The organism is Acinetobacter kookii (assembly GCF_900096895.1).
Classification (GTDB): domain Bacteria; phylum Pseudomonadota; class Gammaproteobacteria; order Pseudomonadales; family Moraxellaceae; genus Acinetobacter; species Acinetobacter kookii.
Window position 1 is genome coordinate 1 of record NZ_FMYO01000001.1, and the last position, 57,671, is coordinate 57,671.

The window sequence follows — 57,671 nt, forward strand, 5'->3', positions numbered from 1 at the left end:
TCAAAGTTAAGATGATGGTGTGACAATTTTATATACTCCATAAACCTTTTAAATTAATTAGGTGGTTTATGTCGCACTTCAAGTTTTACTCTGCCCTCAGGAAATCCTGTTTGATAACGCTAAAACGATCATGATTGAACGGGATGCCTATCAGGAGGGGCAGCAAAAATGGAATCCCAAACTGCTCGACTGCGCTAAGAAGTACAGCTTTCGTCCTCGCGTATGTAAGTCCTATCGTGCACAGACCAAAGGCAAAGTTGAACGCTTTAATGGATACCTCAAATCAAGCTTTATTGTGCCATTGAAAGCAAGCCTGAAGACTTCGGGTTTACTGTTAGATGTTAATGTCGCCAATGCCCACATTGGCCGGTGGCTGCATGAAACCGCCAATCAGCGGATTCATGCCACCACGCAAGAAAAACCGGCTGTTCGACTGCAACAGGAGCAGCAAAAATTTACGCCATTACCGCAATCAGATACGGGTTCTGGCACTGTACCTGTTGCAGCAGCACAGCATGTCATGCCCTACGAGAGTTTGCAGCATCCCTTATCGGTATATGACCAGTTGCTGGGAGTTTCCTGATGAATCTGCAATACGACCGTATAGAGCAACTTTGCCAAAAGCTCAATCTGCCTGCCATCGCATCACAATGGTCACATCATGCACAACAAACATTAGGTCAAGATGGAAGTTATGCCGACTTTGTTGAAGCGATCTTGACGCATGAATATGCTGCCAGGCAACAGCGCAGCCAGCAGGTACTGATGAAACTCTCAGGCCTGCCTCAAGTCAAAACCCTGGAAGACTATGATTTTAATTATGCCCTAGGGGCCCCTAAATCACAGGTGATTGAACTGTTCAATCTGAGCTTTATTGCTAGAGCAGAAAATGTGGTGTTTCTCGGGGCTAGCGGAGTAGGAAAAACGCACTTATCTATGGCATTAGGCTATAAGGCCATCATGAACAACATTAAGATCAAGTTCATTACCGCAGCGGATTTAATGCTGCAACTAAGTACAGCCTATCAGCAAGGTAAACTGAAAACTTATATGCAACGCGTGATACTCGCCCCGAAATTACTGATTATCGATGAAATTGGTTATTTACCCTTTGGACGTGAAGAAGCGAATCTATTCTTTAACGTGATTGCCAAGGGTTATGAAAAAGCCAGTACGATATTGACGAGTAACTTACCCTTTAGCCAATGGTCCAAATCCTTTGCAGATGATGTCACGTTGACCGCTGCGATGTTAGATCGGTTATTGCATCACTGTCATGTGGTACAAATATCGGGTGAGAGTTATCGTTTGAAGATAAAAAAGAATAGGGATTCAACCTCAGGTTGAAACTTAATACGAAATCAAGGGGGTCAATTTTACTTTGCCATTTGTAAGGTAAAAGGGGGGCAATTTTAGAATGCCGTTGACAACGGCAAAGCTGTAGTAATGGCATAGATACACCTTGCAGCGACAAACTAGGTGTCAAAGCTGGGTAAGTGAATTACTAGACTTCACTGTATTTAGTTCTCAATTTTAAATTTTATTAAAGGAAGTATGAAAATCATACTTCCTTTTCAATCTGTTTCACAATAAAACTTTAGAGTTGAAGCAACAGATCAAATCTAAATCAGATTTGAAAAATAATTACGGTGGATACTGTCCTGTGGTAATAACTCTAATAAACGCTGTACCGCATCAATTCGGTCATGTGTTTGTCCAATAATTCTTAATAATTGATCGATATCCTTTATTTGATAGATCAACTGGCTCAAACGGGCATCAAAACAATGTCTCCAAGTGCTGAGTAAAGGGCTTTCTGATTTAGAGAGAAAGCTACCTTTATATAGTGAGAATGTACTGGAAATAAGATTTGCATTTAATGATTGTTCAGCACATAAAAAATCACATTGGACTTCACAACTAAGCCTATAAATGCGAGCCTCAATTGAATGAGGTAATAGGCTACGAAGTTGTGAAAGCTCAGCCTTTAGGGTTTTTAGGCTGACACTACGCTCACCATAAAGGGCATAGTGTAACTCTTCTAAGCCAATTCCATGGGGATGCAAAGCTAAAATGCAAAGTATTTCAATTTGACGGTGACTCAAGTTTAAAGTTTGCCCATTAAATTGAACCCAAGGCGAACCTAGCGCTTTAATGTATAAAAAATTTTTCTGTTCAAATTTTATGGCACGCTGTATTAAGTCTGCACAGCGTTCCACAGCAAGAATGCCTAGAGGGGTATGTTTTTTATATTTTGTGGAAAGATTGATAATGCCATGAAATTGACCTGAAGTCGGATCCCAGATAGGTGCTGCATAACAGACCCAATCACGAACGCTGTCCATTTGGTTTTCATGAGAATAGACGCAACTTGATATTTGGCTGTTTAACGCCATACCAATCGCATTGGTTCCAACTGCCTGTGTAGACCAATGTCCGCCCTCAATAAAATGAACTTGTTCAGCAGAAGAAAGCATCGCTGAACTACTCCATGTCCACAAGAGAGTCCCGTGATGATCTGTAAGACCAATCGCCATATCTGAATCATTTGCTATTTTGAGTAAATCTGCATAATTATGCTGAATAGAACGGCGGAATAAAGACGTTTTATCTTCTTGAGGCAATGCTAAAACAGGGGCAGCATGCACAGTAGTTTGATTAATTAAATGGGTTGTTTGCAGCTTTTTTGCAGGTGCTGTATTGAACAGGTTCATATCATATTCCTTTATGATGAGACTGTAATATTTTAAAACTTTAGAAATAAGCTTCCAAATTTATAGTGATTTACGTCATTTCTTCTTGCTTCGATTTTAAATGCTTTTATCTTTGCTTGATTAAATCATATCTTTTGGCTTTACCAGTCCTTGAGTTACTTTAAAAGGGTTCTTATGGGCTGAAAATGACTATTTCCATCTGAAATGTTAATAAACGTAACCGTCATATTTATCAATGAAGCATGTAAATAATGAAAAGTCATTCACGTATATATGGGGCAGGTACAGACTCTCCATAATACTGACGGTCTGCAAAATAACTTGATCGTACTAATGGCGCACTCCAAATATTTTTAAACGCTAAGCGCTCTCCATGTGTTTGATAATGCTTAAACTCTTGCAACGTAACAAAACGATGAATTGGCGCATGAGACTTAGATGGCTGTAAGTATTGACCGATTGTGACATAGTCAACGTGGTAATCTTTCAAATCATTTAATAAGACAATAACCTCAGCCTCGACTTCTCCTAAACCGACCATCAAACCGCATTTGGTTGGAATATCGGGACAGTAGTGTTTAAATTTCTTGAGTAAATCCAATGAATGCTGATAGTTAGAGCCTGGTCGCATAGCTTTATACAGACGTGGCACGGTTTCAATATTATGATTAAAAACATCAGGTGGGTTTTGGCTCAGAATCTTCAGGGCAATATCTGCACGACCACGAAAATCAGGAACCAAAATTTCTATCAGAGTCTCTGGACTGGTTTGACGAATTTCTCGAATGCAATCTGCAAAATGCTGTGCACCACCATCTTTTAAGTCGTCTCGATCAACAGAAGTAATCACGACATACTTTAAGTTTAGATTCTTGACTGTTTCAGCCAGATGCTTTGGCTCATTAGTATCTAGGATATTAGGACGACCATGTGCGACATCACAGAATGGGCAGCGTCGAGTACAAATATCTCCCATGATCATAAACGTTGCAGTCCCTCCGCTAAAGCATTGTGGCAAATTGGGGCAGGCCGCTTCTTCACAAACCGTATGTAGTTCCTGTTGTCGTAATAAATCCTTAATGATTTGAACTTCCTCAGGTTGACTAATTTTAGTCCGAATCCATTCTGGCTTTTTCGGTGTCGTTTCCGTTGGAACAACTTTAATTGGAATACGCGCCATTTTTTCAGCGCCACGTAGCTTCTTTCCAGTTAATACTGTGTTATTTAAATCCATTACAAACACTCCATCATTTAAAATAATTAATATATACCCTGATATTAAATAAACTGATTTAAATGGATTAATAATATTAAAACAGGGCAAAAAACTTATCATATAAAACAAAGGTTGGTTAAAGGTTTGTTTTTGTATGTGATTGAACTATTGTAAAATTTTACAAAAATTTTTAATTTCATAACCTTCTGTTTTTAATATTTATCTCATCTTTTTATGGATTATATTTTTTTAGTCTAATATGAAATTAAGTAAAAATATTCTTATATAAATATACGATTTAAAAATCCAATTATTCAATTTTGGATTTTCTTTTAAGCGTAGTAAATAAGGAACAAAGATATGCAATTAACGGAAGAGCAATTGCTAGCAGCATACAAAAGAATGCGCGACATTCGTGAATTTGAGGATCGACTTCACGATGAAAACAATACAGGTGATATCCCAGGTTTCATCCATCTCTATAGCGGTGAGGAAGCTGTTGCAGTAGGGATTTGTGAAAATTTAACAGATAAGGACTTCATTACATCAACACATCGTGGTCACGGACATTGTATTGCTAAGGGCTGTGACATTCACGCCATGATGTTAGAAATTTTTGGCAAAGATGATGGTTTGTGTCGTGGTAAAGGCGGCTCAATGCACATTGCGGATTTAGATAAAGGCATGCTCGGTGCAAACGGTATTGTAGGTGGTGGTCCACCTTTGGCTATTGGGGCAGCTTTAAGTGCTAAAACACTCAAAAATGGTGGGATTGGTCTATCTTTTACCGGTGATGGCGGTTCAAATCAGGGCTTAACTTTTGAAGCCATTAATATGGCTGTTGTGTTAAAGCTTCCTGTCATTTTTGTTTTTGAAAATAACGGTTTTGGTGAAGGTACTGCACATGATTATGCCGTAGGCAGTAAAGATATTGCAGGCCGAGCAGCAGGTTTTGGCTTACCCGCTGAAAAAGTAGATGGAACAGACTTTTTTGCTGTGTATGAAGTTGCACAAAAAGCCATTGAACGTGCCCGCCGTGGTGAAGGCCCGAGTGTGATTGAAACGGTAACCAACCGATTTTATGGACATTTTGAAGGTGATCCAGGGCTTATCCGTTCTAAAGAAGAACTGGATTATGTCAAAGAACATAAAGATCCATTGAAAATATTCCGCGAAAAAGTCAAAGACAAAATTGACGAAGCCAAGCTCGATGCGATTGACGCTCAGTCTAAAGCCAATGTAGACGATGCCGTTGCAAAGGCACGCGCAGCTAAGTACCCAGAAGTCTCTCAGTTACTTACTGATGTTTACGTCTCTTACTAAAGGAATAGTAGAAAAATGCCAAATAAAAGTTATCGAAACGCGATTAAAGAAGCAATTGAATTAGAAATGCGCCGAGACCCAAGTGTCATTGTGGTCGGTGAAGATGTTCGTGGTGGGCATGGTGGCAAAAATACCGATGACAATAAACTGGAAGGTTTTGGCGGTGTACTTGGTGTAACCAAAGGCTTATGGACTGAATTTGGTTCTGAACGAGTCATTGATACGCCAATTACAGAATCAGCGATTATTGGTATGGCGGCAGGGGCTGCTGCAACGGGTTTAAGACCTGTAGCAGATTTAATGTTTATGGATTTTTACGGCGTGTGTTATGACATGCTGTATAACCAAGCGGCTAAATTCCGCTATATGTTTGGTGGCAAAGCCAAAGCGCCACTCGTTGTACGAGGCATGATCGGTGCAGGTTTTTCCGCAGCAGCGCAGCATTCTCAGTCGCCATATAACGTGTTTGCCTCAGTGCCTGGTTTAAAAGTGGTGGTGCCTTCAAGTGCCTATGATGTAAAAGGGTTGTTGATTCAAGCCATTCGAGATGACGACCCAGTAGTCTTTTGTGAACACAAGTTGTTGTACGACATTAAGGGCGAAGTGCCAGATGAGTCCTACACTATTCCTTTTGGTGTCGCAAATTACACCCGTGAAGGCACAGATATCACCATTATAGCCTTAAGTTTGATGGTGCATCGTGCCAATGAAGTCGCTGATAAGCTCGCAAAAGAAGGCATTTCGGTTGAAGTGGTTGACCCTAGAACCATTTCACCATTAGACGAAGATGGCATTTTAGAGTCAGTAGCTTCAACAGGTCGTGTGGTGATTGTAGATGAATCAGCAGCACGTTGTGGTTTCGGACATGATGTGGCTGCGCTTATTGCCCAGAAAGGCTTTCATTATCTTAAAGCACCAATCGAATTAGTCACTCCACCACACTCACCCGTACCATTTTCACCAGTACTAGAAAAAGAATGGCTACCTAGTGTAGAACGCATCGAACAGGCTGTACGCAAGACGTTGGAGGCTTAGGATGAGCGAAATTAAAACTTTAGAAATCCCAAAATGGGGTTTGTCCATGGAAGAGGGTACGATTGCCCAATGGCTGATTCAGGAAGGTACCCAATTTAGTAAAGGACAGGAAATTTGTGAAATTGAAACCACAAAAATCGTCAATGTATTGGAGGCACCTTTTGATGGCCTGCTACGAAAAATTATTGCTAACGATGGTGACACACTGGTCGTAGGTGGAATCATTGCAATTTGTGCAGACGCTCAAGTTTCCGATGCAGAAGTTGAAGCATTTGCACAGTCTTTAGGTGGAACACCTGCTGTAACTGAAAATAAAGCGGTAGCAGCGGTTCCTGAAAAAGTCGATGTGGCTCAAGTTGAAACCAAAGTACAAGCTGCTCCTAAACAGAACAGTGTTGGTAATGGATCAAAAGCGGTGACTCAGGGCGGATATTCTATTCCTGATGAGTTACAAGGCTACCAACAAAGCGATGATATTTTTGCAACGCCACATGCCTTGAAATTGGCTGAAAAGCATAATGTAAACTTGGCTCAGATTACGGGTTCTGGACGTGAAGGCCGTATCAGTGTTCAAGATATTCAGGCCGCAGTTCAAGCTGCTGGTGGTTCTTGGCCAGATGTACGTCATCAAGCTAGTACGAAAGCCGCGAAATCTAAAGCAGATGATAGTGATGTTCTAGCAACACCTGTTGCTCGCCGTTTGGCAAAACAATGGGGCATTAATTTGCATGATTGTCGTGCATCGGGTTCACGTGGACGAGTCTGTAAGGAAGATGTTGAAGCTGTATATCAACGGGAAAATCCTGTACAAGCTCAACATACTGAGTATGCGCATCCAACAGAGTCAGCAAAATTCACCACCGTAGCTATGAATGGTATGCGTAAAGCAATCGCTGCACGGCTACAAGCGGCAAAACGCAATGCACCACATTTTCGCTTAACGATAGACTTAAATGTTGAGTCGGTTCAGGCTTTGCGTCAGCAAATTAACAGTACTGTACCGCAAGTCAAACTGTCCATTAACGATATGCTGATTAAAGCTGCTGCTGCTGCACTGATTAAAGTTCCACAAGTTAATGTTCAGTTTGATGAAGAGAATCAGCAGATTTTACAGTTTGAACAGGCTGATATTTCGGTTGCTGTAGCCATCGAAAATGGACTGATCACGCCAATTATTAAAGCAGCGAACCGTAAATCTTTGGCGCAAATTTCCAATGATATGCGTGATCTGGCGACACGTGCCAAAACTGGAAAATTGGCACCTGATGAGTTTCAAGGGGGCAGTTTCAGTATTTCCAATTTGGGAATGCTGGGTATTCAACAGTTTGATGCCATTATTAACCCGCCTCAAGGTGCAATTCTAGCCTTAGGTGCAGCAGAGAAACGTGCTGTAGTTGAAAATGATGAGATTGTTGTTCGTGAAATGGTGACCGCAACATTGTCTTGTGATCATCGTGTCATTGATGGTGCGTTGGGTGCTCAATTCTTATCGGCATTTAAGCAGTTTGTCGAAAATCCTGCATTAATTTTGGTGTAGGAGGAATAGTCATGTCAGATACACAATTTGATCTTGTGGTTATTGGTGCTGGTCCTGGAGGATATGTCGCTGCGATTCGCGCAGCGCAACTGGGATTAAAAACGGCAATCGTTGAAAAACAACACTTAGGCGGAGTATGTCTTAATTGGGGATGCATTCCAACCAAGGCATTATTGAGCGGGGCTGTGCTTGCGCAGCAGTTCAAACATGCAGGGCAGTTTGGCTTTACGCTTAACGCGATTGATTTTGATATTCAAAAACTGGTCCATCATAGCAGACAGGTTTCTGAGCAACTGGTGCAAGGTATCGGTCAACTATTGAAAAAAAATCAAATCACTGTTTTTAACGCAGCAGCCCAGTTTATTGCCAAAGAGCAATTAGAGCTTACAGATGCGAATGGTCAAAAACAGCAGATTTCTGCACCGCATATTATTGTCGCAACAGGTGCACGTGCGGCCAATTTGCCTCATATTCCTGTAGATGGCCATCAGGTCTGGAGTTATAAAGAGGCTTTAGTTCCGGAACAATTACCAAAATCTTTACTGGTCATTGGTTCGGGGGCTATAGGCAGTGAGTTTGCAAGCCTATACCAAGACTTAGGCTGCCAAGTTACCTTGGTTGATATTGCAAAGCAGATTCTCCCTAGCGAAGACATTGAAGTTGCGAAGTATGTACAAAAGCAATTTGAACAGCAGGGTATGCAGGTTTTAACCGAAGCGACTGTAAAAAAAATAGAAACTGATCAGGCTCAAGTACATTGTCATATTGAAACTGCCACAGGTGTGCAAATCATTACTGTTGAAAAGGTGCTTTCAGCTATTGGCGTGAAACCGAATGCTGAAAATCTTGGCCTAGAAGCTTTGGGAGTTGAATTTGAGAATGGTTTTATTAAAGTCGACTCATGGTGTAAAACCAATGTAGTGGGCATTTATGCAATTGGTGATGTCGCAGGTGCACCGTGTTTGGCACACAAAGCCAGTCATGAAGCCATTCTTTGTGTGGAGAAAATTGCAGGCCTAAGTCATGTACATGCTTTAGATCGTACACAAATTCCGGGCTGTATCTTTACCCATCCACAAGTGGCCAGTATTGGTTTGACAGAACAGAAAGCGAAAGCTACGGGCTTGAATATCAATGTGGGTAAGTTTCCTTTACAAGCGAATGGTAAAGCATTGGCTTTGGGCGATAGCGCAGGATTTATTAAAACCATTTTTAGTCAGGAAACGGGTGAATTGTTGGGTGCTCACATGGTTGGACATGAAGTCACCGAACACATTCAAGGTTTTGCCATCGCGAAATACCTAGAAGCTACAGATGAAAGCTTAGCGCAGGTCATTTTCCCTCATCCTACTTTGTCTGAGGCGATGCATGAGTCGGTCTTGTCGGCGATGCAACGTGCAATCCATATTTAAGGAGTCGCAACATGCCTAGAGGTTTAAACAACAAAGTTGCTTTAATTACGGGTGCGGCACAAGGCATTGGACGTGGTATTGCCTTACGTTTAGCACAAGAAGGTGTTCATATTGCCTTGGTCGATCTTCATCAAGAAAAGTTAAATACTGTTCAAAAAGAGGTTGAAGCCTTTGGCGTAAAAGCCACCACATTTATTGCGGATATTTCAGATCCAATACAAATCATTGACGCTATTAATCATGCAGAATCGACACTTAATGGTTTTGATATCATGATTAATAATGCAGGTATTGCACAAGTCAAAGCTTTGGCAGAAGTAACGCCGAGTGAATTTAACCAAATTATGAACATCAATGTCGGTGGTGTACTTTGGGGGATTCAAGCCGCAGCAAATAAATTTAAACAACGCCAACAGGCTGGAAAAATTATTAATGCATGCTCAATAGCAGGTCATGAAGGTTTTGCTTTACTCGGTGTTTATTCGGCAACTAAATTTGCAGTTCGTGCATTGACGCAAGCTGCGGCTAAAGAATATGCCAGTGCTAAAATTACGGTAAACAGCTATTGTCCAGGTGTTGTTGGTACAGACATGTGGGTCGAAATAGATCAGCGGTTCTCTGAAATTACAGGTGCACCAATTGGTCAAACGTATAAAAAATATGTAGATGGTATTGCTTTAGGACGTGCTGAAACACCAGATGACGTGGCTGCATTAGTTGCATTTTTAGCCAGCGAGGATGCAAACTATATTACAGGTCAGTCTATTTTGACAGATGGTGGAATGGTTTACCGTTAATATCAACATAAGGAATACACAATGAAAGCAGCTCGTTTTTATGACCGAGGGGATATTCGAATTGAAGATATCCCTGAACCGAAAGTACTTCCAGGCACAGTTGGAATTCAAGTTGCATGGTGCGGTATTTGCGGTACAGATTTACATGAATTCATGGAAGGCCCTATTTTTATTCCACCTTGTGGTCATCCACATCCAATTTCGGGAGAATCTGCACCTGTAACAATGGGACATGAATTTTCAGGCGTAGTTTATGCAGTTGGTGAGGGTGTAGACGATATCCAAATTGGACAACATGTCGTAGTTGAACCCTATATTATTGCGGATTATGTCCCGACTGGCCCCAATGATAAGTATCATTTATCAAAAAATATGAACTTTATTGGTTTAGGCGGACGCGGTGGTGGTCTTTCTGAAAAAATTGCAGTTCAGCGGCGTTGGGTACATCCTATTTCAAATGATATTCCTTTAGACCAAGCAGCATTGATAGAACCTTTATCTGTCGGTCATCATGCCTATGTCAGAAGTGGTGCAAAAGCTGGTGATATCGCACTGGTTGGTGGAGCAGGCCCAATAGGCCTACTTTTATCAGCCATTTTAAAGGCCAAAGGTCTTACGGTTATCATCACTGAACTGAGTGCAAAACGTAAAGAAAAAGCGATAGAGGCTGGTGTTGCCGATTATGTATTGGATCCATCTCAGGTTGATGTGGTAAATGAAGTAATGAAAATTACTCAAGACCGCGGTGTAGATGTTGCTTTTGAGTGTAGTAGTGTGAATAAAGTTATGGATACACTCGTCGCAGCGATGAAACCAACTGGTGTCGTTGTAATTGTTTCTATTTGGAGCCATCCTGCCACGATTAATGTACATAGTGTAGTGATGAAAGAACTAGACATTCGTGGCACGATAGCTTACGTCAATGACCATCAGGAAACTATTCGTTTGGTTGAGCAAGGTAAGATTAATCTAGAACCTTTTATTACCCAACGGATTGCATTAGATGATCTTGTTTCTAAAGGCTTTGAAACATTGATTCATAATAATGAGTCTGCTGTAAAAATTATTGTTCATCCGTAGTAACGCCTAATTTCAAAGACAAATTTGAATAAGCTAGAGATAAACTCTATGTAGCTATTTCTAATATCTTTATCGATAGAGAATGAGTCTGTACGTACAGATTCATTCTCAAATTTACAGTGTTGAGTGCCAGTATGATTTTGATCATAGAGCCTAGTAAAGATAGAAAATAAGTTTTTAAATAAACCATAGGGATATAGACTAAATTTTGCCAGGAGAGTGGTGGCAGTCCACCACCAATTAAAAGGTGTCTACAAAATCATTGGCTATTCAATAAGTTTAGTTTACTGTTTAGTATAAAATATTAGGCTGAGGTTGGGGTTTTGAAAGCTACGATTTCTGTTTGGCTTTTTGGCGTAAGACATACAAATATAAGCTTTCTACTTTTTCACGTGCCCATGGTGTGGTACGTAAAAATCTCAATGATGAACCGTACCGGGTTTGTCGGAGACCAAACTTTCTGAGATGAGACGCATTGCTTCGCAAGACGTAGCGAAGCGTAGTGATCCGATGAAAAAACCTAAATATACCCCTGAAATCAGAGATAGAGCGGTTCAATTATTGATTGAATCTGAAAAAGATTATCCATCAAATTGGGCTGCGATTGTGCCTAAAATTGGTTGCACTCCTGAAACTTTACGAGTTTGGTATCAAAAATATTTAGATCAACAAAATTCAATTAAAGTACAGCAACTTCCATATCAAGAACGTATTAAACAGCCCGAACGTGAAAATAAAGAAGTGCAACGTGCGAATGAAATTCTCCGTAAAGCAGCCACTTTTTTCGCCCAGGTGGAGCTCGAACGCCCACACAAATAATGCTGGATTTCATCCATAACAATAAAGACCTATATGGCGTTAAGGCGAATTGTAAGATTGTACCGATCGCAGCTTCTACCTATTAATTTAATTAAAAATGGGGGTATTACCCCTAGATCTAGTTGATGGGAAGCTTCGCTTCGCAAGGGAACATCAAACAAAGCGAGATCTACATGATTTGCATCATGCTGAATAAATTAAACGAATTTGGAAAGAAAGCTCCGGGCGTTATGGCATTTTAAAAACATCAGACAGCCTATCTAAGAGATTATTTATTGGTCTACTATGATAAGACTAACCCGTTAAGCTAGGTGGCCTAACTTAAATAAAAAAGTCTCCGACAAACCCGGTACAGTTCAGTTAGATGTTCTATTGAATCATAAGCTGAAGCATCAAAACACTCAGGTAACAACGCCTTTAATGACAAATCTACTTTATCAAATATCTTTTTAACACTGGCATAACTTAAAGCAGAGTAGGGAGGCTTTAAAGATGTAAATAAAATTTGTGAAGGAATTTCTTTTCGGATTTCATTTATATAAATTTGAAGAATTCTATAGTCTCGTTCCTGTAGTTTTATTACTCGGTATGAATATTCATTTTTGATTTTTGGTTTTTTTGATCGTTCATCGAACTCATCATCTGTATTTGTAATAATTAAACTAAAGTTATGTTTCTGAATTGATTTTTTAATGGAATTGGTTGTTAGTAGCATGAGTTCACCAATTCTAAGACCATAGTTAAGCATGAGATGTATGATCAGAAAGTTTCTGAGTTGTACGTTTTTAGATCTAAAAGGATTTAATTCATTGTATTTATTAGAATTACTTGGTGAAATAACTGAATACAATCCTTTAATCATTTCCTGATTCATACTCTTAAAATTGTGATTTATCTCACTTTTAATTGTTTTATTAGCTTTTGAAAAATTATTTATAATTTTTTTCTTTATTGTCATGTATTTATTCAAGTTTTCTTTAATTTTTTGAATCTCCTTCAAAGTAAGTTGTGGCTGTGATTGGATGCTTAGGTATTCATCAATCAAAAAGCTGTAAAACTTTAGAAAGGATCTAATTCTATGACCAATTGTCGTGTAATTAGTATGGTCTGTATTTCTTAGCCGAATAAGATTGCTTTCAATTTTTTTATTATTTTCTAAATAGACAATGAAATTATCAATTTCACCTTGAATGATCTCAAAATTGTAGGCTGTCGAGTAGAACGACTCACAAAAGGATGTCGAAAACTTTTCATGCCAAAATTCATACCAAAATTTTATTGCTATCAAATCTGCATGCTGCGTGGATATGCTTTGAAATCTAAGGAACTTCATTGTGTACAGCATGGGGTACAAACATGGACAAGATGAATCCAGATCAAATAAAAGAATAATTTGATTTTCGTTTGAGACTTTCTTTTCTAAATGAATTGTTTTTAAAGCAAACATAGTAAAGTTTATGAAGTATTCTTGAGGTCAACATATCATATTTTATAAGTGAAATAGAAATCACTTAAGTTATTGAATTGTGGTTTAAGTAAGAAGGATATGAAGTTATGATTAGGTGTATCGGATTTAACATAATATACATTATACGAAATCAAATATCTTCGGAACATCCCCAGTATTCCTGACTACTTACTTGTTGCTTAGACAACTTAAACTTATTTATTGAATGAATACACTACAGCTATACCATACTCAGAAAGCTTTATTCTTTTATAGCTCTACGTTCTACATTACACTTCGCCAAGCCATAGCTGCAAATGAACAACTATAACTGTTATATAAATATTTCACTTTTTTGTATCTATAGATGTTCTATTACATCGTCAATAATCAATCTAACAGATAGACAAATTGAGACAGTCTGATGAACAATCAAGAGCCAAAAAAGCAGCAAAAATACGCTGACAGTGAAATTTCAGATAAGGCTTTCAAACGAGCCATTATTTGGTTTGGAATTTACGCTTTATTGTTCTGTATTGGTGTGGCATTTGTGGTTGGTGCAGATAACTCATATCTTCCCTAATTCCTCTATCACTAAATTTATGATCAAGCAGCATATTTAATGAAAACATGCTGCTTTTTAGTTCAATGATATTGAATTTTAGTTTGCATATATTCACCATAAACTGAAAGCTTTTCAAAAATATGTTCTGAATAAAACATATCATCTATCAGCAATTGCGCTTGGTCAAAGCTATATAAATTTAAAATTTTCAGCAACTTGGCATTAATTTTGGAAAATTTTGTACAAAGCTGGATATATTTATCATTTTTATTCTTAAATAATAATTGTAACATATTGATTTTATTTATATCTAAGTATTCAGATTGTTGTTCCAGCGCAATGACCTGTATTTGTACATGTAAAAAATAAGCAATGAAATCAATCAGTTCCAGATTAACATTTAAACGTGTAATACAGATTATTCTCGATACTTTTGAATTACATAAACTATTGATTAAATTTAGATAAAATGAATCTTCAGTTGTCATTTCTTCATCATTTAATTGTAAAGACAGTCCCAGGCTGTCCAATAATTCATCAAAGTTAAAGCTAAGGTTGTTATGGTTCGCCTGATAATAACGCGACAAAATGCTCAAACTTTGTTTATTTTTAACTGTGTGATAAATCACCTTCTGGTTCAGATTCGCCAATATAAAGGGTGAGAATAAATAGGCTAAATCTTCAACCTGCTCTGTAATAGGGTCTTGCAGAATCACGATCTGCCCTGCTTTCTCTATCTCTCTGAGTTTTTTTGCTCTTACTAATGTGGCTTCAACATTTACATATTTTTGCTTGAGTAAGCTTTTAACCTGCGAAGAAATTTCGTATCCTGCCAGCAACTGATTGATCAAATTAAGTTGCGATATTTCAAACATTTGTTACTCCATTTCAACCTTTTACACACCTTCATCACACGTTTGCATGAAGTGTTCGCCAGTATCGCAAATTTTTTTAAACTTCATAGATACAGCATTAATCATAAAATTTATAACAGATCAGTATTTTTAAAAAAATCTGTTATAAAAATACTTTAATATTAATTAAATATCGCTATATTTATATACAGTCACTTTTCATCAGTCATCTTTCAATATGTATAAGTCAGAACAGCTTGCTCATCAATTAAGACAATTGATAGAAAGTGGCACACTGAAAGCCCATGAAAAACTTCCTTCTTTACGTGAACAAGTACAGCTTTCCGGTTTTAGCCTGATAACCGTGATGAATGCTTATCAAGAGCTTGAATCTAGAGGCTTGATTTATGCGAAAGAAAAATCTGGCTACTACATTGCAAATACATATGCCGAGCATGACTACAATGCACCTTTAATTGTTTCTCTCAATTCCAATATTGAAATCAATTCATTAATTTTTAAATATCTGAAATCCATTCAAGGCGAACACATCGTTCCTTTTGGTTCAGCATTTCCCTCCAGGGATTTGGTCTACTCCAAAAAACTGACCCAGATTATGGGACAAATTGCGCGTAATAAAAAAAGCTATGATGCCATTGATAACTTGCCACCGGGAAATTTTGCCTTACGCAAACTGATTGCGCAACGCTATTGCATGCAAGGTATACCCACTGATCCTGATGACATTGTCATTACATCGGGTGCTATGGATGCGCTGAATTTGGCTTTACAGGCGATTGCCAAACCGGGTGACTATATAATCCTGCAGCAAAATATTTTTTATGGCGCCTGGCAAGCAGCCGAACGCTTAGGCCTGAAAGTGGTGACTATTCCTGAACATCCCAAACATGGATTTGATCTGGACGCTTTTGAACATATCTTAAAAACCTATCCGGTGAAACTCTGCTGGTTCATGCTGAATAGCCATAATCCGGTAGGTTTTACAGTTTCAGAGGATATAAAGTTTCAAATTTCAAAATTATTGCATCAATATCAAGTTTATATGATTGAAGATGATGTATATGAGGAAATGTATTTTGGGCATAAAAAGCCTTTGCCCATGACCTATTATGATCAAAATAATTTAGTTCTACACTGCTCTTCTTTTTCGAAAACCCTGGGTGCGACGTTTCGGGTGGGTTGGGTGCATGCCGGAAAATATTCACAGCATATTCAGCACCTGCAATTAATGAGCACGATCTCGGTCAACTCTTTACTACAAACCGCATTAGTGGAATTTTTGTCCAACTTTCATTATGAAAAACATCTGCGCAATCTACGAAAAAACTTACAGCATAATAAATTATTATTTTATAGATATTTAGAGTTAAATTTACCCCCTGAGTGTAAAATCGAATATCATCCGAGCGGCTATTTTTTATGGCTAAAACTGCCCAAAAATATAGATAGCATGCCTATTTATGAAAGCCTGATCCAGCAGAAAATTGGCATTGCACCAGGACAACTTTTTAATATTACCGCACAAAAACAGCATTATTTAAGAATAAACTGTTCATTTGAATGGTCAGACTCAGTTCAGCATTCACTTGATCAGGTTATTGTTACGCTGCAAAAATTTATAAGAGATGAATAGTTTAAATTGACAGCGGGTATTGTCATGACTATGTTGTAAAATGATTTTGATCGGCATGGTTTTGTTATGCTGATCGCTATTAATACAAAATGAAAAACAAAAAAATATAGGGAAATACAGGATTATCACGAAATGGAATCGCAAAATTCTAAACGTATTCATGCATTTGATAATGATGTCATGTCAGATCTAGATGCCGTAGGTATCGCACAATTGATTCGCAACAAACAGGCTTCCGTACAAGAAGTCACCGCAGCGGCTATCGCACGTGCACAACGTGTCAATCCGCATCTTAATGCAATTCAGCTTGAATGTTTTGAGCGTGCTTTAGCAAAGCCACATTTCAAGCAAACAGGAATTTTTGCTGGTGTTCCCTTCTTTTTTAAAGACAATACCGATTATCAGGGCTTGACAACCAATCATGGCTCTAAAGCTGTAAATGGTAAAACCGTATTAATTAATCCTAAAATCAGTCAACAATTTTTAGATCAGGGCTTTGTGGTTTTAGGCAAAACGACCCTGCCAGAATTTGGTTTAAATGCCACCACCGAGTTTCAGGATGGCAGTGCAACTTTCAATCCATGGCATACTGACTATTCTTGCGGTGCATCTTCGGGTGGTTCGGCTGCCATGGTTGCCTCAGGTGTCGTACCTATTGCCCATGCTAATGACGGTGGCGGTTCAATTCGCATCCCTGCTGCCTGTTGTGGTCTGATTGGTCTTAAACCGAGTCGCGGTCGTACCTTTGACAGTGATGCCGCACGTTCTTTGCCGATTAATATTATCAGTGAAGGTGTCGTTACCCGTAGTGTCCGGGATACAGCTTATTTTTATGCAGGTATGGAACAAAGATTCCATAATAAAAAACTGCCTAAAATCGGTTTAATTGAACACCCTAACCAGCGCCGTTTACGTATTGGCCTGGTTACCCAATCCATCACCGGTCAAATTGATCAGGAAACTTCATTCACCCTCAACCAGACTGCAAAGTTACTGTCAGATTTAGGACATCATGTTGAAGAATTCCAGTTACCTATCTCCATTAGCTTTGTTGACGATTTTAGTGAATATTGGGGCTTTTTGTCCTTCATGCTGCAAACTTTTGGCAAAAAGGCTTTTGGTGCCGGATTTAATGCCAAGCAGCTGGATAACTTAACCGTGGGGCTTGCCGGACTCTATAAGAAGAATTTTTACAAAACGCCCTTATTTTTATACCGTTTAAAAAGAATGCAGCAACAGTATCAAGACATTTTTAACCAGTATGATGTGCTCCTTTCACCCGTATTAGCCCATACAACGCCACAAATTGGTTATCTATCGCCTCGGCTTCCATTCGATCAATTATTTGACCGGATTCAAAATTACGTTACTTTTACTCCTATTCAGAATGTGGTGGGTGCTCCAGGAATGTCAATTCCGATGGGACAAACGCAAGTGGATGGTTTGCCAATTAGCATGCAACTTTCTGCCAATATTGGGGATGAAAAAACTTTAATTGAATTGGCCTATGAAATTGAACAGGCAAAACCCTGGCGTAGAATTCAGGATGCTTGATCATAAAAACAAATAAGGAAGCTGCTCACTTCCTTATTGCATATCCTATTAAATGCAATGATTTAATGTCTTTCATCATTATTATTGCCCCCTCTTTATTTTTCTCTTGCGCTTGATTTTAAAACACTGCTTAAAACCAGGCTCAGGGAGAAATAAAAGGGACTTAGAAAGGTATCTATTGAACCTCAAACTCAATACGACGGTTTTTCCGACGTCCCTCAGCAGTGAGATTGTCAGCAACAGGTTGATTTGAACCAAAACCTTCTACGGTTAAATTTTCAGCTGCAATATTTTTCCCAATTAAATAGTTTTTAACTGCTGCTGCACGCTGTTGGCTCAAAGTCAGGTTTTTATCTGCATCACCAGAGCTATCCGTGTGACCAATCACCTTCACTTTCTTGCCACCGACTTTATTCAAAGCTATCGCCATTTCATCTAAAATCTGTTGACCGGATGCAGTTAAGGTGGCACTTCCAGATTCAAATTCAATAATACGGTGCTTCAATGCAGCATCAATCATTTGCTGCTCCGCTTGGTTTACGGATAACTGTGCATTCAAGCGATAAGGAGCAGATACCAGACTTTGAAATTTTGCAGTCATTGGCTGAATGGTATTTACATTATTGAGTTTGCCGGATAAATCCATCTGCGTACCACGTACCTTCAGTTTACCCTGTTTGACTTTTTTTAAATCCTCGGTAATGACATGACTGATCGCATTACTCCAGCCATTCGGAGCTGTTACAGCACGGACTTGAATCTTGTCAATGATATTTTCCTGACCATACATGATGTACATTTTATTTAAAATTTCTTGTTTACTGGCTTCATTGGGGACTGCCCCCTCAATGACAACCGGTGCTGTATGAGTCACTATAGATAAATTCAAAATTAAAAAAGCGCCCTGAAAAATTTTTTTAATGCATTGTTTTTTCATAATATTATATTCATTAATAAAGGTTTTTCTAAACATTTTCATGTCTTGGATGGTGCTAAGCTGCTTTTTATTCATTATGGTATAGCTCCAGCACTATTCGTTGTATTTGTTTTAACCACGGTTACAGGTACAGGAGCTGTCTGTGCCGAAACAACACGAACCGATTTATCATTTACGACCTGATCCACCAGTTGCATGCCGGCGTACCCTCGACTCGAACCAATATGGCCTGAATTGCCACTAATCAATCGGAAATTTACTTTCACAGCCAAACCAGGGTTTTGCTGGTCTTTCCAGATCATTTCAAAATAATTTCCCCATTGGGTACGTTGGGCATGATCAATGAGGCGGTTAATGCCATATTCTCCCGGTTCATCAAAAATGGTATGCGTTTGTCCTTGCAAATCTACTGCGGTAATACGTGCTCCAGGCATAGCTCCCTGATTTGGCCAGACAAAATTCACCCATTGTTGAACGCCATTTTCATAAACCATTCTTTGGCCATCAATATCAATGGTATAAGAAAGCAGTTGTGGATTCTCTAAGGGATAAAACTGGAAATTTGATGGATTGACTGTGGCCGTTCCTGTGGTTTGGTTCAACTCACCGGTGGCCATGCCATTATTAGGGGCAACATAACTTTGGAAATTCATCACAAATTGTGGATTGAGGTTAATTCCCAAATCTTTCCAGGTTTTAGACGTTAATAGATAACCTCGACGAATGACCAGTGGATCAAGATTGTCTTTGACAAACCGTGCAATACTGCCATTTTCACCCAAAATTTGACTGATTTCCTGACGGGTTGCTTGCAAGGTCGCAGAAGCAGTGAATGGATATTTTTGGCTTAGGTTAGCCATAAATGGCTGATTGGCCTGTATCATCCATAATTTATTTATTTCATGTTGTGCGGGAATCAATAAACCTTCAAAGGATTGGGTTAATGGACTCATCAATAATTTCTGCAAAACTTGTTGATCCCGCTCATTCAGGCCAACCGTCATTTTTTCATCAATCATTTTTTGGCTATGATTAAACACAGAGTTCTGATCATTAATCGTTTGCCTGACTAGAATGATTGCTGCAGGACCAATTTCCCCTGCACTTTTCAAATCATTGAACTTGCTCCTCACCCGGGCCAATGATTGCATGTATTCATCTAATAAAGATTGGTTTTGTTGATCATCACGTTTACGCACCATTTGGTAGAACATCTGGAATTCTTTTGAAATGGTGCCCTGTGCCTGACTCGATGCCTGTTGTACGACTCTAGGTTCATTCCGGTTTAAAACTCTAGTTTTAAACCACGCCATGAATCCCGTTTTGGGTGTAACCAGTTCAGCCTGAATGACTGGATTATCCCAGCTGGTTTCTTTAGCCACCTGCTGGACAATGGCTCGAATGGGTGAATTTTCTGGCTCTCCCAAGATTTCAATATTTTTTGCTTGCCGGTTAAAATCGTTGGCTTTTGCATAGTAAATGCCATTTAAAAATTTGTGCCATTCAGTGATATATTGCTGTTTATATAATGCAGTTAATTGCTTACGAATCTGGTCTGAACTGCCGCTCAACGTCAGATCATCCGATTGGGTGATATTTAATACCCAGTCTTTGCTATCGGTTGGGCGGTTTGACGCATCATCAATGGCTTTTTCTACATATTCTTGCCAGGCTTTATATGTAAACATGCCAGGTAAGGCATAACTTCCCAGTACAGTATTTTGATTATTTTCCCCAACGATCTGTTTTATCGTTACAGCAGGATAACGCACTGCAGCGCGCATTTTGATTTCGTTATACACACGATCCCGTGCAGGCATCCCCCGAATAACAGCCAACAAGACCTGACGGGTCTGATCTACCAGCAAAGGGTCAGCTTCAAGTATGGGAAATTTTTGATCGTTTGCCAGCGCAAGGCTATAGGATAATATCTGCTCGGCTTTCTGGATTATTTCACCCCGTGGCACTTGTCCTCGGTTTGCATCCAGCCAAGGACGCCAGAAACGAGTCAACTGATCGCCTAAATGGCTTGAATCCATATATTGAGAATTACTCAGCATCAAATAAGCCTTTAAAGCATTGTAAGCATCCTGAGGATTGGTTTCAGAGGGTTCCAAATATTGCTGATTTTTAACTCCCTGATTTATTGTCACATTGACATGGTTGGCTTTTAAAGTGGCTTCATTCGTTTTTATACGTTGTAAATACTGCGCAATATTCTGCTGGGTCGGCTGCAAAAGCAGCTGTCTAATTCCCGCCAAATATTCGCTTTGTAATTTTTCTCGCAATGTATCACCTTGATACAGACCAAAGCCAAATCGTATAGGCTGATTTTGTTCAAACTGATCAAGCTGCTGCATACGCTCCTGCAAAATGAGCAACGCATCTAGTTGTGTAGAGAGCTGTTGGCCAGATTGCTTTTGCAAATGAACCACCTTGTCTAAATCGGCCTGAACATCGGCAATCAGCTGTTGATTATTGCGATATGACCAAATCCACAAGCTCAATATTATGGAGATTCCCAGCAAGGCAGCCATAAAGGCAACATGACGTTGTTTCTTGCGTTTAGGATTAATATGCTGTTTAACCAGATGCTGGTCCTTTAAAATCACATCCGAAAACAGAGCTTTCAGAAAGTACCCACGGTTCTGTGAAACTGAATGACCCGGCACAGTATTTTCACTCTTTAAGCTTGCTGATAAATGAAAATCCTGTACCATCTGTTCGGTCATTGGGCTTTCAGTGATTCCCTGTTGTAAGGCACTGGTAAAATAGAAGCCACGAAATACGGGTTTAAACTGATAGGGATTGTCTTCAAACAAAGTCGCTATAAAAGTTTTCAGCACCGGTTTTAAGTTTTTAAATTCTAAGGGAAATGTGATTACACTGGGTGAAATATTCTGGCTATGACGTCGGCTAAGATGCGTGTTACTTAATCCTTTTAAACCCTCATATAAAACAGCATAATGCTGTTCAAACAGTGCCATTACATCCTGCACAGCATCTGGTTCGTATTTTAAGGTCGCGCCCCATACCTGATTCAATTCATCGACATCATAACATTCAAAAAAATCGGTAAAGCCTGCAATCAAGTCCATTTTGGAAAACACCACATATACGGGTGCAAATATCTCTAAACGTTCAGTAATGTCTTGAATACGTGTTCTTAAATTCTTAGCCAATTTTATAGATTGTTCAGGACTTTGGCTCGCCAGTTCTGTAATACTGACCATCACAATTAAACCATTCACAGGTGCTTGAGTACGGCTTTTCTTTAATAGATTCAAAAATCCCAACCATTCAGGATGATCTTCAGCATAAGCTGAATAACGTCCGGCAGTATCCAGCAATACCCCTTCCGTAGAGAAAAACCAGTCACAGTTTTTTGTCCCGCTGAGGCCAGAAGAAATACTTTTTTGATGGGAATTTTCAAAGGGAAATTTTAGCCCTGAATGATAAATAGCTGAACTTTTACCTGCGGCAGGATTCCCAATCAGCATATACCAGGGTAATTCATATAATGCCGTGTTGCCTTTTTTGTTCCCCAACTTTGATTTGCGAATCAGTTGGATTGATTTTTTCATTTGCAGGCTGATGAGCTGTAATTCTTGCGTTTCTTTTGGTTGGCCATATTCTGCATTTCTATCCTGCTCAATTGCTTCTGCAAGCACTGTGCCCTGTTGAGCAGGACGATTTTTTTGAACCCGTCTATAGATGCCATAGCCGATGATTGTAAAAACATAAGCTGCAACTAAGGTCCAAAAAATATTTCGCGGAATAGCCGGGTAAGAAGAAACCAGTAACACTAAAATAGAGAGTGCAATAATGGCTTTGGGATGGGTTACATATTGCCAGACATAATTTAAAATAGTGTAAAACATGTGATTCTCATTATTTTATTTATATTTAAATGTTTTGTTTTTAGAATTAATTTAATACTACATGGGTTTAAAAAAAGCATGGGTTAAAGCCTGGTCAGCACTGTATATCATGCTGGTCAACTCTTCAGGCAGATGCATACCCAACATAAAACCAAAAATTTTTGCGAGTTGTTGTGTATGGCCCAAAATTGGTTTTGTATAGATACAATGGTGGGGTTCAATTAAAGCGGGTAAAAATGTCTGATTATTTTTTTTAATGCTTTTGATATCCATTGCATCATCTAAAACCAGTACAAAAGGTCGTTCCTGGTGGGACTGATTTGCATGCTCAGGCATCACCTGATTGAGGCAAGTCAATAAATTGTCTACGTTGCTTGCAACTTTAAGCTGCTTGATTGCATCTATATCATTGATCTTCACATCTTCAGCCGCCACACACCAACTGGATGCAAATTCTGCTGGCAAATAATCATCCATCAGCCACATTTTTTCATCCAGAAATGTCTGGTCAATTTCAGAATCTATATTAACGATGAATGAAAATTCCTCAGTTTGTTCCGATATTTGATGCAATAATTTAAGCCAGTCCTCATAAGCACTTTGCTGAGCGATATAATGATGTTGCAGATGGACTTGCTGCGAAATTATTCCCAACGATTGCATAAAATTAAGCAATATTTCCCGGCTTGAATATTCATCCCAAACATGTAATACCTGGTTCGATAATAAAATATGAACATTGATTCGATTTAGACGTGACACCTGTTCAATGGAGATGTCTTTATCATTAGTGTCTGGAGCATCCGAATTACTCCAGGCAGGATGCATTCTGTATTGGTAGGCCAGTTCTCTATCATAAAATAATGCTGACCACTTTAAATGCTCAGCCACTTGCATTAAGGTTTCAGACTGTTGTTTTAATTGTTGTTGAATTAAAGCCTTTATACGTGCTAAGCGACCTGCTTCATCTTTTTCATGCTGCTCATCATCTTCTGGCTCAAACGCTAATATATGATCAAGCGTTTGAATCCTGTAGGATAAAATAGCTAAGCCATAACTGTTTTCTAAATTATAATCTAATTCCGGCGATTTAAATTTTTTTAACCCATCAATTATTGATGCATTTTCCCCCCATGCATGGCACACGGAGGATGAAAAAACATTCAAATTGAACCATTGAATCCCTTCAACTTTTGATTCGTGACTTGTCTGTGCTTTATTTAATTGCTGTTCCAATAATGCCTGATTTTGCTGTTTTTTACGCCGTATATAGGCCCGATAAGCCTGATAAATAAAATATGGCGCAAGTATTATTAAAGATAAAAGAATGGGTAAAATAAAAAAATATGAAACTAAATCTAGGCTCGAAGGATCATATTGAATATCACGCCAATAATAAATAATGACTATACTTAACAATAGAAACATACTGCTGAAAATCCACAGCATCAGCTTATTCATTGCATGACTCCCAATAAGCTATAACAGGTCTCTGCATGATTTTCTGTATGTCTAGCCATTAAAAAAGCCCCTTGGGCCAAGCCATGTTCTGATTTTGAATCCAGGCAAAGCGCCTGTATATTTTCTTTTTTTAATATTAAGCGTACATCTACCATTATTGTGGGACTACACCAAGTTGAAAGTATTTTCTTTAACTTCTCACTCATTTTTTGCTTGGGTAAAAAGCTGAGATAATCCATTCTAGATAATGGACCAATCTGAATCTCTATTTTTCCGCCCAGTTGCCGAATATTTTCCCCACAAAAGGTATTTCTTCCAAGTAAACTGCCATTTAAACTTCCTAAAGTTGTTCGTTGTGCCTCTTGCAATTTGAATTTTTCGTCTACCCACTGTTTTATTGTAAATTCAGTTTTGAAAATACAGTTAAGCATGGTTTTTAAAGCGTATGCGGTATTATTTTGTCCCTGCATTAAACCTGAAAATTCAGCAAAATAATCATCTAATTCAGTCTGATTCTGTTGTGTTCTGACATAACCATTTAAAGCATGCAGGATATCCAGATAATCATTTTCCTTTTCAATTTCATACCGTATGGGTAAATGATAGTTCAAACTTGCATCAACATATTGTGCGGTCAGCTTGTGATTAAATAAGCTTAGAAAACTTAGAGTTTCTTGTCTTTGCTGACGACGGCTTTGCTTAATTTTATAAGTATAGCTATAAGGCAAAGCACCTTGTATACCGGTGATCCCCATCATAAGATTAGTGATCTGTATGTACTTGTTTTCAAAAGTTAGCGATTCTATCTCAGTCACTGGAAAATGAAGATTTAAAGAACTCTGGAATTTAAAATCATTCGCCCAGTATTGGGTGATAGTTGAATGTGGCATATGGCGCAACAAACGTGTCGCCTGAATAAACTCATAAGCTGTAGGGGTGGTAAAGAGATCTTCTATTACAGAAGTTTCTTGCCACCAACGTTCTGTACGCATTGGTATAACTCCTGTTGAGTATTTGAATCACTGACCACAAGATCAACATAACTATTCATTTGAACTTTTAAATTAAAAATATGGCTTAAAATTTGGCTAAAAATATACAGGCTATGGCCTTTAAAAATTTGTGAATCTATAGCTAAATTCACTTTAATTCCACGGACAAATAAGGGAAAAGGTTGCGCTTCCACCAATTTTTGTGTCAAAGAAAAATCAATCCTTTTAATGGCTTCAATAACGAGCTGGTTTTCTTTCAATTTAGGCAAGTTATAAAGCACTAAAAGCTCTTTAATATGGCTGAGGGCATCCCCTTTCATCAGGGACAAGGTATTTAAGGATAAATGAGAGATAATGCGCCATTGTTCATTTTTATTTTGCGCAAAGTAATACGGCTTGAACGGTCGCTTTAACATAAATGCACGCCGTGCAAGGTGGTTTCCATTCAAATGCAGAACATTATTGGCCTGACTTAAAACTTCATGGGGTAAATCCCCATTACAACAGAGTAGTTGTGTACTGATAAAATCAGACTTGGTGCTATGAGGTGATAAATGTTTGGAAACAATGGAATAACGGGTTTCACCCAGATTATTCTGCAATTGTGTAGAATTCAAGCTATAAAAATAGTGCTCATTATGCTGATGATAATGGCTCATGGAAAAAAATGGAAAAATAGGAACTGTAGTCTGATCCTGATTACTTTTTTCCCGAATCATATTCATCTCGACTATTGAATAAAGCTGATAAAATTCAGGATGATGGATATCGGTGAGTAATGGATATTCTAATTGTTTATGATTTATTTTTTGCGGTTCAGCCTGCTTATAAAATAGGTTCACTACAGGCGTTGAAAACAGTTTAAAATTTGCAACATTCAGCTCAGTATAGTTACGGATACAGGCCTGATCATTTAAATTGATCTTTAAATGAATCAATATTTCAAATTCTGTATCTTCGCCTATTAAATGTTTTAAGAAATTTAAATTAAGATTGAGATAATTAAATTTTTCAGGAAAACAAAAGTATTCCAGCAGTAAACGGTAAGCATGATGGGTATGTTGATCAATCGGTAATAGACTTTCAGATTCAGCAAAGCCCATGACTGCAAATGGATTAGCAATTTCAATAATGCGATTGCCCGTGTTTAATGAAAATCCTGTACTGGCATGAAATATATTGTCCAAAACCTGCAAAGGGAAATTTGCAATCGCATCCAGGTAAATCGGTAATTTCTCACTGATTAACAACTGTTGGCTTTGTTGATAAATTTCAAAGCCTAAACTGAGCGTCGCATTCTGATTTAAATGCATGTGAGCACGAGGATGGGTTTTAAAATTCAGGCTCTTTAAAGTGATGGGTAATAATCGTACAGGCTGGGTGGTACTAAATTCACACTGTATGCCTTTAAAACTGCGTGACTTTAGCGAAGTCGCTTTAGGAATCTCATGTACTTCAGTCAGCTTTTTTATTTTATTTAAATCTTCAAAACTGACGACTGAACATGCGGGAAATGGCTTGAGATACTGAGGAAACATGACCTGGAATAATGAACGGGTAAAGACCTCATAACTGTCTGCCAGTTTTTTATCAATACGTGCAGCGACGAGCGAAAAAGCCTGAATCAGGCGTTCAATATGCGGATCGTCAATTTGTTCTTGATTGAGCGATAGACGTTGAGCAATTTTCGGATATTTCTGTGCAAATTCACGCGATTGTTGCCCAAATTCTTGTAATTGCTTCTCATAATACGGTAACAGTTCTTCAATCACAGCGAACCCACTTAAGATCTTGCAGAAATAACATAGTGTTGCGTTGTTGGTTTCAATAAAACGTCCAGAATGACCGGCTCAAATAAAGGCTGTATGTTTAAATAAGCTTGAACACTTAAAGATAATGCTCCCATGTTATGACCATCGCTTAGCATGGTGACCTTAATCTGCTTAAGTCGGGGTTCATGGGCAATAATCGATTGTTGAATAGATTGACAAATTTTATCCCGATCTGTGGGATTGGCCGTTGACAACCCCACAAAGTCAATAATCCCAAACTGCATAACAGACTGCTTTACTAAAGGAAAATCATGAATGACTCCATCCAGTAGCGACATGCGGCTATTGAGTAAATCCTCCAGATCCGAGGCTACAGATTCTCGTAATTTTTGAAGTGAAATTCCACGCTCATTCTGTTCATAATCCGCTAATAGCCGCTCAAATAAAGTGGTTTTAAAACCGTAAGGATATAATTGGTCTAAGTTCATTTTTTATTATTTAATGATGAAAAAATTATTCATAGCGACCAACGGCAGTTGGCCACTATTTGGGTCAGTACACTATGCAGCGTAAGAAGCTGTATTATTGGAAAGTGACCATTTCTTTGTTACCGCACCTTTTTGTGTACCGTTAATATCCTGCTGATTATAAGTCCATTCTACTGCAGCATATTTCAAACCAAAAGATTCGGTCGGAACCCCTTCTTCATTGACGTTTGGGGTAACGCTTGAAACAAGCACATGCTTTAACTTGATTTGAAGATATTTAATCCGCTTGTCACCATTCGCACGGTAAAAATCGATTTGAACTTCGTCAAAGGTATATCCAGCTGAACATGCTTCCCAAAGTTTTGGACTGGTTGCATCTAAATCTTTTACAAACAGCATATCTGAATGTTCGACACGTTCGGCAGTATGGCTACCTACACTTGAAGATGTCGCGGATTTAGGTTGACGGATATTGTGTGCCCAAGAATTTACTTCTAGCCAGTCTTTGTGTTCGGAGTCGCGAGATTCACCATCAACTTTATATTTGCCACGAAATTGGACGTATATATCTTTCATTTTTATAAATTTTCCTGTTTTATTTTTAAATTATTATAAAATTGCGCTCTAATTAGTTAATTAGAGGACTGAAGTAACTCAGTAACAAGTCGCAAAGAAACCGACAACTCATCCAACTGAAAATGTGGCCGTAAAAAAACCACAGATTTGTAGTGCCCAGGTTGAGCTGGGTTCTCTACAACTTTTACCGAAGCTTCGCGAAGCGGATACTGTGCTTTCGCCTCTTGCGATGCGCCATCATCCAACAAAACGTATTGCGACAGCCATTCATTTAAAAATGCTTCCACATTACCGGCAGAGGCAAAACTCCCCACTTTGTCGCGCATCATGGCTTTTAAATAATGTGCAATACGTGAAACAGCCATAATGTATTGAATCTGACTCGATAAAGCAGAATTGGCATTTGCACTATCGCTGTCATATTTTTTCGGTTTTTGAGTCGATTGTGCACCAAAGAAAACGGCATAATCGGTATTTTTGCAGTGCACTAACGGGATAAATCCTAAATCACTGAGTTCTTTTTCACGACGGTCAGTAATGGCAATCTCGGTGGGACATTTGAATACCACTTCCCCATCATTGGTCTTAAACGAATGCACCGGCAGACCTTCAACCAGGCCTCCTCCTTCCACGCCACGAATGGCAGCGCACCAGCCATACATATCAAAAGCATTGGTTAAACGCGTCGCAAATGCATAAGCTGAGTTCATCCATAAATATTCAGCATGATTCTGACCAGTCACTTCTTCTATAAAGTTAAAACCTTCAGTAACCGTTCCATCTTTGGGATGATACGGCAGACGTCCTAATACACGGGGCATGGTCAATGCAACATAACGCGCATCATCACTTTCGCGGAATGAACGCCACTGCACATATTCAGCAGTTTCAAAAATTTTAGAAACATCACGTGGACGATCAATATCGGTAAAAGACTCTAGCCCCAGCATGCTAGAGCTGGCTGCAGAAATAAAAGGTGCATGTGCCGCTGCAGCAACATGGGAAATCTGTTCCAATAAATACATATCCGTTGGCGTACGGTCGAATTCAAAGTCACCGACTAATGTGGCATAAGGTGCACCACCAAAGGAGCCATATTCTTCCTCGTATATTTTTTTAAATAAAGTGCTTTGATCAAAATCTGTTGAACCTTGAAAATCTTTAACCAGTTCTTTTTTACTGGTATTGAGCATTCGAATTTTAATTAAAGAATGAGATGGTGTTTCCTGGCAGAAATAGTACAAGCCACGCCAGGTGGATTCAATTTTTTGAAATTGCTCATGATGAATAACTTTGCTTAACTGTTTTGAAATTAAGGCATCAATTTCTGCAATTCGCTTATCGATTGACAAGGTCATATTTTCGGAAACGGTTATGGTTCCAGTCATGACTTCTTTGGCCAATTCACCAATCAGGCTTTTTGCGCGTTCATGTTCTTCATCATTACGGGCTATACGGCTTTGCTCAACAATTGAATCCAGTAAGGTAAATTCTTTCACATCTGTAGAGATGGCAGCAGCATGTAAATTATTCATGTTCTGCCTCCATGCTTAACTTCCGAACCTGGTCTGTATTTTTTAAAATTTCTTCCAGCAAATCTTCAAGACGTTCATTATTTGAAATCTTGTTACGCAAATCGGTTAAACGCTCTCGTGCTTCAACCAATTTCCGTAAGGGATCGACTTGTTGTACGATATTTTCTGGACGAAAATCTTGCATTGAATTAAAGGTTAAATCTACGGACATGTGTCCACCTTCTTCGGTCAAGGTATTCTCAACCTGAAAAGCCGCACGAGGTGCCAGCGATTGCATCACCTCATCAATGTTGTCCAAATCTACATTGATAAATTTTTTATCTTTTAATTTGGTCTTTTCTAATTCGGAGGCAGCTGAAAAGTCACCTAATACCCCAATCACAAAAGGTAACTCTTTGATTTCTTTGCCATCGCCAACTTCAACATCATAAGTCAGTTGTACACGTGGCGGACGAATACGTTGTAATTTCTTTTGTACACTTTCACGTTTAGCCATGAAGACTATCCTATTTTAGTTCTTATTAAATGAAGCAAATGGGCTTGAACCCAAAGTTATGGAGTTGTTACTTTGAAGTTTTGTGGTGGCGGTTGTATTTCGTGCAGATGTTTTTGTGACTCTGCTCTGCAAATTGACGTGACGGCTTAACGAGCTGGTTTTTCCAGCGGTACGATTCGATAAACCATTACGTTTCATCCGTTGTTTTAACCTGATCGTGTTGACAGTGACAGCTTTAGAATTGGATGTATCAGGTTCAGGTAATGCGATCTGAATATGATCAGACAATTTTTTTGCTGCAGGATACGTACTTTCCGCATTCAGATAACGCATTTCATGATTACGCATATACTGTAAATTACTTTCGGCAATCCCTACCCCGGCCAGAAAAGCAACATCAGTCAACTCTCTACGCTGAAAATTTTGTTGACGCAACTCCTCGACCCATTGCAAAGCTTTCAGATTTTTACCCATGGCTTGAAATCTTTGGGCAGCCTGAATTGATAATTCATTTTTTAATTGCATATTTTTCTTACTTTTTCTATCGCATAGTTGACGATAAATATTGAGTAAGTCTGGATCGGTTTCGTCACGAACCACAGGATAATCCTGAATGCAGGATTTTTTGAGTTCAAGAATTTTTTCGCTCGCGAAAGTGAATGGACTGACCGATAGCATGACCAGCAAAGGTACAAAAAACTTATATTTATTCAAAAGATGCCTCTAATTGTTCTAGTTATAAATGTAATTATTAGTATATGTTTAAGTAAATTAAATGATTTTAAAATTTTTAATTCATTATTTTGACTTTTTATCCATGCGCAGATTTAACAAAAAACAACCATCAAAAGTCAACAGTGATTAAATATAAAACAATACTTTTTATTGTTATTTAATGTAAAAAATACAAAAAACAGCATATATTTTTTTAATTTTATAAAAAATATGTGTATGATGTGCTCATTGCTTTTATATAAAACAATAACAAACCATTGTTTTTAAAAAATAAAAATACAAAATATAAAAAACAGGAAATTTCAGTAAATCAGCAAAATAAAAACTGAAGTTCTTTTACAGATGTTGAGTTTGATATGAATAATTTAAAAATTTTGATTACAAAATTATCTTCTTGTGCCCGTATAGCCCTGGAAAAATCGGCCAATAGCTGCATAGCTCAACAAAATTATGAAATTGAAATTGAACACATATTTTTAGAAATTCTACATAATCACGCAACGCATGATATTCAGCTGTTATTGGAAAACTACAAAATATCGCGCCATGAACTAATAAATGATTTAAAGAAAAGTATTACACAATTACCTAAAGGTAATACACGTACTCCTATTTTCGCAAAATCAATTGTGCGTTTATTGGAACAGGCCTGGTTATTAGCGTCGGCAGCACAAAAGCCCCAGATTCGAACGGGTCACCTCCTTGTAGCATTATTAACTGCTTCCGATCTTTATCAAATCGCTGTCCGTGCTTCCTGCTTATTTGAATTTTTTCCAATAAATCAGATGAAACATAGATTTTTAGAAGTATGTACACAGAGTATTGAACAAGTATGGGAACAAAATTCCGCTTCTTCCCCAGATACCATAAAAACTATACAGCTATCTGAACAGAGACTCAAAACACCAGCTTTAGATCAGTACACCATTGATTTAACTGAAAAGGCAAAAAAAGGTGCAATTGATCCAGTGATTGGCCGTGAGTTTGAAATTCGCTTAATGCTGGATATTTTAATGCGCCGTCGTCAAAACAATCCCATTCTAACGGGTGATCCCGGGGTCGGTAAAACTGCTGTAGTAGAAGGTTTGGCAGTTAAAATTGCCAATGATCAGGTTCCAGATGCTTTAAAAAATGTTCATTTACATATGTTGGATATGGGGCTTTTACAGGCAGGTGCCAGTGTCAAAGGTGAATTTGAAAACCGACTGAAACAGGTCATTCAGGAAGTTCAAAATTCTAGTCACCCCATTATTTTATTTATTGATGAAGCACATAGCTTAATTGGTGCAGGTGGTCAGGCTGGACAAAACGATGCAGCGAATCTACTTAAACCAGCGCTTGCACGTGGTGAATTACGTACCATTGCAGCTACAACTTGGACTGAATATAAACAGTTTTTCGAAAAAGATGCGGCCCTGAGCCGTCGCTTTCAGGTGGTTAAGGTGGAAGAACCCACAGAGGCAGTGGCCATTGATATGCTTCGCGCCATGATTCCTGTAATGACCCAACATTTTAATGTACAAATTGATGATGAAGCCATTGTCACAGCAGTACATAGTTCTCATCGATATATCAGTGGGCGTCAACTTCCAGATAAAGCCATCAGTGTGCTGGATACGGCAGCTGCCCGAGTGGCTTTAACTCAAAATGCCCAGCCTGTTAAGTTAGATCAGTTACAGGCACAATGGCATAACCTGAATCTGGAACAGGATATCTTGGAAAAAGAACAGCAAAATATGCCTATTCATCATGAGCGAATCTTGCAGTTAAAAGCAGAAATTTCTGAATTAGCCGGGAAAATCAGTGATACGCAAGCCCAGTGGCAAAATGAACTGCAACTGGTAAACAGGATTAAAGAACGAGAACAACAAAATGTTACAAGTCAGTCACATACAGATATTGCTCAATATCGTGAAGCACTGGCTCAGCTTCAAGGCACAACTCCGCTTGTTTTTGAACGGATAAATGCGCAGATGATTCATGAAATTATTTCTGACTGGACCGGAATTCCTGTAGGAAAAATGGCCAATGATGAAATTAAGCAAATTTTGACTTTAAAAGATAAGCTTTCTTTGAGAGTTATGGGTCAGGAGGATGCCTTAAACCAGCTGGTTCAGGTGATCAAAACCTCTAAAGCAAAACTGGGAGATCCGAATAAACCTCAGGGCGTATTTTTAATGGTCGGTCCAAGCGGTGTCGGTAAAACAGAAACAGCTTTGGCACTTGCCAATGAATTATATGGTGGAGAATCTCATCTAATTACTATTAACATGTCTGAATACCAGGAAGCTCATACGGTTTCTGCATTGAAAGGTGCTCCTCCCGGCTATGTGGGATATGGTCAAGGCGGGATTCTAACTGAAGCAGTACGACGAAATCCTTATAGTGTGGTCTTGCTCGATGAGATTGAAAAGGCACATGGCGATGTCCAGGAATTGTTTTATCAGGTCTTTGATAAAGGCATGCTTGAAGATGGCGAAGGTCGTTTAATTGATTTTAAAAATACCACGATCCTGTTGACGTCCAATGTCGGCTCCAATGTCATTATGCAAGCCTGCTTAAACTCTACAGTGGAGACCTGGCCCACAGCAGAACAATTAACAGAACACTTAAAGCCAAGTTTATATCAACAGTTTAAACCGGCATTTTTAGGTCGTATGCGTATTGTGCCGTACTTACCTCTGCACGATGAATTACTGCTACGCATCATCAGACATAAATTGGAAAAAATTACTGCACGTCTAGAACAACAATACACCACTACAGTTAGCTATAGTGAAGGCTTGATTGAACTATTGCTCAGCCGTTGTACCGAAGTTGATAGTGGTGCACGTAATGTGGATGACATCCTCAATTCATCAATATTGCCAGCTTTGGCCACACAAATTTTGCTCGGTTTGGCGGAACAAAAAATACCACGACACATCTTGATAGATGTTCAAGAGAATGACATATCTTATCAAATCGATCCGGTAATCAAAGCCGAAAAAAACGTAATAAAAAGCCCCAGTTTTACTGAAGCATAATTAAAAAAACCAGAAGGCAAAACATGAGTTTAGAACTGGAAAAATTATTAAGAGCAATTTCAGAAGCCGTCCCATGCGGGATGGATTGTTCTTTTTCCAATGAGTTTCATGCCATTAAAAAAGCACGAACTCAGGATGATTTACTTTTAGAACAAGGTGATTGGATTGCAGAACCGAAACTAGCCGATTGGAGTTTTGTAAATGAAAAATCCACTGAACTACTGACGGAAAAAACGAAAGATATTCGGTTATATACCTGGCTCGTTGAAGCCTGGTCCCATCTGTACGGGTTTGACGGAGTAGCCAAAGGTTTAGAATTAACCCAACGTAGCTTAAGCAATTTCTGGTTATTTTTATACCCGAAAATTGAAGAGGATGATTTAGATCAACGTCTGGGCCTGTTGCAAGGACTGATTAATCAACTGCCCAAGTTGATTAAGAATATACCCATGATAAATATTTCACCTTTTTATTCTTTAATTGACTATGAGGGTTTATTACATCAACAGAATTTACACCGTATGCATAGCGAAGAAAACAGCGATGTTGATCCTGCTGCCACACTGGAGCAATTGGAACAGGCATTATTAAGCACACCAAAATCTTTGCAATATCAAAATTATCAGGCTTTTTTAGAAATTTTGAATCAGTGGAATATTTTAAAGGAAGTGTTAGATAGCTTAATGGGTTTGGATGCTCCAAGTTTTGCAGCTATTGACGCTCAACTGGAATCTATTCATGGCAGCCTGAAAAAGGTTTACAAAACAGATGCTTTGGGTTCAGTACTCATGACGGGTCCATCAACTTCTATAACTGGCATGATCGCTTCACCTAAAACCTTACACACAGCAATTGATCCCACAATAGCCATAACCAGTGCACAAAAATTTCAGCCACACGCGCAGAGTCATTTAGCAAATCGTGAACAAGCCATGCAGCTTTTACAAGATATTGCCGATTATTTCCAGATGAATGAACCACATAGTCCAGTCAGCTATCTGCTACAAAAAACGATTAAATGGAACCAGATGCCTTTACATGAATGGCTGAGTCAGGTGATTAAAAACGACAATCCTTTAGAAACAGTACATGAACTTTTGGGTGTGCAAAAATAATCCTCATAACACAAATAATAATGGGTAAATTTAATGTTTAAAGCAGAAAAAATTCTTTGGGGCGAAGGCTTATTTTTACGTCCACAACATTTTCAATTACAAGATGCCTATCATGAACAGCGCTTGAATCACACCATCCGCTCTACCATTCCTTTTGCTTATGGCATTCAATCTATTCAATTTGATGAGGTGCAATTAAGTACTCATGTTCTGGCTTTAGAAAAAGTGGATATGCTTTGGCAAGATGGCGAAATTTACCAGGCGCCGGCACGTGACTTATTACCAGAGCCCATTCAACTGGATAATTTAAATTTACGGGGAGAAATGACAGTCTATTTGGCCTTGCCGATGATTCAACCCAATAAACGAAATGTCTCTTTTGAGGAAAGCAGCCAGCCTAGCCGTTATCACTCACACTTCACTGAAACGCATGATTTATTTACCGATGCTACAGCCGCAGATATTACTTTATTAAGACGCCGTGCAGAATTTAAATTACTCGAATCTGGCACTGAACCCAATCATGACCTGGATGGATTTCTGTATTTAGCAGTAGCAAAAGTTAAACGGCAAAGTTCGGAAAATTTTGAATTTGATTGCAAGTTTATTCCACCGATCTTGCATATTGAGGCATCTGCGAGCCTGATGTCAGGTTTAAAACGTAGCCTGAATATCATTAAAGCGAAAATTAAGGCCATTCAAAGCAACAATCGTGAAAATGAGCAAAAACTCATAGAGTTCCGTTCCGGTGATATTGTTTCTTTCTGGCTAGTGAATGCCTTAAACACCGCACATGCCTCCCTGAATCATCTTTTACAATATCCACATATTCATCCTGAACGATTGTTTTTTGAATTACTGCGTTTAACTGGATCACTGCTGACCTTTTCTACAGCCTATGCAGTGGATCAGTTACCTCATTATAAACATCATCATTTACAGGAAAGCTTTTCACAGCTCGATGCCATTCTGCGCGATTTACTCGATACCATTATTTCAAATCGCTATATCAGCATTGCCTTAAAAGAGGCACGTCCCTCCTATTGGATTGGAAGTCTGGAATCCGACAAAATTACGCGTGACACGCGACTGTATATTGCCGTTTCGAGTGGTCTAATGCAAAGCCATGAGCTGGTTCATTTGGTACCCCTTCGTTTTAAAGTAGGTAATTCTGTGGATGTCGAACAGCGTGTTATAGCTGCCCTTCCCGTCATTCCATTACATCATCTCATGCAGGTTCCCACTGCAATTCCAGTACGTTCTGGTGTCAGTTATTTTGAAGTTGAGCCTAACAATGAATTATATCAACGCATGTTGGATGCTGAATCCATGTGTATTTATATCCCAGCCGGCTTTCAGGATATTTCGGTTGATGTCATTGCAGTGATGAATAGCTAAGGAATCCGTATATGAATAATCAAGTGCCTTCACTATTTGAGAATGATCAAACGGGTTGGAGTTTAGACTCAACGACAACTCCATCTAAAGTCACGAGTGCAACAAATCTTGTTGATTTATTACATGAGGGTTTCTATGTGATTTTTCTATTGAAGAATCAATATATTCCAGTCAATCCAGATGAGTTTCGGGAGAAAATTTTAACCCTGTTAAATCATTTTGAGAATCAGGCGCGAAAACTGCACTTTTCAGCAGCGGATATTCATGATGCAAAATATGCTTATTGCGCATTGCTCGATGAAACCATTATAACTCAACAAGATGTACAATTTTTTGATTTACAGAACTACTGGATGGTCAGCCCTTTACAGTTAAGCCTTTTTGGCTCGCAACTTGCTGGCTATCGTTTTTTTGAAATTCTGGAATCACTACGTAGTCTGGGTAAAGAACGTCTCGCAGCCCTAGAAGTCTTTCATTACTGCATGCTACTTGGCTTTCATGGCAAATTTCGAATTGAATCCCTACAAAGTTTGAATCACCTAGTGGCTCGGGTTGGCGATGAAATTGATTTCTTAAAAGGCAAAAAAACAGCTTTTTCGCCCTTTTCTGCTTTGCCTGACCAAATTAGGCATGTCATTCATCGAGAATTACCTTTTTTCTGGATTTTAATCTTTTTGGCATTTTTTACTTTAATATCATTTGCATGCTTGAATTTTATGCTTTTAAATCAAAATCATAAATCATTATCTATTTATCAGAACATTATCATTCAGCCCGCCGAGCAAGCCTATATCACCATTCATTTACCCTAAAATTTAAAAAAGAAAATTTGAACATGTCCGCCCTAACACCAAAATTTTTAAGAATATTTCAGCCTGCAAAAGAGCCACATCGTTTAGCCGTTCCCTCTAGACGTTCAGGATTTTGTTCTGGCGATATTTTAAATGCTACTGTGGGTTATATTTATTTAAACAGTTTAGATCATCAGAAAATTCAAGGTCATTCTGTATTTAGCAATATGGATCTGTCCAGGCAAGAGGTTTTAGAATATAAGAAAAATAGGGACCAAACATACTCATCCCATAATAACAGTGTGGCTCAAATGGCGACAAAAAGTATAATCGCCACCTCTATCGCAAAAATAAGACTTGTGAATCAACCCGTCAGCTCTAGAAAAAATCCGGCAAAAGATTTTGAACCGGAGGAATTGTCACAAGCTGCTATAAAAATTTCTGAGGCTAAAACACTCTTCATACTCGCAGAAACCGCCGTATCTCCATGACGATTACTATTTTTACTGGTTTTATTATATTGGCGTGCAGTCTGGCCTGGTTATTTTCCTCTGATTTACGCCTTAAAGCACAAGACTTTTTTTTCGTTCTTATTCTGCAAAGTAAGAAACCATTCTATTCTGCCCGGGAATTTGCTCAGCAGTTCAATGATGCAGCTGCACCTAAACAACTCCAGTCATATTGGCATTTACAACAATGGTGGATACTGGTTGCGGGTCTTTCACTATTTTCCAGCATCTTGATTTTTGCTTTTACCCGTCCCGTAACTCCCACTAAAATTGAAACAGATTATTTAAGGTCAGTTGATCCTCAAATTTATGCATTGCTCGATGGGCAAATACTTGCACCGCCTCCTGAAGTAGAACAATCCTTGATTGAAGAAGCCATTATTTCTGCACGTCATATTGAGGCTAGTCAGTTCAGTGTTCAGGCAAAAACATTTAACTCCAATATAGAAAGTTTAGCGACTTCACATTTACATGGTGATCTCGTATCCGCCGATCGTAAATGGCATAAAATGAATCCACGTTATAAACAACGTTTATTGATGGTATTTAAAATCATGCAACAACGTTATGGCTATGAAATGGTTTTACTAGAAGGTTACCGTAGTCCAGAGCGCCAGAATGCCTTGGCTGGTAACAGTCATATTACCCGTGCCAAAGGCTTTCAAAGTTATCACCAATTTGGCCTGGCTGCCGATATTGCATTTAAACGGAATGGTAAAGTGGTTATTTCAGAACGTGATCCCTGGGCAATGCAAGGTTATCGGTTATATGGAACAGTTGCAGAATCAGTCGGTTTAACTTGGGGTGGCCGTTGGACATCCATTCAAGATTATGGTCATAGTGAGTATCGTATGCCCGGACTCAAAAAAACAGCCGCAATGGCTGAACAGTTAACTGCGGACAGTCAACTGTTGGCCAATCATCTACATGACGCTTTTGAATAACAGCAAATCTATTTGATATCTAAACTTAATTTAGATATTGATTCATTTCATCCAGAACCTGTTGCGTTTTTTCAGCGTGCAGCCAGTGTCCCGCATCTTCTATCACTGCTATTTTGGCATGGGGAAATTGCTGCTGGATTGCAGCAAAATGCTCATCCTTGCTTATATAGGCGGATTTTCCCCCGCGAATAAACAGGGCCTCTTTTGGCCATGGCTGGATCGTCTTCCAATTCAGGATTTCTGAATAATGATGGAATAAAGCATCGACATTAAATAACCATTGTCCCTTATTAAAGGATTTCATTAGAAATTGGATCACCATTTCTTCATGTAAATACTCACGCATAATTTGGGTCGCCTGTTGCCGACTTTCAATCTGGGCATTTTTGACGGCAAATAAAGCTTTAAAAATTTGCTCATGATGACTTTCCTGATAGGCAAATGGTGCCATATCCAGAACAATCAATTGTTCTAATCGCTGCCCTGCCTGACTTGCCAATTGCATGGCAATTTTTCCACCCATGGAATGACCAATAGCAGAAAATTTTTGAATATTTAAAGAATCTAGTGTTTCCAGAATATCTGCTGCCATGACAGCATAATTCATTTCTGTTGCATGTGCTGAATGACCATGATTGCGGACATCAATTTGAATGACTGAATGAAAGTCATAATATGCACGTGCCAGCATGCCTAAATTAGTTAAACTGCCAAAGAGACCATGAATAAATACCAGCGTATTTTTTGCTGTAGCGACTTCTTTAAGATGTATTTGGTGATTTAAAATCATGGACGTCTTTCATTACTTTTTAGATGAAATTATTTTTGAGTAAATCAGGAATTTAATCAACTGCCAATTTTTTAAAATATTTTTTTGCTTAGGCTATTTATGGAGGTAAAAAATGAGTAATTTGTGTTGTTTGGGCAAGCAGTTCAAAAGAACATTGAAGTAAAATTTTAAGATGACAAAATCAGGCTCAATGTTCTTTTTAAGCCTAATGTTTACTCTAAATTTAATTATTTAAAATAATTCAGAGGCAATTTTAAATAGCGGATACCGTTGGCTTCAGGTGCAGGCAACCGCCCTCCATCCATATTGATTTGAATTGCAGGTAAAATCAGTTTAGGCATGGACAAAGTCGCATCACGGCGGTTACGCATCTCAACAAAACCCGTTTTTGTTGTATTTTCATTTAGGAAAATATTTCTTGTATAGCGCGTTATTCTTTTCTAACTTGAGGTTAATAATCGTGACAACATGACAAAGAAAAAACCCGGAGTTGATTATTCAACTGATAAATTTTTGAATGGAGTTGAATCAAGTAACTGTACTGCCCTTTTAGAAGAATTACACAATAATTGGTATGGAAATAAACTTCAAAAAGTCATTTTGCTTAGGCTATTTTAATGTGCATACTCTATGATTAAATCAGCCTGCATTGTTTTTCTTGTTGCTGACGGCGCATCATAATCCACTATATTGTCATACCTGCTCTGGATCATTTTTTATTATTCTATAAATTCTTTGAGTACTTTTTCTGCAAACCACCACGGTAACTGTTGAACTTCCGGATTCATTTTCAATGTTTCGGCCGATTCAATTTCAGCAATAAAAGCCGCTTTTTCACCGTTAGAAGAGTTATCAAACAAATAGGTACGATCACTGGCATCAATCGCCTGCATAAGCAAATCCATACTGCGGTAATAACGCTCCACAATCTTTTGCTCTGGAACAGAATGTCCACCCACACTCACCCGGTATTTCACCCGCGCAATATTAATTCGTGGGTCAACCGTAGAAACATAATATAAATAGGTTTTAAAACCCTGCAGCTGCGCTTGTTGTAAAAACTCAACCTTAGAGATATGCGACATTACCGTTTCAAAGGTAAAACTGATTTTTAAGCGCAAAAATTCCAGGCGGATATAGTCAATAATCCGTGCACAAAGATAAGAATCGATTTCGGATTCATGAAACTGGATATTCGATTCATCAACTACCCAAGGCTCTTGTTGCAGTAAAGGAATGAGTTGCCCGGATTGAGGGCGTTTTTTCTGCTTAAGGAAAGCAATCAAAGCTTGGGCCATTAATGCGGGATGATAGGACTTTAAATCCAGGCGTTGACTCAAGCGAAGATTCTGTTCCAGTTCATCAGCATTTAAATAAGCTCCAATATGATGGGGCAATAAATATTCCTTGACTGTGCTCTTTCCAGACCCATTCGGACCGGCAAACATCCTTATTCTTGGTGGAGGCATTCAGTTATACAGCTGCCTCTTGTTTTCTCTTGCGTTTTAAAACTTTAGGAAGATCATTCACATTTGTATATGCCTGATGCAAGTCCGCAATCACGGTTTCCTGTCCATTTACTTCGCGTTTTAACAGTTGCTGTTCTTTTGCATACACGACCGTTGCTGCCGTACATGCTTTGTTAAAGGCATGACGGAAAGCATGTATGGCAAGTTTAGGAATCATCTCATCCTCATATTTGCCTGCTTTCATGATGGTATAAGCTGTCATGGAACAACTCCCGTTACACAAGGTGTATTTGCTTATTATATTAACATAGCCGCAATAATTGTCTATAAATACACCAACATAGAAATGTAACGCTTTGCAGTGAATCTGATCCGAAACTACTGGTTCAGCGGCTCATGCATCATTGATCTTCTTTCCACACATCTTCATAGTCTTCACGATCAATCATAAAACGGAAACCTTCAGCCAAAGCCAGGTATGGCAGCGCTTCAGGTAAAATATCCTGTAACTCGCGAACCGTCATGGTCTGGAAAAAATCTTCTCCTTCTTCCAGCTCGCCACCGTAAATAAACCAGCCAATGTTTTCATCTGTTTCAGGCTTTTTACGAATTCCAACAATGGGTTCTTTATTTAAAGTTTGAACTGCAACGGCGACAACATCATCACCACTGACCTGGATATAGGCAGAATCAAATTCTTCACACAATAACTTTTGTTCTGCAATCAGTTCTTCTAAGGGTGAAAGTTGTGGGGATTTTTTTGACATTGCATTTCTCTGGCATATAAAACCGAATAGCGACAGTTTAACTTAGAACGATTTAGCATGGCTAAACTTTTTATTTGCAGGATTTTTTGTTAAGCTTGAAAAAGTTACAAAATCAAAAAGATTAAAATGAAACTTCAAGATACAACAGAATTCGCAAGCAGCACTGGGCATGGTCACGGCGGTAGACGTAAAAATTCTGGCCGCAAAACCCAGTATCAGGAAAAAACCGTGGTGATGCGCGTTCCCGAGTCTAAAGTATCTGAAATCAAGGCATGGTTAAAGCCCAAACCTGCCGATGACCGTAGTCAGAAGATCGAACTGCATCCTATACAGATTCAAACCCGACTCGATATTCCCTATCCTCTGGAATCGGTTGCTGCCGGTTTTCCCTCTCCGGCTCAGGATTACACTGAAGATGTCATCGATTTGAACCAATACCTAGTGCATAACCCCTCAAGTACCTTTGTATTACGGGTCAATTCATTGTCGATGAAAAATGCAGGCATAGACATTGATGACCAGATTCTAATTGACCGTAGCTTGAAACCAGAACACGGCGATATCGTTTTGGCCTTAATCAATAATGAATTTACCGTTAAACGGCTGATGAAAGAGAAACAGAAAAATGGGGAACTGAAAATCTGGCTAAAAGCAGAAAACCCTGAATACCCGGATATTTATTTACGCAGCGAAGAACAGCTGACGATCTGGGGTGTAGTGACCTGTATTTTAAAAAAATTACGCTAATAAATTTTATGAGTGGATATATAATCGGAACAGATCAAAATTTTACTCTTAACATAAATAGACAGATAAAAGCCCCAAGTAAACTTGAGGCTTCATCATAAATCCTAAGCAAGCTTGAGGATTATTTTTGCTGTTGAGGGTTTTTTTGCTGCTGTTGGCGTTGATTGCCCTGGTTTTGCTGACGTTGATTGTCTTGCTGCTGCTGTTGCTGTTGATGCTTTTGATTTTCGCTTTGCTGGTTCGATTGTTGTTGATTAGCCATTTTCATATCCATCCTTTCGATTGATTACTAGCGTGGAGTGCTAGGGATATGCCGTATGTATTACGACTCTTATTAATCTAGCGGATATTTACCGTTAACCAACCCGCAAACTGTATCGACTTAATTCATTGTAATGATCAAAATATTAATTGACTGATTTTTAGTGCATCGACAAATCTCAGCTTTACGCTATTAACGCTAATTACACTGAACCTTACATGCTGCTCAAGCTCTTTATCGAATGGACGCTTGATTCTCTGCATTTTTAAAATTTGAAATTTATAAACGATTTTATTATCCTTACTTGAAAACGTTACAATTTCAAGAACAAAAATGAACCAGAAACTTTTTGCCTTAATTGATATCAATAACTGCTATGTCAGCTGTGAACGGGTATTTAATCCCCGTCTAAATGGCCAGCCTGTGGTTGTACTCTCCAACAACGACGGCTGTGTGGTTTCCCGAAGTAATGAAGCCAAGGCCTTAAATATCGGCATGGCCGTGCCTTGGTATGAGGTCGAGCAACAGGCTTTGGCAACCGGTGTAAAAGTATTTTCCAGTAATTACGCTTTATATGCAGACATGTCACGGCGCTTTTTTTCGATTCTGGAACAGCATTTCCATCCGGATGACCTGGAACCTTATTCGATTGATGAGTGCTTTATTCAGCTCGGCAGTTATGCAGAATATTTTGATGTAGAGCAATATTGCCGGGATTTAATCCAGCGCATTGAGCAATGGTTGGGTTTGCCCTGCTGCATAGGCGTTGGCACAACCAAGACCCTGGCCAAACTGGCCAATTACTTTGCAAAGAAAAGAAGTGGCTTTCAGTCGCTCTGTTATTTACCGCATGTAGATTTATGCAGTTATGAAAGCCTGCTCTTAGAGACACCGGCTAGCGAGATTTGGGGGATTGGTCGTAAAATCAGCAAACAGCTTCAAGACTATGAAATTTATAGTTGCTATGACTTAACTTTTGCCAATGAACATCATCTTGGCAAACAATTTTCGGTGATGATTGCACGGACAATTCGTGAACTAAAAGGTCAATCGTGTATTGCACTCAATGACCCTGCAACACCGGCAAAAAACATCCTTTCATCACGAAGTTTTGCTTCTGCATTAACCGAAAAATCAATCATCAAACAGGCGGTCATTTTTCATGTCAACCGTGCCCATAAACGCTTAACCCAACAGCGACAGCTTTGTGCCTGCGTACATGTTTCACTCTATGAAAAAATATCCGTCCCACCCTATAAAAAGAAGCTTTCTTATGCGCTAGGCCTGGAATATGCAAGCGATGACTTACTTGCCTTAAATGGCGCAGCATTAAAGCAAATAGATGTTTTATTTAAAGAAAACAAGAAATATATTAAAGTTGAAATCATGTTGAGTGCCTTGCATATTAAACAGCACTATATTCATGACTTATGGCAACCTTTAGCCCTGATTCAACAACGGGACAATTTAATGAACACCCTGTTGAAAATGCAACAACGCTATGGCTCGGATTGTATACAGGTTGGCTATCATTCTGCCAATCCGGCCTGGCAGATGAAACAGCAGCACCGCTCTCCACGTTACACCACCTGCTGGAAGGAACTGCTTACAATTCATGAATCTGCCCTGACTGTTACACAAAATAAATGAACTGTTTTGGTCAATTTAGCTTACAATGTAAGAAATAGTAATAATTATAAAAAATGTCATTTTTTAACATTGCCAATTACCTGCAAAGTTCTCATTATATAGCTCAGTTCTGACACATAGCTCTCGTATCAATTTAAACAACTTATAATAGAAATACGGGAATATATGCCATAATACGCAAACTTTGCTGACATCTTGCAAGGTATATTTGCAAACTTATAATTGGAGCAAGCTGAATGAGCTTAACCATTTTGGTTATTCATGGACCGAATCTAAATTTACTAGGTATGCGTGAACCTGAAGTTTATGGAAACCTTACTCTAGACAATATAAATCAAAAGCTCATCGCTCAAGCTCAAAATGCATCTCTTTCCCTGGATACTTTTCAAAGCAACTGGGAAGGTGCGATTGTCGACCGAATTCATCAGGCACAAAAAGAAGGTGTTCAATTCATCATTATCAATCCTGCAGCCTTAACCCATACCTCTGTTGCAGTACGTGATGCGCTTCTTGGTGTTGCCATTCCATTTATTGAAGTTCATTTGTCCAATGTACACGCACGTGAAGCATTCCGACACCATTCATATTTATCCGATAAAGCCGTTGGCGTGATTTGTGGTTTAGGTGCAAAAGGTTATAGCGCTGCACTGGACTTCGCCATCGATAAAATTCAACTCTCTACGCAATCATAATTAGGAATACTGTCTCATGGATATCCGTAAAATCAAGAAACTCATCGACCTGATGATTGAATCTGACTTACAAGCGATCGAAGTTAAAGAAGGTGATCAATCCATCGCCCTCACCCGTCGCAATCCTGTGGTAGCAGCAGCTGTTCCTGCAATGCCTACAGCCGCACCTGCCGCACCTGCTGCAAAAACACCGCGCGGCGCAGTTGAAACTTCTCCTATGGTTGGTGTGTTCTATGCAGCACCAAACCCGGGTGAAGCACCATTCGTCAAAGTGGGCCAAACCGTTTCTGCAGGCGAAACCCTGGGTATTATTGAAGCCATGAAAATCATGAACCCGATTGAAGCGACTCAAAGTGGCGTGATTGAAGAAATTCTGGTGAAAAATGGTGAAGTAATTCAATTCGGTCAACCATTGTTCCGCTATCGCGCCTAAAACCACGGGGACTCACAATGTTGCAAAAAGTTTTAATTGCAAACCGGGGTGAAATTGCTTTACGCATTACCCGAGCTTGCAGAACTTTAGGAATTAAAACCGTAGGTATTTATTCCGATGCCGATAAAGACCTGATGCATTTACGCTTTTGTGATGAAGCCGTATGTATCGGTCCGGGCGCAAGTAGCGAAAGCTATTTAAACATCCCAGCAATTATTACTGCTGCTGAAATTACCGGTGCAGATGCCATCCATCCTGGTTATGGCTTCTTGTCGGAAAATGCCGAGTTTGCAGAAATTGTTGAAAATTCTGGTTTTATCTTTATTGGTCCGCGTCCAGAACATATTCGCTTAATGGGGAACAAAGTTTCCGCCATTATTGCCATGAAAAAAGCCGGTGTACCAACCGTACCGGGCTGTGACCATGCAGTGACTATTCACAATGCTCTTGCAGAAGCCAAAGAAATTGGCTTTCCACTGATCGTTAAAGCCGCTTCCGGTGGTGGTGGTCGTGGTATGCGTATTGTTGAACGTGTCGACACCCTGCTTGAGTCGGTTCAGGCTGCACAGCGTGATGCTGAAATGTGGTTTGGTGATGACACGGTTTATATGGAACGCTTCCTGCAAAAACCGCGTCACGTCGAAGTTCAGGTTTTGGCAGATGGTAATGGCCATGCCATTCACTTGTATGATCGTGACTGTTCTTTACAGCGTCGCCATCAAAAAGTACTGGAAGAAGCTCCTGCTCCGGGCCTGCCTGAAGAAGCACGTGCTGAAATTTTAGAAGCCTGCGTTAATGCATGTAAACTCATGCAATACCGTGGTGCAGGTACATTCGAATTCCTGTTTGAAGATGGTGAATTCTTCTTCATTGAAATGAATACCCGTGTTCAGGTTGAACACCCGGTGACCGAAATGGTGACGGGTATCGATATCATTGAGCAACAATTACGTATTGCTGGCGGACTCGGTCTTGAAATCCAACAAGATCAAGTTGAAGTACGTGGTCATGCCATAGAATGTCGTATCAATGCGGAAGATCCAACTACATTCCTTCCATCTCCGGGCAAAATTGAAAATTATTATGCCCCAGGTGGTGCCGGTATCCGTATGGATTCGCATATTTACCCAGGCTACAGCATTCCACCTTACTATGATTCAATGATTGCAAAACTCATTGCCCATGGTAAAGATCGTGAAACGACTATTGCCCGCATGAAACAGGCATTAGAAGAAACCATCCTGACTGGTGTTAAAACCAACATTCCTTTGCATAGGGATTTAATTCTGGAAGATGAGAATTTCTGTAAGGAAGCGATGGATATTCATTATCTGGAAAAACACTTGTTGAAAAAGCTGGAAGCTTATCAAGAAGCGTCTTAAATAAAGCATTAAGACTTAAAAAACCGCTCTTTATGAGCGGTTTTTTTATGTGTATAACGGATATATTTATAAAATCATGAACAATGATTAAGGCAATACACGGCGCAAGGTGGCAAAACACTGCTCGGCCTTTTCATTACTGCAGAAATTGATGGTCGAGGCATTTTTCCACTGCACGAAATATTGGGAAATTTCTCCGGTCTGATCTTCCTGCAAACCGGAACAATCCTTTTCATTATTGTCATACTTTACTTGCAAAACCAGCGCAGACAATAAAGAACGTTCCTCTTGAGCCGGCTGAAAGTCATAAATTCCGGATGACCACTCTTGCCCACTTTTAATAATGACATTGTTATTCGCTTTAAAATTATAATATTCAATGCATTTATTATTGTTGGCCACTTGCATCCCCCATAAGCCCACAATTTCTGGACGAGTCACAATACGAATGGTATTCGAATTTTCAGCTCGATCCGTTTCTTCTGTTGCCACTACCGCTTGATTGTCATTTGCCATCGCAACAGATGCGCACAATGTAAGTAAAATTGTAAGATATGTTTTTTTCATACATTCATTCAGTGCTAAAAATCCTTTGCTATAACTTAGCATATTTTTATGAAAAACCAGTATTTATCACCATATTATAACAATATAATTTCGTACTATAACTGCACAGGAAAGCAAGCGGCCAAGTTGAAAAGAATCAATGCCTTTGGGGGATACTGAAGCAAGCCTCCCACTAATGATGCAGCGGCATCCTCAATGTTCATTCGTCTTGAAAATATTTCTATTTAATCGTGAATATAGCAAAATAATTTTTTTAATACTTTTGACTAAGTCACCATCTTAGAGTGACAAGGATGTGATCTTGCATATTGTGCTGACTTCATCTAAATCATTTTCCATACAGCAACAGGTGAATGCCTTTTTTATCCTGGGTGCTGTGGTCCTGATTTGCTGTTTATGCGGGATTTTATCCAGGCCTGTCACCTTTTTAGCCTATCTATGGCCAGCAAATGCGGTTTTGCTGGGTCTATTTTTACGCTTTAAGCATTTAAACCTCTGGGGTGGATGGTTAGGTGCCTTTAGCGCTTACATGCTGGCAGATTTAATGACGGGCAGTTCTTTACAACTGACTTTTATTCTCAGTCTCGCAAATCTAATGAATGTCACGGTTTCATTGTTTCTTATCAACTTCTGGAAATTAAATTATCGCAATTACAATCAGGGTTTTACCTTCTTATATTTATTTATCATTTGTGCTTTAGGGGGGAGCTTGGTCAGTGCCCTGTTTGCCATAGCCACAGTTCCTTATCTTTCTGATACTTTCATGTCCACGCAACGTCTTGGGGTGGACTTTGGCATGTGGTGGGCCGGTGAAATTGTCAATTATATTACCATTTTGCCAATTATTTTATTTTTTCCCACCCTGAATGAAATGGGTAAAAAATTTAAAAATATGAAGCTTAAACAGTTCCGGTTAATTAAACTGCTCCCGCTGGTTGCCATTGTGATTTCCGTGACTTTTACCCATATTTTCTTTGGACCGGGTGCCTTGCTTTATCCTCTGGCTGCATTAATCTGGGCGGCATTAAGTTATCCCATTTTTAGCGTTGCCCTGATCAACAGCATTGTCTGTTTAGTGACTTATCATAGTCTGACTTATTTTTACTTATCGGAGTCATCATCGGCATATTTAACCACCACCATTTCGGTACGTATTGGTCTATGTATGTTAGGTTTAGCCCCTCTCATTCTTTGCATTATTACCAGTAATCGCCGTGAACTGTACAAAAAAGTGTTACATCTGGCCAATCATGACAGCTTGACCAATACCATAAACAGACGTCATCTTTTTGAAAAAGGTGAAAGATATCTAAGTGAAGCTAAAAGCCATACGGTTTCATTGATTATGCTCGATCTGGATCATTTTAAAAAAATGAATGACCAATATGGACATCATATTGGGGATTTGGTTCTCAAACATTTTTCGCAACTGGTGGAAGACAATATCCGGACCAATGAACTTTTCGCCCGTATAGGGGGTGAAGAATTTCTGATCCTCCTCATGAATACGACTTTACAGGAAACCCAAACTATTGCTGAAAGAATCCGGATTAAAACCGAGCTAACCCCGATGCAACTGCCTGATGGAGATTTATTGTTTATTACCACCAGTATTGGTATTGCCCATCAAAGCTTGCCTACCGAGCTGAGCTTGCAACATATTATTAATCAGGCAGATCATGCCCTGTATCGTTCAAAAGCTTTGGGACGCAATCAGATCACCATTGCTTCTTGATATAAAACCGGTTGCATACTGCCCAGAACCATAGCACAGCAGCAATCTTGTCATTAACCGCGTAGAATGCTGACTTTTCTTTACGGTTTTTTTAGCTTTGCTGGATATCTTTCGGTAGCCAGCGTACAAACAGCAAACCCACAGCTGTTGAAAGCCCAGCCAGAACAAAAACCATTTCGCCGGAGATGACTTGCCAATATTTTCCCGCCAGAATACTTCCTAAAGCCACGCCTAAACCCCACATGGTACTGTACATGGCCTGACCACGACCTTGCTGACCGGCAGAAAAGTTTTGAAAGATAATGCGCATGGCAATCATATGAAACAGGCCAAAACTAAAAGCGTGAATACTCTGGGCTAAGAACTGTGCCATAAAGAAATGAGGCAATAGTCCCACAACAATCCAGCGTGCACCGGTCAGGACCAGACACACACTGGCCAGACTGCGCCATGAAAAACGGGTTAAAAAAATATGCGCAAATGCAAACATAATAATTTCCGCAACCACCCCCACTGACCACAACAGGCCAATTTCAGTGGTCGAAAAACCTGTTTGATGCAAGTAGTTACTATAGAAACTATAAAATGGAGCATGGGAAAATAATAAAACAAATTCAATAGCAAAAAATGCAGCAACTACAGGTCGTTTTAATATCGGCATTAATGGTTCTAGTTTTTGTTGTGATCGCGGCGCTGTGCTGGGTTCTTTGATGCTAAAAGACCAAAGGAAAGCCAAAAATGCAATACACAACAACATCAGTGGCAGCATGGAAATAGGGACAATTTCAAGTAAGGCACCAATACCGAAAACGCCCACAATAAAACCCACCGAGCCCCATTTTCTTACTTTCCCATACAGCTGAGTACGCTTTTCAGCCAGCCAGAACAGCGTAACCCCTTCAAATTGCGCTAAAATGGCATTCTGAAAAAAGCTGAAAATCAGCATCAGCAATGCCACAGACTGGAAGGTATTTGGAATCAGAAAAATCATGAACCAGATACAGGCTTCCATCCAGGTGGCTATACGGACCAACAGCATTCTTTTGCCCGATTTATCGGCAATCCATCCCCAAATGAACGGTGCGAAAAAGCGGGTAATGATTGCGATTGAAGATAACAGTCCGATTTCTTGATAATTAAAGCCCTGATCTTCCAGATACAAATTCCAAAAAGGCATGAACGTACCGACTATGGAATAGTAGAAGAAGTAGAATCCTGCCAGTCTGTGCTGAATTGAAATAGGCTGCATTACATTGCATATCCTTGCATTATCAATAATTTAAATTCATTTAGAGTCGCACATATTTGCATATAACTGTCTATTCCTGTACTGCAACATTTTAAAAAGTCATTAATTTTTAATATTTTATCACCAAGCACAGTACAGGTAAAAAATTAAAAAAGTTGCGACATCATATAAAAAACCGCCCGTTCAGACAGTCTATTTTATATAAGTAAATTATATTTCTGCTGTGGCATTCTTTTCAGTTCAAACAAGCGCAAAAATGGTTTGAACAACGAAAAAATCAGGACAAAAAACTGGAAAAGTTTAGACCTTAACAGCAATGGTCAAACATATGATTGCTTGCCGGGTGGACATGCGAAGAAATATCTAAAGAAGAAAAAATAGATTTGAAAGTATGAAAATAAATTTAAGTCAGCCTCGAATGAGGGTCTCACTTTTAAAAAGTAATTTATAAATGTTAGTAATTAAAGCCATATACAGCATGGTATCTACCTATTTTTATTTAATTTACAAACTTTGTTAATAGTTCATTCAGAAAGACAAGTAAAAACTGATACATTAAAAATGACATTATAAAAAAGAAGGACGGTGCACGTGATGAAAATTAAAGACCTTGTTCTCAAATTGACAGTGAGCTGCCTATGTTTAGGTTCAACATACGCAATTGCCTCGCCTGAACTTTCCAATAACAGTAAAATTCAAATATCAAATCTTCCCGCTAAAACACCCGGTACCCTATTATCCATACAAGCACAAAATACCGATCTATTTCCGAATGCATCACAACGCTTCCTAATTACCTATCGCAGCCGCGGAATACAGTCGGAACCAATTGTAGCTTCCGGATTTATTTTACTGCCTAAAGGAAAAGCACCAAAAGAAGGTTGGCCTATTTTAGCTTGGGCGCATGGTACAACAGGTGTTGCAGATACTTGTGCTCCTTCGAGTGATTATGTGGGTGGACCTGTTCATATATATCAACAAATAGCAGCAAAAGCTTTGAATGCCTGGCTTGCTCGTGGATATGCGGTGGTTGCACCAGACTATCAGGGCTTAGGTACACCAAGCGGACATCCCTATATGAATGCTCAAAGCCAATTACATACTGTAGTGGATGCTGTAAGGACGACACACCATTTAAAACCTTACAAATTTAATAAAAATTGGTATGTCATGGGGCATAGTCAAGGCGGGGCTGCATCTCTTGCTGTTGCAGCGTATGGACAAAAAGATGCACCCGAACTTAATTTGCGCGGGGCAATTGCCCTTGCTCCAGGCGGTTATCAATATGAAGGAATTGCAGAATATGTAGCAACCCACTCTCAAATTGACACCAGTGTTGCAGCATTTTTTCCAATCGTTCTTCTGGGAGCGGAAGCTGCAGACCCTAGCCTCGTTCCAGCAAATTTAGTTAGCCCGGAAATGGGGGAAATTCTTAATCAGGCACGTAGCCGCTGTTTATCCGAATTACAATCTGATCTGAAGCAAGCACCTAAAACTGTCTTTAAACCGAATGTAAATCTGACACCTTTGACCAATTATCTAAAGAAGCAGTCTATTGAGAATATGATCCCCACTGTGCCAGTTATGGTTGTTCAAGGTGAGAAAGATCAGTTAGTGGATTCACGCGGTACTTATGCCTACTATCAACAAATCTGCAAGATGGAAAAACCTATTGCGTTTTATCCTTTGAAAGAAGGCGACCATCGGGACTCCTTAAGACAAAGTGAATTTTTAATTGGAAATTTTATAAACTCAATTGAAAATAAGAAAAGCTTAAGCACTTGCAGTGCAAAATAGCCTAGATGCAATCTTTAGAATCAAGGTTATACGAGTTATTTATGGAATTCATAGACAGCATTTTGAATATAATGGATGTCTATGAACAGAGAAATTCAACAATGCTGAATGAGTTTGTCGGAGATGTGGTATTTCCAGACAGCTTTTACGCAAATGATGGAAACCATATACTGAACAGGACATTGATAAATTAAATAGCCTGCTTAAACGCCGTTAAAATCTTCTAATATCAAGTCAATGAACTGACGGTCTTCATATTAGAAATGCATTGGGCTAGAAATCTTGGGCTCGACCTTTACAAACAGAATGGATGAGGCTTCATGGAATCTCGCTGATTTTAAAGACCATCCCTAAAGTCTTATCTCCCCCTCAAGTCAAAACGATTAGAAAATTCGTCCTAAAAATGAACGCATTCAAAACATCCCTTACAAAAGGATTTAAAGACCGCTAAATTGAAACGATCTATATGAATCATACACAATTTTTAAATTAACTTAATTGAAAGTTAATTATTTTAAAATCACGCTTTCCAGTTGACTATGATACCTGCAATTGCATGATTTGAAATGCATAATGTCAAAGACCTTAATGCTCTATTGCATTTTTAAAAATCAGTACAGATATAAACGGACTCACTTAAAAATTGCTGTTTCGTTTGAAAAATCCATGTTTATTTTTCGATCAGTTTATGTGGATTATTCGTTAATAATCAAATGAATTGAGAAATTTTTTATAAAATTATCATGTGTTGTTTGTCTCACAATTATCTTTTAGGTAAATCAATTGGAGAAAGCAAATGTTAAATAAAACGATGATCGCAAGCAGCTTCGCTGTCTCTATAGTTTTGGCAGGTTGTACGTCCTCAATGCTGAATCCTTCTACCGAAAGAAATTTAGCGAAATTGCAAAATAAAAACTGGGTGATGACCGAAATTAATCAAATGAATTATAAAGCCGACCCTACCTTATCCGCAGTTCCAACGCTTAGTTTTGGTCACAGCCAACTCAGCGGCAGTGATGGCTGTAACCAATTTATGGGTGGGTATGCCATAAAAGGCAACCAGATTAAATTTTCAAATTTGGTCACTACCGAAAAAGCCTGTTTAAATCCAACCGATTTACCGCAAAAATTTTCACAGGCGTTAAACCAGGTGGTCAGCTATGATGCGACCGATAGTGAATTAAAGCTCTTGGATAACAATCGTCGCGTGGTACTTAAGTTTAAGAACCTTAAATAGAGAATACGGATAAAACTTAGCCCTCATCAGAGGGCTTTTATTGATCAATCCTATTACCTGAATCATTCAAAAAACGCATTCCGCTTAAGAACAGAACAACATGTTATTTATGTTGTTTTTGCGGATTGTTTTGTTGATTAGGTTGTTGCTGCACATTGGACTGCTGGTTTTGCTGATTACCTTGCCGATTCTCTTGTTTTTCCTTTTGTTTATCGCGATCGCGCTCTTGATTATGCTGGCTCATTTGAAGAGGTTGTTGATTAATCATTTGCATGTCCTTCCTCAATTTAGAATCTACATGAGCTAATCTACTATTTAATCTTTTTTATCCAATCTTAACTTTGTGTCAATTTCATTCAATGTAATTTAGATGCATCTATATGATTGATCTGCAACGAGGCGATTTTAACCCTGTTAACATTTCTTTATGATATGAGCGTTTTTTTCTAAGACAAAATCTATTCCCCTCCAATCAAATTGGAGTAAGTTAAACTATTCAGAACTGTCATTTTCGCTTGAGTTAACCGCTAAAATGCCTTAGTCATTTTTACCACATTTGCGACATTCCTGGACGTAGCCGTGCTTGTGATCCCAATTGAATTCATAAACATGAATACAAAAAAATTTACGAAATGTATTAAGCATATCTTTCACCTCACCTACCGGTTCAGAAAAAGGATTAATACTTAATAATATGGGTATAAACAGCATAACTTTCAAATAATAAGGTCAAAATTTCAGAGCAAGATATTAAAATAATTTGGCAATTTTGGACTTTACTGGTCTTTATCCATGGAATGAGGAGTGGTGGTTTTATCTTGCTGCGACGTATCATTATCCTGTTTTTGACAGGCACTTAGACCTAGCATAAGCACTACTCCTATAAATAGCAGTTTTTTCATCATCAATCCTTATATTCTTTCTATCAAAATTAAGAATAGAAGAGATACCGACTTACACGGTTCAATTTTTACAGCAAAAATGTAAAAACGGCTTATTCATTTAATTTTTATTTACGGTTTTTTGAGTAAAAAACAATCGGGATAGGAAAATTTTCATAATAACTGCCAATATTTCTCTAGATGATCCACTGTTGATTCGAACTACGAGAATATTTTTTAAGCGATGAAATTTAGGTCAAAATTTCCCATAAGATCGAATTTTCTGAAGTTTCAACAAAGCCGATTACTTCATCATTTTCATTCAACTTGGGAATAAACTGATGATTATCCATATCATAATAACCAGCATGATCTTGTGCCTGAGCCAAGGTGACTTCATCGCCTAAAACCTTGTTAATCATTCGTTCTTCGCCTGAATTGGGGTTTCTAATTTTAATCATAACCATTGATCTTCATTTATATTTTGATCTTTATCATAAGAAATTAGAGCTTAAAGTGTGAATTAATTTGTTAGCTTGAATGTAAACTGGTTTAGCTTTTTAGTTTCCAATCTAAAGAGAAAAAAATAAAAAGAAATATCCAAGTGTAGCGTTGATAACTTTTTATACATTATGTTATTTAATGTTTGCCTCATCTAAATTCATCTTCTAAAGCTTCTAATATGTTTTAAGCATTTAAAAAAATAGTGAAGCAGAATATGAACAAATATCCTAAAAGCCCATCCATTGAAGTCCAAGCCCATCAACCGGGTATTCAATCGCAAATGCATCCCCAGCCCGAAGTCATCAAACCCAACTATCAGGGAAGCAATAAATTAAAAGACAAAGTTGCCCTGATTACGGGGGGTGATAGCGGCATTGGCAGATCAATCGCCGTGCTGTTTGCACGCGAAGGTGCAGATGTTGCCATATGCTATCTGGAAGAAGATGGAGATGCGGAAGAAACCAAGAAAATGGTAGAACAAGAAGGTCGTCGTTGCCTGCTGTTGAAATGCGATTTGCAACATCACGATGAAATAAGCAAGATAGTTGAAAGAACGCTGCAAAAATTTCAAACCATCAATATTTTAATTAACAATGCCGGCGTTCAGTACCCGCAAAAACATATTACAGATATCAATACCCAGCAACTTTTTAAAACCTTTGAAATCAATATACTGGCTATGTTTTATCTGACCCAAATGGTGATTCCGTATATGAAACAAGGCGATGCAATCATCAACACCAGCAGCATCACCAGTTATCATGGCCATGATCTACTCATCGATTATGCAAGCACCAAAGGTGCAATTACCTCATTTACCCGAAGTCTATCCACAAATTTATTGAAAAATAAGACCGGGATTAGAGTCAATGCAGTCGCTCCCGGACCGATTTGGACACCGTTAATACCAAGCAGTTTTGATGAAGAACAGTTAAAAGATTTTGGTAAGACCACGCCGATGGGACGCATGGGACAACCCAGTGAAGTGGCTCCTGCTTACTTGTTTCTAGCCTCGGATGAAGCAAGTTATATATCTGGACAAGTCATTCATGTTAATGGTGGCAGCATTATTAATGGCTAAAGCATTTAAAATTACCGGTTGGAATTTTCTTTAACCATTTAGCCTGTAAGAATAATTTGAATCATGATGAATCAAATCCACACCAAACATTGACATATTATTACCCACCATTCATTTTTTTTTGCTTAAATGAATGAGGCTGTAAATTCAAAGAGGGATTCATTATGCCTAGAGGCGATAAATCATCTTATACTGCCAAACAGAAGCGGCAAGCCAAACATATTGAGGAAAGTGAAAAAGAGCGTGGGCTTTCCGAGGAGGATGCTGAACGCATTGCTTGGGCTACCGTAAATAAGCAGGATGGTGGTGGCAAGAAAAAAAGACACCATTAATAGTTATTTATAGTTTTATAAAGCTCTTTCATCAGAGCTTTATTTAATTGACCCACCTATCATCAGGCCATTTTACCATTTGTCGGATAATGTCATCAGAAAAATAATATAACAGCATGATTATTATTAGCTTTAGAAAATATATGCGTCTGCTGTTCACAATTTTTAAAGATTTCAATGAATCTACTCATTTAAAATCTTAGTTTACCCGTCAAAGGGGTGATACAGATGACACTCTATTGCATTAAAAAGAATCAGCATTTTCTCGCTTATCGAGATCAATTTGATGACTGCCATAATTGGCAAATGTCTGACCTGGATTTAGCCTTAGCAAGCCCATGGTACTGGACGACCGATAAAAATGTAGCAAAAATTTTTATTACACAAACTGAAGCAGAAGTTTTTCTAAATACCTATTATGGAGAGTCTTTTATCCAGGCAGAAATAAACTTGTACAGATATGAATACGATGAACTTTAATTTGTCCCCCTATCTATGATCTGCCCGACAATTTTATTTAAATAGCTGTTTATTGATCAAAATAGTCGGGCAGCTAGAACTGATCATCAACTACCTTAAAGGTTTGAATACGAATAGTGCTAAATTTGTAAGAATGAGGAAGCTGGCCCATGTTTTTTGCTGTAATGAGGATCAATAAAAAATAGGAACTGAGCTATGTGCGCAAATTTTGAAGCAATTAAAAAAAATAGGGCATTTCTTCTTGGTCTTTCCGAGCTACAGTTCCAATATCCTGACCATATTTATCCCTTATATGATGCCCCAATTTTAATTCATGGTGCAGATCGGCCAGAATGGGACCTTGCCAAATTTGGCCTGATTCCTTCTTGGGCAAAAGAATTAAAATATGGCCGTCATACCTATAATGCACGAACTGAAACCGTGTCTAGTAAGCCCAGTTTTCGTCATGCCTGGCATAAAAATCAGTTTGCACTTGTACCTGTCGATGCGATCTATGAACCCAAATATATAGATGGCAAACCGCACTGGTACGCCATTTTTCGTAAAGATGAACTGCCCTTTACCCTCGCTGCCATATATGAAAATGCAGTAATTGAAAACAGGCAGGTTCGCTCCATGAGCCTTCTGACCATCAATGCTGACCATCATCCCTTTATGCGTCAATTTCACACACCCAAAGATGAAAAGCGCTCAGTCATTGTTATTCCCGAAAATGCGAGAATGGACTGGTTGAATTGCCAATATAATGAAGCGAGTCAATTTTTCTTTGAAATGCAGAATGAATATGTTGCTGTCCCTAAAAATCGCGCAGTCATGACTCGACTTTAATGTTCACTATTGATCGTAAGTCATCATTACATTCATTTTAAATGATAAAAATCAGGCCTATTTAATTTAAAAATTTTTCTCAATCATTATTTTCTTCAACTTAAAATGATCAAAAAGAGAGAACA

General features: G+C 38.7%; 52 protein-coding genes and 4 pseudogenes. 30 read left to right on the top strand and 26 right to left on the bottom strand.

Going from position 1 to position 57,671, the window contains the following annotated elements:
• Window positions 1–94: 94 nt before the first annotated feature.
• A pseudogene (locus BLP85_RS00005) lies at window positions 95–583 on the top strand (IS21 family transposase); the annotation flags it as partial.
• On the top strand, window positions 583–1,347 hold the full coding sequence (gene istB, locus BLP85_RS00010; protein ID WP_143002170.1) for an IS21-like element ISAba8 family helper ATPase IstB: 765 nt from the start codon (window positions 583–585) through the stop codon (window positions 1,345–1,347). The pseudogene BLP85_RS00005 and the gene istB, both read left to right, overlap by 1 nt.
• A gap of 275 nt (window positions 1,348–1,622) precedes the next feature.
• On the opposite strand, the gene BLP85_RS00015 is transcribed toward istB, so the two are convergent.
• Window positions 1,623–2,714 carry a sigma-54-dependent transcriptional regulator family protein gene (locus BLP85_RS00015; RefSeq protein ID WP_092818106.1) on the bottom strand — a complete coding sequence of 364 codons (1,092 nt, stop codon included), beginning with the start codon at window positions 2,712–2,714 and terminating at the stop codon, window positions 1,623–1,625.
• 259 nt (window positions 2,715–2,973) lie between these two features.
• Window positions 2,974–3,948 (bottom strand): lipoyl synthase, encoded by a 975-nt coding sequence (lipA, locus tag BLP85_RS00020; RefSeq protein ID WP_092818107.1) that lies wholly within the window; start codon window positions 3,946–3,948, stop codon window positions 2,974–2,976.
• A gap of 342 nt (window positions 3,949–4,290) precedes the next feature.
• Here lipA and BLP85_RS00025 point away from each other — a divergent pair, with 342 nt between their 5' ends.
• Genes BLP85_RS00025 through BLP85_RS00050 form a run of 6 tightly spaced genes read left to right on the top strand, consistent with a single transcriptional unit; the run spans window position 4,291 to window position 11,114 of the window.
• On the top strand, window positions 4,291–5,253 hold the full coding sequence (locus BLP85_RS00025; RefSeq protein WP_075166713.1) for a thiamine pyrophosphate-dependent dehydrogenase E1 component subunit alpha: 963 nt from the start codon (window positions 4,291–4,293) through the stop codon (window positions 5,251–5,253).
• A 15-nt stretch (window positions 5,254–5,268) separates the two neighbouring features.
• On the top strand, window positions 5,269–6,288 hold the full coding sequence (locus BLP85_RS00030; protein ID WP_048881927.1) for an alpha-ketoacid dehydrogenase subunit beta: 1,020 nt from the start codon (window positions 5,269–5,271) through the stop codon (window positions 6,286–6,288).
• 1 nt (window position 6,289) lies between these two features.
• The gene (locus tag BLP85_RS00035) at window positions 6,290–7,825 is read left to right on the top strand and encodes a 2-oxo acid dehydrogenase subunit E2 (RefSeq protein ID WP_005105901.1); all 1,536 of its coding nucleotides are present in this window, start codon (window positions 6,290–6,292) and stop codon (window positions 7,823–7,825) included.
• A gap of 11 nt (window positions 7,826–7,836) precedes the next feature.
• Window positions 7,837–9,237 (top strand): dihydrolipoyl dehydrogenase, encoded by a 1,401-nt coding sequence (lpdA, locus tag BLP85_RS00040; RefSeq protein ID WP_092818108.1) that lies wholly within the window; start codon window positions 7,837–7,839, stop codon window positions 9,235–9,237.
• Between the two features lie 11 nt (window positions 9,238–9,248).
• A complete protein-coding gene (locus BLP85_RS00045; protein ID WP_092818109.1) occupies window positions 9,249–10,034 on the top strand; it encodes an acetoin reductase in 786 nt (261 codons plus the stop codon).
• Window positions 10,035–10,055: 21 nt separating this feature from the next.
• On the top strand, window positions 10,056–11,114 hold the full coding sequence (locus BLP85_RS00050) for a 2,3-butanediol dehydrogenase (RefSeq protein WP_092818110.1): 1,059 nt from the start codon (window positions 10,056–10,058) through the stop codon (window positions 11,112–11,114).
• A gap of 330 nt (window positions 11,115–11,444) precedes the next feature.
• On the opposite strand, the gene BLP85_RS15160 is transcribed toward BLP85_RS00050, so the two are convergent.
• On the bottom strand, window positions 11,445–11,600 hold the full coding sequence (locus tag BLP85_RS15160; RefSeq protein WP_257234909.1) for a VF530 family protein: 156 nt from the start codon (window positions 11,598–11,600) through the stop codon (window positions 11,445–11,447).
• 24 nt (window positions 11,601–11,624) lie between these two features.
• On the opposite strand from BLP85_RS15160, the pseudogene BLP85_RS00055 reads away from it, so the two are divergent.
• A pseudogene (locus BLP85_RS00055) lies at window positions 11,625–12,210 on the top strand (transposase); the annotation flags it as partial.
• Between the two features lie 60 nt (window positions 12,211–12,270).
• Here the strand turns inward: BLP85_RS00055 and BLP85_RS00060 are convergent.
• Window positions 12,271–13,380: pseudogene (locus tag BLP85_RS00060) on the bottom strand (site-specific integrase); the annotation flags it as partial.
• Between the two features lie 424 nt (window positions 13,381–13,804).
• Here BLP85_RS00060 and BLP85_RS14865 point away from each other — a divergent pair.
• Window positions 13,805–13,963, top strand: coding sequence for a hypothetical protein (locus tag BLP85_RS14865; protein ID WP_165493301.1), 159 nt, complete (start codon window positions 13,805–13,807; stop codon window positions 13,961–13,963).
• 62 nt (window positions 13,964–14,025) lie between these two features.
• Here BLP85_RS14865 and BLP85_RS00065 read toward each other — a convergent pair whose 3' ends face one another.
• Complete coding sequence (locus BLP85_RS00065; protein WP_092818111.1) at window positions 14,026–14,820, bottom strand: hypothetical protein; 795 nt, start codon at window positions 14,818–14,820, stop codon at window positions 14,026–14,028.
• A gap of 217 nt (window positions 14,821–15,037) precedes the next feature.
• Between BLP85_RS00065 and BLP85_RS00070 the strand changes: the two genes are divergently transcribed.
• Both BLP85_RS00070 and BLP85_RS00075 read left to right on the top strand, forming a co-directional pair.
• Entirely contained in the window at window positions 15,038–16,453 is a 1,416-nt protein-coding gene (locus tag BLP85_RS00070; RefSeq protein WP_092818112.1) for an aminotransferase-like domain-containing protein, read from the top strand.
• A 132-nt stretch (window positions 16,454–16,585) separates the two neighbouring features.
• Window positions 16,586–18,007: an amidase gene (locus BLP85_RS00075; protein ID WP_092818113.1), complete on the top strand. Its 1,422-nt coding sequence runs from the start codon at window positions 16,586–16,588 to the stop codon at window positions 18,005–18,007.
• Between the two features lie 175 nt (window positions 18,008–18,182).
• Here BLP85_RS00075 and BLP85_RS00080 read toward each other — a convergent pair whose 3' ends face one another.
• The 10 genes from BLP85_RS00080 to BLP85_RS00125 all read right to left on the bottom strand — a co-directional run bounded on the left by BLP85_RS00080 (window position 18,183) and on the right by BLP85_RS00125 (window position 30,859).
• On the bottom strand, window positions 18,183–18,944 hold the full coding sequence (locus BLP85_RS00080) for an OmpA family protein (protein WP_092818933.1): 762 nt from the start codon (window positions 18,942–18,944) through the stop codon (window positions 18,183–18,185).
• A 74-nt stretch (window positions 18,945–19,018) separates the two neighbouring features.
• On the bottom strand, window positions 19,019–22,825 hold the full coding sequence (tssM, locus tag BLP85_RS00085; protein WP_092818114.1) for a type VI secretion system membrane subunit TssM: 3,807 nt from the start codon (window positions 22,823–22,825) through the stop codon (window positions 19,019–19,021).
• Window positions 22,826–22,882: 57 nt separating this feature from the next.
• Window positions 22,883–24,286 (bottom strand): hypothetical protein, encoded by a 1,404-nt coding sequence (locus tag BLP85_RS00090; RefSeq protein ID WP_092818115.1) that lies wholly within the window; start codon window positions 24,284–24,286, stop codon window positions 22,883–22,885.
• Window positions 24,283–25,278, bottom strand: coding sequence for a type VI secretion system baseplate subunit TssG (gene tssG, locus BLP85_RS00095; RefSeq protein WP_092818116.1), 996 nt, complete (start codon window positions 25,276–25,278; stop codon window positions 24,283–24,285). The genes BLP85_RS00090 and tssG overlap by 4 nt, the downstream gene beginning before the upstream one ends.
• Window positions 25,242–27,050, bottom strand: a complete 1,809-nt coding sequence (gene tssF / locus BLP85_RS00100) for a type VI secretion system baseplate subunit TssF (RefSeq protein ID WP_092818117.1) — start codon at window positions 27,048–27,050, stop codon at window positions 25,242–25,244. Before tssF ends, tssG begins: the two co-directional genes overlap by 37 nt.
• A gap of 11 nt (window positions 27,051–27,061) precedes the next feature.
• A complete protein-coding gene (gene tssE / locus BLP85_RS00105; protein WP_092818118.1) occupies window positions 27,062–27,538 on the bottom strand; it encodes a type VI secretion system baseplate subunit TssE in 477 nt (158 codons plus the stop codon).
• A 72-nt stretch (window positions 27,539–27,610) separates the two neighbouring features.
• A complete protein-coding gene (locus BLP85_RS00110; protein WP_092818119.1) occupies window positions 27,611–28,114 on the bottom strand; it encodes an Hcp family type VI secretion system effector in 504 nt (167 codons plus the stop codon).
• Between the two features lie 56 nt (window positions 28,115–28,170).
• Window positions 28,171–29,649 carry a type VI secretion system contractile sheath large subunit gene (tssC, locus tag BLP85_RS00115; protein WP_092818120.1) on the bottom strand — a complete coding sequence of 493 codons (1,479 nt, stop codon included), beginning with the start codon at window positions 29,647–29,649 and terminating at the stop codon, window positions 28,171–28,173.
• Window positions 29,642–30,145 carry a type VI secretion system contractile sheath small subunit gene (gene tssB / locus BLP85_RS00120; protein WP_092818121.1) on the bottom strand — a complete coding sequence of 168 codons (504 nt, stop codon included), beginning with the start codon at window positions 30,143–30,145 and terminating at the stop codon, window positions 29,642–29,644. Before tssB ends, tssC begins: the two co-directional genes overlap by 8 nt.
• 15 nt (window positions 30,146–30,160) lie before the next feature.
• The gene (locus BLP85_RS00125; RefSeq protein WP_092818122.1) at window positions 30,161–30,859 is read right to left on the bottom strand and encodes a hypothetical protein; all 699 of its coding nucleotides are present in this window, start codon (window positions 30,857–30,859) and stop codon (window positions 30,161–30,163) included.
• 377 nt (window positions 30,860–31,236) lie between these two features.
• Here BLP85_RS00125 and tssH point away from each other — a divergent pair, with 377 nt between their 5' ends.
• From tssH to BLP85_RS00155, 6 genes are read left to right on the top strand one after another with little or no spacing between them, the layout of a single operon-like run.
• Complete coding sequence (gene tssH / locus BLP85_RS00130; RefSeq protein ID WP_092818123.1) at window positions 31,237–33,906, top strand: type VI secretion system ATPase TssH; 2,670 nt, start codon at window positions 31,237–31,239, stop codon at window positions 33,904–33,906.
• A gap of 23 nt (window positions 33,907–33,929) precedes the next feature.
• Window positions 33,930–35,021 (top strand): type VI secretion system protein TssA, encoded by a 1,092-nt coding sequence (gene tssA, locus BLP85_RS00135; protein ID WP_092818124.1) that lies wholly within the window; start codon window positions 33,930–33,932, stop codon window positions 35,019–35,021.
• Window positions 35,022–35,054: 33 nt separating this feature from the next.
• Window positions 35,055–36,419, top strand: a complete 1,365-nt coding sequence (gene tssK / locus BLP85_RS00140) for a type VI secretion system baseplate subunit TssK (RefSeq protein ID WP_092818125.1) — start codon at window positions 35,055–35,057, stop codon at window positions 36,417–36,419.
• Between the two features lie 11 nt (window positions 36,420–36,430).
• On the top strand, window positions 36,431–37,231 hold the full coding sequence (locus BLP85_RS00145) for a DotU family type IV/VI secretion system protein (protein ID WP_092818126.1): 801 nt from the start codon (window positions 36,431–36,433) through the stop codon (window positions 37,229–37,231).
• A gap of 23 nt (window positions 37,232–37,254) precedes the next feature.
• Window positions 37,255–37,701 (top strand): hypothetical protein, encoded by a 447-nt coding sequence (locus BLP85_RS00150; RefSeq protein WP_092818127.1) that lies wholly within the window; start codon window positions 37,255–37,257, stop codon window positions 37,699–37,701.
• Window positions 37,698–38,663: a M15 family metallopeptidase gene (locus tag BLP85_RS00155; protein ID WP_092818128.1), complete on the top strand. Its 966-nt coding sequence runs from the start codon at window positions 37,698–37,700 to the stop codon at window positions 38,661–38,663. Before BLP85_RS00150 ends, BLP85_RS00155 begins: the two co-directional genes overlap by 4 nt.
• 25 nt (window positions 38,664–38,688) lie before the next feature.
• Here BLP85_RS00155 and BLP85_RS00160 read toward each other — a convergent pair whose 3' ends face one another.
• From BLP85_RS00160 to BLP85_RS00180, 5 genes and pseudogenes are all read right to left on the bottom strand, one after another.
• Window positions 38,689–39,453 (bottom strand): alpha/beta fold hydrolase, encoded by a 765-nt coding sequence (locus BLP85_RS00160; protein ID WP_092818129.1) that lies wholly within the window; start codon window positions 39,451–39,453, stop codon window positions 38,689–38,691.
• Window positions 39,454–39,680: 227 nt separating this feature from the next.
• Window positions 39,681–39,884, bottom strand: a pseudogene (locus BLP85_RS15015) (MBL fold metallo-hydrolase); the annotation flags it as partial.
• Window positions 39,885–40,172: 288 nt separating this feature from the next.
• Window positions 40,173–40,922, bottom strand: coding sequence for a zeta toxin (locus BLP85_RS00170; protein WP_092818130.1), 750 nt, complete (start codon window positions 40,920–40,922; stop codon window positions 40,173–40,175).
• Between the two features lie 4 nt (window positions 40,923–40,926).
• Complete coding sequence (locus BLP85_RS00175) at window positions 40,927–41,184, bottom strand: hypothetical protein (protein ID WP_092818131.1); 258 nt, start codon at window positions 41,182–41,184, stop codon at window positions 40,927–40,929.
• 139 nt (window positions 41,185–41,323) lie between these two features.
• Complete coding sequence (locus tag BLP85_RS00180; RefSeq protein ID WP_092818132.1) at window positions 41,324–41,689, bottom strand: immunity protein Imm33 domain-containing protein; 366 nt, start codon at window positions 41,687–41,689, stop codon at window positions 41,324–41,326.
• A 126-nt stretch (window positions 41,690–41,815) separates the two neighbouring features.
• Here BLP85_RS00180 and BLP85_RS00185 point away from each other — a divergent pair, with 126 nt between their 5' ends.
• Window positions 41,816–42,436 (top strand): LexA family protein, encoded by a 621-nt coding sequence (locus BLP85_RS00185; protein WP_092818133.1) that lies wholly within the window; start codon window positions 41,816–41,818, stop codon window positions 42,434–42,436.
• 121 nt (window positions 42,437–42,557) lie between these two features.
• Here BLP85_RS00185 and BLP85_RS14870 read toward each other — a convergent pair whose 3' ends face one another.
• Complete coding sequence (locus BLP85_RS14870) at window positions 42,558–42,698, bottom strand: hypothetical protein (RefSeq protein ID WP_165493300.1); 141 nt, start codon at window positions 42,696–42,698, stop codon at window positions 42,558–42,560.
• Between the two features lie 333 nt (window positions 42,699–43,031).
• On the opposite strand from BLP85_RS14870, the gene BLP85_RS00190 reads away from it, so the two are divergent.
• From BLP85_RS00190 to accC, 4 genes are all read left to right on the top strand, one after another.
• Entirely contained in the window at window positions 43,032–44,348 is a 1,317-nt protein-coding gene (locus BLP85_RS00190) for a Y-family DNA polymerase (RefSeq protein WP_092818134.1), read from the top strand.
• A 236-nt stretch (window positions 44,349–44,584) separates the two neighbouring features.
• Complete coding sequence (gene aroQ, locus BLP85_RS00195; protein WP_092818135.1) at window positions 44,585–45,040, top strand: type II 3-dehydroquinate dehydratase; 456 nt, start codon at window positions 44,585–44,587, stop codon at window positions 45,038–45,040.
• Window positions 45,041–45,056: 16 nt separating this feature from the next.
• Window positions 45,057–45,473 carry an acetyl-CoA carboxylase biotin carboxyl carrier protein gene (accB, locus tag BLP85_RS00200; protein ID WP_092818136.1) on the top strand — a complete coding sequence of 139 codons (417 nt, stop codon included), beginning with the start codon at window positions 45,057–45,059 and terminating at the stop codon, window positions 45,471–45,473.
• A gap of 17 nt (window positions 45,474–45,490) precedes the next feature.
• Complete coding sequence (gene accC, locus BLP85_RS00205) at window positions 45,491–46,855, top strand: acetyl-CoA carboxylase biotin carboxylase subunit (RefSeq protein WP_092818137.1); 1,365 nt, start codon at window positions 45,491–45,493, stop codon at window positions 46,853–46,855.
• Window positions 46,856–46,942: 87 nt separating this feature from the next.
• Here accC and BLP85_RS00210 read toward each other — a convergent pair whose 3' ends face one another.
• Entirely contained in the window at window positions 46,943–47,422 is a 480-nt protein-coding gene (locus tag BLP85_RS00210) for a hypothetical protein (RefSeq protein ID WP_092818138.1), read from the bottom strand.
• Between the two features lie 301 nt (window positions 47,423–47,723).
• On the opposite strand from BLP85_RS00210, the gene BLP85_RS00215 reads away from it, so the two are divergent.
• Window positions 47,724–49,157: a GGDEF domain-containing protein gene (locus BLP85_RS00215; protein ID WP_409449169.1), complete on the top strand. Its 1,434-nt coding sequence runs from the start codon at window positions 47,724–47,726 to the stop codon at window positions 49,155–49,157.
• A 91-nt stretch (window positions 49,158–49,248) separates the two neighbouring features.
• On the opposite strand, the gene BLP85_RS00220 is transcribed toward BLP85_RS00215, so the two are convergent.
• On the bottom strand, window positions 49,249–50,406 hold the full coding sequence (locus BLP85_RS00220; protein ID WP_092818139.1) for an MFS transporter: 1,158 nt from the start codon (window positions 50,404–50,406) through the stop codon (window positions 49,249–49,251).
• A gap of 594 nt (window positions 50,407–51,000) precedes the next feature.
• On the opposite strand from BLP85_RS00220, the gene BLP85_RS00225 reads away from it, so the two are divergent.
• Window positions 51,001–52,203 (top strand): alpha/beta fold hydrolase, encoded by a 1,203-nt coding sequence (locus tag BLP85_RS00225; RefSeq protein WP_092818140.1) that lies wholly within the window; start codon window positions 51,001–51,003, stop codon window positions 52,201–52,203.
• Window positions 52,204–52,999: 796 nt separating this feature from the next.
• Complete coding sequence (locus tag BLP85_RS00230) at window positions 53,000–53,440, top strand: META domain-containing protein (RefSeq protein WP_092818141.1); 441 nt, start codon at window positions 53,000–53,002, stop codon at window positions 53,438–53,440.
• A gap of 103 nt (window positions 53,441–53,543) precedes the next feature.
• On the opposite strand, the gene BLP85_RS14875 is transcribed toward BLP85_RS00230, so the two are convergent.
• From BLP85_RS14875 to BLP85_RS00235, 3 genes are all read right to left on the bottom strand, one after another.
• Window positions 53,544–53,708 carry a hypothetical protein gene (locus BLP85_RS14875; protein WP_171259612.1) on the bottom strand — a complete coding sequence of 55 codons (165 nt, stop codon included), beginning with the start codon at window positions 53,706–53,708 and terminating at the stop codon, window positions 53,544–53,546.
• Between the two features lie 508 nt (window positions 53,709–54,216).
• Window positions 54,217–54,309 carry a hypothetical protein gene (locus BLP85_RS15165; RefSeq protein WP_409449170.1) on the bottom strand — a complete coding sequence of 31 codons (93 nt, stop codon included), beginning with the start codon at window positions 54,307–54,309 and terminating at the stop codon, window positions 54,217–54,219.
• Between the two features lie 263 nt (window positions 54,310–54,572).
• The gene (locus BLP85_RS00235) at window positions 54,573–54,782 is read right to left on the bottom strand and encodes a hypothetical protein (protein ID WP_143002171.1); all 210 of its coding nucleotides are present in this window, start codon (window positions 54,780–54,782) and stop codon (window positions 54,573–54,575) included.
• 257 nt (window positions 54,783–55,039) lie between these two features.
• Here BLP85_RS00235 and BLP85_RS00240 point away from each other — a divergent pair, with 257 nt between their 5' ends.
• The 4 genes from BLP85_RS00240 to BLP85_RS00255 all read left to right on the top strand — a co-directional run bounded on the left by BLP85_RS00240 (window position 55,040) and on the right by BLP85_RS00255 (window position 57,546).
• Complete coding sequence (locus tag BLP85_RS00240) at window positions 55,040–55,906, top strand: glucose 1-dehydrogenase (RefSeq protein ID WP_092818143.1); 867 nt, start codon at window positions 55,040–55,042, stop codon at window positions 55,904–55,906.
• A gap of 164 nt (window positions 55,907–56,070) precedes the next feature.
• Entirely contained in the window at window positions 56,071–56,238 is a 168-nt protein-coding gene (locus BLP85_RS00245) for a hypothetical protein (protein WP_092818144.1), read from the top strand.
• A gap of 228 nt (window positions 56,239–56,466) precedes the next feature.
• Window positions 56,467–56,718: a hypothetical protein gene (locus BLP85_RS00250; protein WP_092818145.1), complete on the top strand. Its 252-nt coding sequence runs from the start codon at window positions 56,467–56,469 to the stop codon at window positions 56,716–56,718.
• Between the two features lie 195 nt (window positions 56,719–56,913).
• On the top strand, window positions 56,914–57,546 hold the full coding sequence (locus BLP85_RS00255; RefSeq protein ID WP_092818146.1) for an SOS response-associated peptidase: 633 nt from the start codon (window positions 56,914–56,916) through the stop codon (window positions 57,544–57,546).
• Window positions 57,547–57,671: the final 125 nt, after the last annotated feature.

Excerpts from the sequence above, each read along its gene's own strand:
- istB (WP_143002170.1), top strand. The coding sequence starts at position 583 with ATGAATCTGCAATACGACCGTATAGAGCAACTTTGCCAAAAGCTCAAT.
- BLP85_RS00015 (WP_092818106.1), bottom strand. The coding sequence starts at position 2,714 with ATGAACCTGTTCAATACAGCACCTGCAAAAAAGCTGCAAACAACCCAT.
- lipA (WP_092818107.1), bottom strand. The coding sequence starts at position 3,948 with ATGGATTTAAATAACACAGTATTAACTGGAAAGAAGCTACGTGGCGCT.
- BLP85_RS00025 (WP_075166713.1), top strand. The coding sequence starts at position 4,291 with ATGCAATTAACGGAAGAGCAATTGCTAGCAGCATACAAAAGAATGCGC.
- BLP85_RS00030 (WP_048881927.1), top strand. The coding sequence starts at position 5,269 with ATGCCAAATAAAAGTTATCGAAACGCGATTAAAGAAGCAATTGAATTA.
- BLP85_RS00035 (WP_005105901.1), top strand. The coding sequence starts at position 6,290 with ATGAGCGAAATTAAAACTTTAGAAATCCCAAAATGGGGTTTGTCCATG.
- lpdA (WP_092818108.1), top strand. The coding sequence starts at position 7,837 with ATGTCAGATACACAATTTGATCTTGTGGTTATTGGTGCTGGTCCTGGA.
- BLP85_RS00045 (WP_092818109.1), top strand. The coding sequence starts at position 9,249 with ATGCCTAGAGGTTTAAACAACAAAGTTGCTTTAATTACGGGTGCGGCA.
- BLP85_RS00050 (WP_092818110.1), top strand. The coding sequence starts at position 10,056 with ATGAAAGCAGCTCGTTTTTATGACCGAGGGGATATTCGAATTGAAGAT.
- BLP85_RS14865 (WP_165493301.1), top strand. The coding sequence starts at position 13,805 with ATGAACAATCAAGAGCCAAAAAAGCAGCAAAAATACGCTGACAGTGAA.
- BLP85_RS00065 (WP_092818111.1), bottom strand. The coding sequence starts at position 14,820 with ATGTTTGAAATATCGCAACTTAATTTGATCAATCAGTTGCTGGCAGGA.
- BLP85_RS00070 (WP_092818112.1), top strand. The coding sequence starts at position 15,038 with ATGTATAAGTCAGAACAGCTTGCTCATCAATTAAGACAATTGATAGAA.
- BLP85_RS00075 (WP_092818113.1), top strand. The coding sequence starts at position 16,586 with ATGGAATCGCAAAATTCTAAACGTATTCATGCATTTGATAATGATGTC.
- BLP85_RS00080 (WP_092818933.1), bottom strand. The coding sequence starts at position 18,944 with ATGAAAAAACAATGCATTAAAAAAATTTTTCAGGGCGCTTTTTTAATT.
- tssM (WP_092818114.1), bottom strand. The coding sequence starts at position 22,825 with ATGTTTTACACTATTTTAAATTATGTCTGGCAATATGTAACCCATCCC.
- BLP85_RS00090 (WP_092818115.1), bottom strand. The coding sequence starts at position 24,286 with ATGAATAAGCTGATGCTGTGGATTTTCAGCAGTATGTTTCTATTGTTA.
- tssG (WP_092818116.1), bottom strand. The coding sequence starts at position 25,278 with ATGCGTACAGAACGTTGGTGGCAAGAAACTTCTGTAATAGAAGATCTC.
- tssE (WP_092818118.1), bottom strand. The coding sequence starts at position 27,538 with ATGAACTTAGACCAATTATATCCTTACGGTTTTAAAACCACTTTATTT.
- BLP85_RS00110 (WP_092818119.1), bottom strand. The coding sequence starts at position 28,114 with ATGAAAGATATATACGTCCAATTTCGTGGCAAATATAAAGTTGATGGT.
- tssC (WP_092818120.1), bottom strand. The coding sequence starts at position 29,649 with ATGAATAATTTACATGCTGCTGCCATCTCTACAGATGTGAAAGAATTT.
- tssB (WP_092818121.1), bottom strand. The coding sequence starts at position 30,145 with ATGGCTAAACGTGAAAGTGTACAAAAGAAATTACAACGTATTCGTCCG.
- tssH (WP_092818123.1), top strand. The coding sequence starts at position 31,237 with ATGAATAATTTAAAAATTTTGATTACAAAATTATCTTCTTGTGCCCGT.
- tssA (WP_092818124.1), top strand. The coding sequence starts at position 33,930 with ATGAGTTTAGAACTGGAAAAATTATTAAGAGCAATTTCAGAAGCCGTC.
- tssK (WP_092818125.1), top strand. The coding sequence starts at position 35,055 with ATGTTTAAAGCAGAAAAAATTCTTTGGGGCGAAGGCTTATTTTTACGT.
- BLP85_RS00145 (WP_092818126.1), top strand. The coding sequence starts at position 36,431 with ATGAATAATCAAGTGCCTTCACTATTTGAGAATGATCAAACGGGTTGG.
- BLP85_RS00150 (WP_092818127.1), top strand. The coding sequence starts at position 37,255 with ATGTCCGCCCTAACACCAAAATTTTTAAGAATATTTCAGCCTGCAAAA.
- BLP85_RS00155 (WP_092818128.1), top strand. The coding sequence starts at position 37,698 with ATGACGATTACTATTTTTACTGGTTTTATTATATTGGCGTGCAGTCTG.
- BLP85_RS00160 (WP_092818129.1), bottom strand. The coding sequence starts at position 39,453 with ATGATTTTAAATCACCAAATACATCTTAAAGAAGTCGCTACAGCAAAA.
- BLP85_RS00170 (WP_092818130.1), bottom strand. The coding sequence starts at position 40,922 with ATGCCTCCACCAAGAATAAGGATGTTTGCCGGTCCGAATGGGTCTGGA.
- BLP85_RS00175 (WP_092818131.1), bottom strand. The coding sequence starts at position 41,184 with ATGACAGCTTATACCATCATGAAAGCAGGCAAATATGAGGATGAGATG.
- BLP85_RS00180 (WP_092818132.1), bottom strand. The coding sequence starts at position 41,689 with ATGTCAAAAAAATCCCCACAACTTTCACCCTTAGAAGAACTGATTGCA.
- BLP85_RS00185 (WP_092818133.1), top strand. The coding sequence starts at position 41,816 with ATGAAACTTCAAGATACAACAGAATTCGCAAGCAGCACTGGGCATGGT.
- BLP85_RS14870 (WP_165493300.1), bottom strand. The coding sequence starts at position 42,698 with ATGGCTAATCAACAACAATCGAACCAGCAAAGCGAAAATCAAAAGCAT.
- BLP85_RS00190 (WP_092818134.1), top strand. The coding sequence starts at position 43,032 with ATGAACCAGAAACTTTTTGCCTTAATTGATATCAATAACTGCTATGTC.
- aroQ (WP_092818135.1), top strand. The coding sequence starts at position 44,585 with ATGAGCTTAACCATTTTGGTTATTCATGGACCGAATCTAAATTTACTA.
- accB (WP_092818136.1), top strand. The coding sequence starts at position 45,057 with ATGGATATCCGTAAAATCAAGAAACTCATCGACCTGATGATTGAATCT.
- accC (WP_092818137.1), top strand. The coding sequence starts at position 45,491 with ATGTTGCAAAAAGTTTTAATTGCAAACCGGGGTGAAATTGCTTTACGC.
- BLP85_RS00210 (WP_092818138.1), bottom strand. The coding sequence starts at position 47,422 with ATGAAAAAAACATATCTTACAATTTTACTTACATTGTGCGCATCTGTT.
- BLP85_RS00220 (WP_092818139.1), bottom strand. The coding sequence starts at position 50,406 with ATGCAGCCTATTTCAATTCAGCACAGACTGGCAGGATTCTACTTCTTC.
- BLP85_RS00225 (WP_092818140.1), top strand. The coding sequence starts at position 51,001 with ATGAAAATTAAAGACCTTGTTCTCAAATTGACAGTGAGCTGCCTATGT.
- BLP85_RS00230 (WP_092818141.1), top strand. The coding sequence starts at position 53,000 with ATGTTAAATAAAACGATGATCGCAAGCAGCTTCGCTGTCTCTATAGTT.
- BLP85_RS14875 (WP_171259612.1), bottom strand. The coding sequence starts at position 53,708 with ATGATTAATCAACAACCTCTTCAAATGAGCCAGCATAATCAAGAGCGC.
- BLP85_RS15165 (WP_409449170.1), bottom strand. The coding sequence starts at position 54,309 with ATGCTAGGTCTAAGTGCCTGTCAAAAACAGGATAATGATACGTCGCAG.
- BLP85_RS00235 (WP_143002171.1), bottom strand. The coding sequence starts at position 54,782 with ATGATTAAAATTAGAAACCCCAATTCAGGCGAAGAACGAATGATTAAC.
- BLP85_RS00240 (WP_092818143.1), top strand. The coding sequence starts at position 55,040 with ATGAACAAATATCCTAAAAGCCCATCCATTGAAGTCCAAGCCCATCAA.
- BLP85_RS00245 (WP_092818144.1), top strand. The coding sequence starts at position 56,071 with ATGCCTAGAGGCGATAAATCATCTTATACTGCCAAACAGAAGCGGCAA.
- BLP85_RS00250 (WP_092818145.1), top strand. The coding sequence starts at position 56,467 with ATGACACTCTATTGCATTAAAAAGAATCAGCATTTTCTCGCTTATCGA.
- BLP85_RS00255 (WP_092818146.1), top strand. The coding sequence starts at position 56,914 with ATGTGCGCAAATTTTGAAGCAATTAAAAAAAATAGGGCATTTCTTCTT.